Origin of the sequence: Pseudomonas sp. IT-93MI4, from assembly GCF_949767635.1 — a bacterium.
Taxonomy (GTDB): Bacteria; Pseudomonadota; Gammaproteobacteria; order Pseudomonadales; family Pseudomonadaceae; genus Aquipseudomonas; species Aquipseudomonas putida_A.
In genome coordinates this window covers 57,672-114,056 of the sequence record NZ_CATKPP010000007.1, presented here as the reverse complement: position 1 = coordinate 114,056, position 56,385 = coordinate 57,672, and the positions used below count along the sequence as shown (strand labels likewise).

The 56,385-nt window shown below is 60.9% G+C and carries 50 protein-coding genes (2 of these 50 running past the window's edge); 27 read left to right on the top strand and 23 right to left on the bottom strand.

The annotated features are described in order from the left end of the window. On the top strand, positions 1-380 hold the end of the coding sequence (locus tag ACM6I7_RS05735) for an HAAAP family serine/threonine permease (RefSeq protein WP_027613177.1). The gene continues 901 nt to the left of window position 1, outside the view; only the last 380 of its 1,281 coding nucleotides appear in the window; the start codon falls outside the window, past its left edge; it ends in the stop codon at positions 378-380. 80 nt (positions 381-460) lie between these two features. Then, positions 461-2,122, top strand: a complete 1,662-nt coding sequence (locus ACM6I7_RS05730; protein ID WP_414888126.1) for a SulP family inorganic anion transporter — start codon at positions 461-463, stop codon at positions 2,120-2,122. Between the two features lie 51 nt (positions 2,123-2,173). Here ACM6I7_RS05730 and acnB read toward each other — a convergent pair whose 3' ends face one another. Further along, a complete protein-coding gene (gene acnB, locus ACM6I7_RS05725) occupies positions 2,174-4,783 on the bottom strand; it encodes a bifunctional aconitate hydratase 2/2-methylisocitrate dehydratase (protein WP_027613175.1) in 2,610 nt (869 codons plus the stop codon). 467 nt (positions 4,784-5,250) lie between these two features. Here acnB and ACM6I7_RS05720 point away from each other — a divergent pair, with 467 nt between their 5' ends. Continuing rightward, on the top strand, positions 5,251-5,721 hold the full coding sequence (locus ACM6I7_RS05720) for a DUF1289 domain-containing protein (RefSeq protein WP_007965774.1): 471 nt from the start codon (positions 5,251-5,253) through the stop codon (positions 5,719-5,721). 101 nt (positions 5,722-5,822) lie between these two features. Here ACM6I7_RS05720 and ACM6I7_RS05715 read toward each other — a convergent pair whose 3' ends face one another. Next, on the bottom strand, positions 5,823-6,686 hold the full coding sequence (locus tag ACM6I7_RS05715; protein WP_027613174.1) for a universal stress protein: 864 nt from the start codon (positions 6,684-6,686) through the stop codon (positions 5,823-5,825). Between the two features lie 158 nt (positions 6,687-6,844). On the opposite strand from ACM6I7_RS05715, the gene ACM6I7_RS05710 reads away from it, so the two are divergent. The 3 genes from ACM6I7_RS05710 to ACM6I7_RS05700 all read left to right on the top strand — a co-directional run bounded on the left by ACM6I7_RS05710 (position 6,845) and on the right by ACM6I7_RS05700 (position 9,595). Further along, complete coding sequence (locus ACM6I7_RS05710; protein ID WP_007965776.1) at positions 6,845-7,453, top strand: tRNA-(ms[2]io[6]A)-hydroxylase; 609 nt, start codon at positions 6,845-6,847, stop codon at positions 7,451-7,453. Between the two features lie 147 nt (positions 7,454-7,600). Then, on the top strand, positions 7,601-8,308 hold the full coding sequence (locus ACM6I7_RS05705; protein ID WP_027613172.1) for a response regulator: 708 nt from the start codon (positions 7,601-7,603) through the stop codon (positions 8,306-8,308). Beyond that, positions 8,309-9,595 carry an ATP-binding protein gene (locus tag ACM6I7_RS05700; RefSeq protein WP_027613171.1) on the top strand — a complete coding sequence of 429 codons (1,287 nt, stop codon included), beginning with the start codon at positions 8,309-8,311 and terminating at the stop codon, positions 9,593-9,595. A gap of 118 nt (positions 9,596-9,713) precedes the next feature. Here ACM6I7_RS05700 and ACM6I7_RS05695 read toward each other — a convergent pair whose 3' ends face one another. Further along, on the bottom strand, positions 9,714-10,202 hold the full coding sequence (locus ACM6I7_RS05695; RefSeq protein WP_115990096.1) for a GFA family protein: 489 nt from the start codon (positions 10,200-10,202) through the stop codon (positions 9,714-9,716). A gap of 208 nt (positions 10,203-10,410) precedes the next feature. Here ACM6I7_RS05695 and ACM6I7_RS05690 point away from each other — a divergent pair, with 208 nt between their 5' ends. The 3 genes from ACM6I7_RS05690 (at position 10,411) to ACM6I7_RS05680 (ending at position 13,610) form a co-directional block, all read left to right on the top strand. Further along, entirely contained in the window at positions 10,411-11,295 is an 885-nt protein-coding gene (locus ACM6I7_RS05690) for a LysR substrate-binding domain-containing protein (protein ID WP_414888125.1), read from the top strand. Positions 11,296-11,394: 99 nt separating this feature from the next. Next, positions 11,395-12,510 carry an agmatine deiminase gene (gene aguA, locus ACM6I7_RS05685; protein ID WP_414888124.1) on the top strand — a complete coding sequence of 372 codons (1,116 nt, stop codon included), beginning with the start codon at positions 11,395-11,397 and terminating at the stop codon, positions 12,508-12,510. Positions 12,511-12,512: 2 nt separating this feature from the next. Next, positions 12,513-13,610 carry an extracellular solute-binding protein gene (locus ACM6I7_RS05680; RefSeq protein WP_096795939.1) on the top strand — a complete coding sequence of 366 codons (1,098 nt, stop codon included), beginning with the start codon at positions 12,513-12,515 and terminating at the stop codon, positions 13,608-13,610. A 105-nt stretch (positions 13,611-13,715) separates the two neighbouring features. On the opposite strand, the gene ACM6I7_RS05675 is transcribed toward ACM6I7_RS05680, so the two are convergent. The 3 genes from ACM6I7_RS05675 to ACM6I7_RS05665 are packed head-to-tail and all read right to left on the bottom strand — an operon-like array spanning position 13,716 to position 16,246. Beyond that, positions 13,716-14,333 carry a DNA-3-methyladenine glycosylase family protein gene (locus ACM6I7_RS05675; RefSeq protein WP_097087952.1) on the bottom strand — a complete coding sequence of 206 codons (618 nt, stop codon included), beginning with the start codon at positions 14,331-14,333 and terminating at the stop codon, positions 13,716-13,718. Between the two features lies 1 nt (position 14,334). Continuing rightward, the gene (locus ACM6I7_RS05670; protein ID WP_414888123.1) at positions 14,335-15,132 is read right to left on the bottom strand and encodes an isocitrate lyase/PEP mutase family protein; all 798 of its coding nucleotides are present in this window, start codon (positions 15,130-15,132) and stop codon (positions 14,335-14,337) included. 31 nt (positions 15,133-15,163) lie between these two features. Further along, positions 15,164-16,246 (bottom strand): bifunctional transcriptional activator/DNA repair enzyme AdaA, encoded by a 1,083-nt coding sequence (locus ACM6I7_RS05665; RefSeq protein WP_414888122.1) that lies wholly within the window; start codon positions 16,244-16,246, stop codon positions 15,164-15,166. Positions 16,247-16,353: 107 nt separating this feature from the next. Here ACM6I7_RS05665 and ACM6I7_RS05660 point away from each other — a divergent pair, with 107 nt between their 5' ends. Next, positions 16,354-16,767 (top strand): VOC family protein, encoded by a 414-nt coding sequence (locus ACM6I7_RS05660; protein ID WP_414888121.1) that lies wholly within the window; start codon positions 16,354-16,356, stop codon positions 16,765-16,767. A gap of 3 nt (positions 16,768-16,770) precedes the next feature. Here ACM6I7_RS05660 and ACM6I7_RS05655 read toward each other — a convergent pair whose 3' ends face one another. Then, positions 16,771-17,391 carry a LysE family translocator gene (locus ACM6I7_RS05655; RefSeq protein ID WP_414888120.1) on the bottom strand — a complete coding sequence of 207 codons (621 nt, stop codon included), beginning with the start codon at positions 17,389-17,391 and terminating at the stop codon, positions 16,771-16,773. Between the two features lie 273 nt (positions 17,392-17,664). Between ACM6I7_RS05655 and ACM6I7_RS05650 the strand changes: the two genes are divergently transcribed. Both ACM6I7_RS05650 and ACM6I7_RS05645 read left to right on the top strand, forming a co-directional pair. Then, complete coding sequence (locus ACM6I7_RS05650; protein WP_414888119.1) at positions 17,665-18,279, top strand: biliverdin-producing heme oxygenase; 615 nt, start codon at positions 17,665-17,667, stop codon at positions 18,277-18,279. Then, on the top strand, positions 18,276-20,522 hold the full coding sequence (locus ACM6I7_RS05645) for an ATP-binding protein (protein ID WP_414888118.1): 2,247 nt from the start codon (positions 18,276-18,278) through the stop codon (positions 20,520-20,522). Before ACM6I7_RS05650 ends, ACM6I7_RS05645 begins: the two co-directional genes overlap by 4 nt. A 42-nt stretch (positions 20,523-20,564) precedes the next feature. On the opposite strand, the gene ACM6I7_RS05640 is transcribed toward ACM6I7_RS05645, so the two are convergent. Beyond that, a complete protein-coding gene (locus tag ACM6I7_RS05640) occupies positions 20,565-24,248 on the bottom strand; it encodes a hypothetical protein (protein WP_414888116.1) in 3,684 nt (1,227 codons plus the stop codon). A 223-nt stretch (positions 24,249-24,471) separates the two neighbouring features. On the opposite strand from ACM6I7_RS05640, the gene ACM6I7_RS05635 reads away from it, so the two are divergent. Then, positions 24,472-25,059 (top strand): LysE family translocator, encoded by a 588-nt coding sequence (locus tag ACM6I7_RS05635; RefSeq protein WP_095139638.1) that lies wholly within the window; start codon positions 24,472-24,474, stop codon positions 25,057-25,059. 14 nt (positions 25,060-25,073) lie between these two features. On the opposite strand, the gene ACM6I7_RS05630 is transcribed toward ACM6I7_RS05635, so the two are convergent. The 3 genes from ACM6I7_RS05630 to ACM6I7_RS05620 all read right to left on the bottom strand — a co-directional run bounded on the left by ACM6I7_RS05630 (position 25,074) and on the right by ACM6I7_RS05620 (position 27,312). Then, on the bottom strand, positions 25,074-25,907 hold the full coding sequence (locus ACM6I7_RS05630) for a helix-turn-helix domain-containing protein (protein ID WP_414888115.1): 834 nt from the start codon (positions 25,905-25,907) through the stop codon (positions 25,074-25,076). Between the two features lie 35 nt (positions 25,908-25,942). After that, positions 25,943-26,446, bottom strand: a complete 504-nt coding sequence (locus ACM6I7_RS05625; protein ID WP_007965300.1) for a VOC family protein — start codon at positions 26,444-26,446, stop codon at positions 25,943-25,945. A 191-nt stretch (positions 26,447-26,637) separates the two neighbouring features. After that, entirely contained in the window at positions 26,638-27,312 is a 675-nt protein-coding gene (locus ACM6I7_RS05620; RefSeq protein WP_414888114.1) for a class I SAM-dependent methyltransferase, read from the bottom strand. Positions 27,313-27,403: 91 nt separating this feature from the next. On the opposite strand from ACM6I7_RS05620, the gene ACM6I7_RS05615 reads away from it, so the two are divergent. After that, a complete protein-coding gene (locus ACM6I7_RS05615) occupies positions 27,404-27,796 on the top strand; it encodes a GFA family protein (protein ID WP_115990084.1) in 393 nt (130 codons plus the stop codon). 265 nt (positions 27,797-28,061) lie between these two features. Here the strand turns inward: ACM6I7_RS05615 and ACM6I7_RS05610 are convergent, their stop codons facing one another. Further along, entirely contained in the window at positions 28,062-28,892 is an 831-nt protein-coding gene (locus ACM6I7_RS05610; protein WP_285374503.1) for an alpha/beta fold hydrolase, read from the bottom strand. 251 nt (positions 28,893-29,143) lie between these two features. On the opposite strand from ACM6I7_RS05610, the gene ACM6I7_RS05605 reads away from it, so the two are divergent. The 4 genes from ACM6I7_RS05605 (at position 29,144) to ACM6I7_RS05590 (ending at position 33,389) form a co-directional block, all read left to right on the top strand. Further along, entirely contained in the window at positions 29,144-29,599 is a 456-nt protein-coding gene (locus ACM6I7_RS05605) for a (2Fe-2S)-binding protein (protein WP_003224136.1), read from the top strand. Positions 29,600-29,619: 20 nt separating this feature from the next. Continuing rightward, the gene (locus tag ACM6I7_RS05600) at positions 29,620-31,782 is read left to right on the top strand and encodes a molybdopterin cofactor-binding domain-containing protein (protein WP_414888113.1); all 2,163 of its coding nucleotides are present in this window, start codon (positions 29,620-29,622) and stop codon (positions 31,780-31,782) included. 1 nt (position 31,783) lies between these two features. Beyond that, positions 31,784-32,362: a hypothetical protein gene (locus ACM6I7_RS05595; RefSeq protein ID WP_098968275.1), complete on the top strand. Its 579-nt coding sequence runs from the start codon at positions 31,784-31,786 to the stop codon at positions 32,360-32,362. A 61-nt stretch (positions 32,363-32,423) separates the two neighbouring features. Beyond that, complete coding sequence (locus ACM6I7_RS05590) at positions 32,424-33,389, top strand: sensor domain-containing diguanylate cyclase (protein ID WP_414888112.1); 966 nt, start codon at positions 32,424-32,426, stop codon at positions 33,387-33,389. A gap of 551 nt (positions 33,390-33,940) precedes the next feature. On the opposite strand, the gene fabI is transcribed toward ACM6I7_RS05590, so the two are convergent. From fabI to gloB, 8 genes are all read right to left on the bottom strand, one after another. Next, positions 33,941-34,735, bottom strand: coding sequence for an enoyl-ACP reductase FabI (fabI, locus tag ACM6I7_RS05585; protein WP_003202751.1), 795 nt, complete (start codon positions 34,733-34,735; stop codon positions 33,941-33,943). A 19-nt stretch (positions 34,736-34,754) separates the two neighbouring features. Continuing rightward, positions 34,755-36,365, bottom strand: coding sequence for a dipeptide ABC transporter ATP-binding protein (locus tag ACM6I7_RS05580; protein ID WP_115990076.1), 1,611 nt, complete (start codon positions 36,363-36,365; stop codon positions 34,755-34,757). Position 36,366: 1 nt separating this feature from the next. After that, positions 36,367-37,386, bottom strand: a complete 1,020-nt coding sequence (locus ACM6I7_RS05575; RefSeq protein ID WP_007965317.1) for an ABC transporter permease — start codon at positions 37,384-37,386, stop codon at positions 36,367-36,369. A gap of 1 nt (position 37,387) precedes the next feature. Next, positions 37,388-38,461, bottom strand: coding sequence for a microcin C ABC transporter permease YejB (locus ACM6I7_RS05570; RefSeq protein ID WP_003224148.1), 1,074 nt, complete (start codon positions 38,459-38,461; stop codon positions 37,388-37,390). Positions 38,462-38,465: 4 nt separating this feature from the next. Continuing rightward, positions 38,466-40,307, bottom strand: a complete 1,842-nt coding sequence (locus ACM6I7_RS05565; protein WP_414888111.1) for an extracellular solute-binding protein — start codon at positions 40,305-40,307, stop codon at positions 38,466-38,468. Then, positions 40,304-42,136: an extracellular solute-binding protein gene (locus tag ACM6I7_RS05560; protein WP_414888110.1), complete on the bottom strand. Its 1,833-nt coding sequence runs from the start codon at positions 42,134-42,136 to the stop codon at positions 40,304-40,306. The genes ACM6I7_RS05565 and ACM6I7_RS05560 overlap by 4 nt, the downstream gene beginning before the upstream one ends. A 289-nt stretch (positions 42,137-42,425) precedes the next feature. Then, positions 42,426-43,892 (bottom strand): LysM peptidoglycan-binding domain-containing protein, encoded by a 1,467-nt coding sequence (locus ACM6I7_RS05555; protein WP_247268505.1) that lies wholly within the window; start codon positions 43,890-43,892, stop codon positions 42,426-42,428. Positions 43,893-43,991: 99 nt separating this feature from the next. Next, positions 43,992-44,759 (bottom strand): hydroxyacylglutathione hydrolase, encoded by a 768-nt coding sequence (gloB, locus tag ACM6I7_RS05550; RefSeq protein ID WP_096795961.1) that lies wholly within the window; start codon positions 44,757-44,759, stop codon positions 43,992-43,994. Positions 44,760-44,825: 66 nt separating this feature from the next. On the opposite strand from gloB, the gene ACM6I7_RS05545 reads away from it, so the two are divergent. The 5 genes from ACM6I7_RS05545 (at position 44,826) to ACM6I7_RS05525 (ending at position 50,208) form a co-directional block, all read left to right on the top strand. After that, complete coding sequence (locus ACM6I7_RS05545) at positions 44,826-45,584, top strand: methyltransferase domain-containing protein (protein ID WP_003224159.1); 759 nt, start codon at positions 44,826-44,828, stop codon at positions 45,582-45,584. 91 nt (positions 45,585-45,675) lie between these two features. Beyond that, positions 45,676-46,137 (top strand): ribonuclease HI, encoded by a 462-nt coding sequence (gene rnhA / locus ACM6I7_RS05540; RefSeq protein ID WP_085608960.1) that lies wholly within the window; start codon positions 45,676-45,678, stop codon positions 46,135-46,137. Positions 46,138-46,320: 183 nt separating this feature from the next. Next, a complete protein-coding gene (gene dnaQ, locus ACM6I7_RS05535; protein ID WP_027613146.1) occupies positions 46,321-47,079 on the top strand; it encodes a DNA polymerase III subunit epsilon in 759 nt (252 codons plus the stop codon). 244 nt (positions 47,080-47,323) lie between these two features. After that, positions 47,324-49,579, top strand: a complete 2,256-nt coding sequence (locus ACM6I7_RS05530; protein ID WP_414888109.1) for an Orn/Lys/Arg decarboxylase N-terminal domain-containing protein — start codon at positions 47,324-47,326, stop codon at positions 49,577-49,579. A gap of 14 nt (positions 49,580-49,593) precedes the next feature. Next, a complete protein-coding gene (locus ACM6I7_RS05525) occupies positions 49,594-50,208 on the top strand; it encodes a GNAT family N-acetyltransferase (RefSeq protein ID WP_041067268.1) in 615 nt (204 codons plus the stop codon). Here the strand turns inward: ACM6I7_RS05525 and ACM6I7_RS05520 are convergent. Further along, positions 50,174-51,067: a LysR substrate-binding domain-containing protein gene (locus ACM6I7_RS05520; protein WP_134786113.1), complete on the bottom strand. Its 894-nt coding sequence runs from the start codon at positions 51,065-51,067 to the stop codon at positions 50,174-50,176. The two genes, ACM6I7_RS05525 and ACM6I7_RS05520, sit on opposite strands and share 35 nt — an antisense overlap. A gap of 85 nt (positions 51,068-51,152) precedes the next feature. Continuing rightward, complete coding sequence (locus tag ACM6I7_RS05515) at positions 51,153-51,383, bottom strand: hypothetical protein (RefSeq protein WP_007965845.1); 231 nt, start codon at positions 51,381-51,383, stop codon at positions 51,153-51,155. Between the two features lie 183 nt (positions 51,384-51,566). Between ACM6I7_RS05515 and ACM6I7_RS05510 the strand changes: the two genes are divergently transcribed. Then, complete coding sequence (locus tag ACM6I7_RS05510) at positions 51,567-52,124, top strand: NADPH-dependent FMN reductase (protein ID WP_414888107.1); 558 nt, start codon at positions 51,567-51,569, stop codon at positions 52,122-52,124. Positions 52,125-52,280: 156 nt separating this feature from the next. Next, positions 52,281-53,564 carry an arsenic transporter gene (locus ACM6I7_RS05505; RefSeq protein WP_115990072.1) on the top strand — a complete coding sequence of 428 codons (1,284 nt, stop codon included), beginning with the start codon at positions 52,281-52,283 and terminating at the stop codon, positions 53,562-53,564. A 129-nt stretch (positions 53,565-53,693) separates the two neighbouring features. On the opposite strand, the gene ACM6I7_RS05500 is transcribed toward ACM6I7_RS05505, so the two are convergent. Then, on the bottom strand, positions 53,694-54,644 hold the full coding sequence (locus ACM6I7_RS05500; RefSeq protein ID WP_414888106.1) for a DUF1853 family protein: 951 nt from the start codon (positions 54,642-54,644) through the stop codon (positions 53,694-53,696). Positions 54,645-54,759: 115 nt separating this feature from the next. Here ACM6I7_RS05500 and ACM6I7_RS05495 point away from each other — a divergent pair, with 115 nt between their 5' ends. Both ACM6I7_RS05495 and ACM6I7_RS05490 read left to right on the top strand, forming a co-directional pair. Further along, entirely contained in the window at positions 54,760-55,650 is an 891-nt protein-coding gene (locus ACM6I7_RS05495) for an NAD(+) kinase (RefSeq protein ID WP_003224174.1), read from the top strand. After that, positions 55,647-56,385 carry the 5' portion of a metallophosphoesterase gene (locus ACM6I7_RS05490; protein WP_372241222.1) on the top strand. It continues 236 nt past the right edge of the window, so 739 of the gene's 975 nt are visible here — the first part of the coding sequence; its start codon is at positions 55,647-55,649; the stop codon falls past the right edge of the window. The genes ACM6I7_RS05495 and ACM6I7_RS05490 overlap by 4 nt, the downstream gene beginning before the upstream one ends.

The following is a 56,385-nucleotide window of genomic DNA, read 5'->3' as shown; positions in this document are numbered from 1 at the left end:
CCATCGCTTTTGCGGCGCCGTTGATTGCCTTTGTGGCGATTTCCAAGTCGTTCCTCGGCCACTATATCGGTGCCAGCGAAGGCCTCAAGGGCCTGATCGTCAAGAGCGGCAAGCGTCCGGGCGCCAAAGCGCTGGATCGTATCGTGGCGGCGTTCATGCTGGTGGTGTGCTGGATCGTTGCAACCCTGAACCCGAGCATTCTCGGGATGATCGAGGCCGTCGGCGGTCCGGTGATTGCGGCGATCCTGTTCCTGATGCCGATGTACGCGATTCGTAAAGTACCGGCGATGGCGCGCTATCGCGGTCAGGCGTCGAACGTATTCGTTACCCTGGTCGGTCTGGTGGCCATTTCGGCGGTGATTTATTCGCTGACGGCGTAAGCCAAAGCGCCAGAGACTCAGCTACAGTGGCCGCTGTGCGTGATACGCACAGCGGCTTTTTTTCGTCTGGAGACAGTGGATTGTCGAGCGCGCCCCAATCAGTAGAGCCACCCAATCGCTGGCAGGACATCCTCGCCGGTCTATCGATTGCCGGCCTGCTATTACCCGAAGCGGTCGCCTATTCGACCATCGCCGCACTGGCGCCCCAGGCCGGGGTGATTGCGCTGTTTGCCGGGTTGCTGTGCTATGGGTTGTTTGGCACCAGCCGCTTTGCCATTGTCTCGGCCACGTCTTCGTCAGCAGCGGTGCTGGCGGCGGCCACCGCGACCATGGCCAATGGCGACCCGCAGTTACGCGCGACGCTGGCGGTCGGGTTGGTGCTGGTCACCGGTGGGCTGTTCTTGCTGGCGGGGATCTTTCGTTTCGGCAGCGTCACTGCGTTTATCGCCAAACCAGTACTGCGCGGCTTCGCTTTCGGCCTCGCGCTGACCATCATCCTCAAGCAGGTCGCCAGCGTGGTCGGCGTGCACCTGACCGATGCCAATCTGGTGCGCTTCGCCCCGCAACTGCTCGAACAACTGCCGCAGTGGAACTGGCCGGCGGCGGCCGTCGCAGCGGTGGCGCTGGTGCTGTTGGGACTGTTCTCGCGCTTTCCACGGGTACCTGGCGGTTTGCTGGTGGTGGTGATCGGCATCGTCGCCGGGCAATGGCTGAACCTGCCGGCTCATGGCGTGAGCATGATCGGTTTGATCGACCTGAGCCTGGAGGTGCCAAGCCTGCCGGTGCTGCCGTTTGCCGACTGGCTGCGGCTGGGGGAGGTGGGGTTTGCGCTGGTGATGATTCTGTACGCCGAGTCGTACGGCTCGATCAGTTCGTTCGCCCTCAAGCACGGTGATCGTGTGACCTCCAACCGCGATCTGCTGGCGCTCGGCGCAGCGAACTTGTTGTCCGGATTGTTCCATGGCATGCCGGCGGGGGCCGGGTATTCGGCAACGTCGGCGAACGAGGCCGCTGGCGCGACGTCTCGCTGGGCCGGTGGGGTGGCGGCGCTGGTGGTGCTGGTGATCGTGCTGACGGTGCTGCCGTGGATCGCCCTGACACCGGAGCCGATTCTGGCGGCCATCGTGGTTCATGCGCTGGCGCGGGGCTTGAGTCTGCAGCCGCTGGGGCGCTATTTCGTCTGGCGCCGGGATCGGTTGCTGGTGCTGTGCGCGGTGGGGGCGGTGTTGGTGCTGGGCATTCTCGACGGCTTGCTGGTGTCGGTGGCGATCAGCGTGTTGCTGATGCTCAAACAGATGTCGGCGGCGGACATTCAGGTGCTCGGTCGGATCGACGGCGGCCATGATTTTGTCGATCTGCAGCGTCACCCAACGGCGGTGACTGAGCCGGGAGTGCTGATTGTGCGGCCCAGTGAGGCGTTGTTCTTTGCTAACGTCGAGCGAGTTCTTGGTGCAGCTTTGCACTTGATTCGTCATTCGGACGTGGCGCTGCACACGGTGATTCTCAGTCTGGAGGAAACCCCGGATCTGGACGGCACCAGCATTGAGGCGATCCAGGAGTTCTTCCTGCGGGTGCATCAGGAGGGCAAGCGCCTGATTCTGGCGCGACTCAAGCATGAGGCGCTGGCCGTGTTGGAGGCGTTGCCGGAGGTAACGGCCAACGGGGTGATACTCAGCGGGCTGAGCGTCGATGGTGCGGTGCAGCAGGCCTTGAAGCCTGCTCCCACAGGTCCCCAGACATAAAAAAACGCCGCGCATCTCACGATGGGCGGCGTTTTCTATTGCTTTGTAACGTTAGGCTTGAACGACTGGAATCTTGGCGTTCGCAGCGGCTTCACGGAACTCGGCGATCTGGTCGAAGGACAGGTAGCGGTAGACATCGGCCGCCATGCTGTCGATCTTGCCAGCGTATTCCATGTACTCCTCGACGGTCGGCAGGCGACCCAGGATCGAAGCCACGGACGCCAGCTCGGCCGAAGCCAGGTAGACGTTCGCGCCGTCGCCCAGACGGTTCGGGAAGTTACGGGTCGACGTCGAGACCACGGTGCTGTTCGGCTCAACGCGTGCCTGGTTACCCATGCACAGCGAGCAGCCTGGCATTTCCATGCGTGCGCCGGCCTTGCCGTAGATGCCGTAGTAGCCTTCTTCGGTCAGTTGGTGAGCGTCCATCTTGGTCGGCGGCGACAGCCACAGACGGGTTGGCAGCTGACCCTTGACCTGATCCAGCAGTTTACCGGCAGCACGGAAGTGACCGATGTTGGTCATGCACGAACCGATGAACACTTCGTCGATCTTCTCGCCAGCCACGCTGGACAGCAGACGGGCGTCGTCCGGATCGTTCGGCGCGCACAGTACCGGCTCGTTGATGTCGGCCAGATCGATTTCGATGACTTCGGCGTATTCGGCGTCGGCATCGGCTTCCATCAGCTCAGGGTTGGCGATCCAGGCTTCCATCGCTTGCGCGCGACGTTCCAGGGTACGCGCATCGCCGTAGCCTTCGCCGATCATCCAGCGCAGCAGGGTGATGTTGGACTGCAGGTACTCGGTGATCGACTCTTTCGACAGCTTGATCGTGCAACCGGCAGCCGAACGTTCGGCCGAGGCGTCGGACAGTTCGAACGCCTGTTCCAGGGTCAGACCTTCCAGACCTTCGATCTCCAGGATGCGGCCGGAGAAGGCGTTTTTCTTGCCTTTCTTCTCGACGGTCAGCAGACCGTTCTGGATGGCGAAGTAAGGGATGGCATGAACCAGGTCACGCAGGGTGATGCCAGGTTTCATTTTGCCTTTGAAGCGCACCAGGATCGATTCCGGCATGTCCAGCGGCATGACGCCGGTGGCAGCGGCGAACGCGACCAGACCGGAACCGGCCGGGAACGAGATGCCCATCGGGAAGCGGGTGTGCGAGTCACCACCGGTACCTACGGTGTCCGGCAGCAGCATGCGGTTCAGCCACGAGTGGATGATGCCATCGCCCGGACGCAGGGAAACGCCGCCGCGGGTCATGATGAAGTCAGGCAGGGTGTGGTGGGTGGTCACGTCGATCGGCTTCGGATACGCCGCGGTGTGGCAGAAGGACTGCATCACCAGGTCAGCGGAGAAGCCCAGGCACGCCAGGTCTTTCAGTTCGTCACGGGTCATCGGACCGGTGGTGTCCTGAGAGCCGACGGTGGTCATTTTCGGTTCGCAGTAGGTGCCAGGACGAACGCCTTTGCCTTCTGCCAGACCGCACGCCTTGCCGACCATTTTCTGCGCCAGGGTGAAGCCCTTGGTGCTTTCAGCCGGTGCTTCCGGCTTCTTGAACAGATCGAATGCCGGCAGACCCAGTTCGGCACGAGCCTTCTCGGTCAGGCCACGGCCGATGATCAGCGGAATACGACCGCCGGCACGGACTTCGTCCAGCAGCACAGGGGTCTTCATTTCGAAGGTGGTGATGACTTCGTCGGTACCGTGCTTGCAGACTTTGCCAGCGTGCGGGTACAGGTCGATCACGTCGCCCATGTTCATGTTCGACACGTCGAACTCGATTGGCAGTGCGCCGGCATCTTCCATGGTGTTGTAGAAGATCGGAGCGATTTTGCTGCCGAAGCAGAAACCGCCAGCGCGCTTGTTCGGCACGTAAGGGATGTCGTCGCCGAAGAACCACAGCACCGAGTTGGTCGCCGATTTACGCGAGGAACCGGTACCGACCACGTCACCGACGTAGGCGATCGGGAAGCCTTGACCGCGCATTTCTTCGATCTGCTTCATCGGGCCGGTCTTGCCTTGCTCGTCCGGAACGATGCCGTCACGGGCCATTTTCAGCATGGCCAGGGCGTGCAGCGGGATGTCAGGACGCGACCAGGCGTCTGGTGCAGGCGACAGGTCGTCGGTGTTGGTTTCGCCGGTGACCTTGAATACGCGCAGGCTGATCTTGTCGGCCAGGACAGGACGCTTCTTGAACCACTCGCCGTCAGCCCAGGATTGCAGCACGGCCTTGGCGTGAACGTTGCCGTTCTTGGCTTTTTCAGCCACGTCGTGGAAGGCATCGAACATCAGCAGGGTGTGCTTGAGTTCTTCGGCAGCCACTGGCGCCAGCTCGGCGTTGTCCAGCAGTTCAACCAGAGTCACGATGTTGTAGCCGCCCTGCATGGTGCCGAGCAGTTCTACAGCGCGCTTCTTGTCCAGCAGAGGGGAGGTGACTTCGCCTTTGGCCAGGGCCGACAGGAAACCGGCTTTGACGTAAGCGGCTTCGTCCACTCCTGGTGGTACGCGATTGGTGATCAGGTCAACGAGGAAAGCTTCTTCGCCAGCCGGAGGATTCTTCAGCAGCTCGACCAGGCCTGCAGTTTGTTCGGCGTTAAGCGGCTGGGGAACGATACCCAGGGCTGCACGCTCTTCGATATGTTTGCGGTAGGCTTCAAGCACAGTTATTACCCTCATCAGTGGTCCCAAATGGGTGTCCGGGACGCTCATCCCGAAATTGCCGTACTCATGCACCGCACGACGTTGTGGGTCGTTTGGCCAGAATTACCGGCAATTCCTTACAGAAGCTGCTTTCAAAGTTTTACGCCTGCAGAACGGGGAGCTGATGAGGGTTGGCGTTGGGCTTTTCCCCGCTGGAAAAACCCTTCGCCAACACCGCTCTGAAGGAACGACTGTGCTCGTGACGCTTTGAAAACAGCTTCTAACGGACATTGGCGCCTTAAAAGGCTGGCTGATTCTACGGCAAAAAAAATTTAAAGGTAAGTCGCGCTCTATTGGACTTTGGTGGCGTTGTGCGCGGGCGAGGCAAACCGCGAGCCAGCGCTTGCCCCTGACGTTTGAGGGGTGATCAATGCCCGACAAAGGGCTAACATGCCGGCCTGTTCCGCGTTTCAGTGTTTTGCCAATTTATGCCCAATCAGACCATCAAGACCCCCTGCGTCGGCCTCTGCTCCACTGTTTACGGAGATCTGGTGTGCCGTGGCTGCAAGCGTTTCCACCACGAAGTGATCCACTGGAATGGTTACGGCGAGGAGGAAAAGCGTGCGGTGTGGTTGCGTCTGGAGCAATTGCTGTCACAAGTGATGGCGAGCAAGGTCGAGATCTTCGATCCGGCGCGCCTTCGCCAACAGCTGGAGCAGCGCAAGATCCGCTTCGTGCCGCATCAGTCGGAATATTGCTGGGCCTATCAGCTGATTGCGCGCGGGGCGCGGGTGATCATTAATCTGGAAGCCTACGGGATGGTGTTGCTGCCGGAGTTCCGCGACTGGAACCTGCCGGAGTTGCGCGATGCCATTGATCGGGAATTTTTCCTGCTGTCGGAAGCGCATTATCAGCGCTACATCGCCCCTGGCTTCCTGAAAGACGCCTTCGGCGCCTGAAGATCAAAAGCTTCGCGAGCAAGCCCGCTCCCACAGGAGATTGCATTCCAATTGTGGGAGCGAGCCTGCTCGCGAAGGCGCCGGTTCAGGCACCGTAATCCTCAGTGCTTCACCGCCAACTCCACCAGATGATCCTCAACCTCCTGCGGCTTGAGCACCAGCACGTCGCTTTCCAGTGCATCCAGCACCACTTCGGCGGTATTGCCGATCAGTGCGCCCGACAACCCGGTCCGCGCCACGGTGCCGATCACGGTCACTGCCGCTTGCAGTTTGTGCGCCATGAACGGAATCAGCACATCCGCCGGGCCTTCCTCGATGTGCAGGTGTTCGTCGTCCACATCGAACTCGGCCTGAAACGCCTTGCACTGTTCGCGGTATTTCGCCTCGATGGTTTCCTTGAGTTGAAAGGTCGGATCCGCTGCCGAGAGCATGGGTGACGGATGCGCCGTGATCACATGCAGATGCGCCTTGGCGAGGCTGGCAATGTCGTAGCCGTGATCAATGATCGTGGTGTGCAAATGCCGGTGTTCGCCATCGGCATTGCCCACGTCCACGGCCGCAAGAATCACCCGGTCTTTCCAGGAAGTGGATGTTTTTACCAATAGCACCGGGGTCGGGCAGTGGCGCAGCAGTTTCCAGTCCGCCGGCGTCAGCAGAGCCTTTTTCAGCGCACTGTCGGGATAGTGCTGCTTGATCACCAGCCCGCAGCCTTCGGCCTGCTGCACATCGATGATGGTTTCGTGCAGGCTCTCGTTCCATGCCTGTTCGGTGGTCGCGCTGTAGCCATCCGCCAGCAGCGCGGCTTTGAGCACGCCGAGCATGCCGGCGTGGTCGTGCTTGCGGTCGCACACCAGCAAGTGGAGATGGGCCTGGGTCACGCCGGCGATCAGCTTGGCGCGCTTGAGCGCCAGGCTTTCCGAATGTTCGGGTTCGATGACCACCAGAATGCTGCGAATGGCTTGCATGAGCGGAGTCTCCAGCAAAGAAAAGGCACGGCGTTGCACAACTATAGTTGCTGCTCATGCGCCTGCGACTTGATGCATATCAACGCCTGCGACTGGTGGTCTGCGGGCAGGCCGGTATAATCGGCGCCCTTCGCGCCAATACCTTTACCGTGAGCCCCATGATCCTTCCCGAAATCCACGAATTCCTTGGCTGCCGCACGCCCGACGCCTGGGTCCAGGCGGCACTGGCCGATCAAGAAACCCTGCTGATCGACCACAAGAACTGCGAGTTCAAGGCCGCCAGCACCGCGCTGAGCCTGATTGCCAAGTACCATTCCCACGTCGACCTGATCAATATGATGTCGCGTCTGGCCCGGGAAGAACTGGTGCACCACGAACAAGTCATGCGCATCATGAAACGCCGCAAGATCGAGCTGCGCCAGTTGCACGCCGGGCGTTACGCCTCGGGCCTGCGCAAAGTGGTGCGCAGCCATGAGCCGGTGAAACTGGTGGATACCCTGGTGGTCGGTGCATTTATCGAAGCGCGCAGTTGCGAGCGTTTCGAAGCGCTGGTGCCGCATCTGGACGAAGAACTCGGCAAGTTCTATTTCGGCCTGCTGAAAAGCGAGGCGCGGCACTTCCAGGGTTATCTGAAACTGGCTTACCAGTACGGCGACGCGAAGGACATCGCTCAGGTGATCGACAAGGTGCGTGCTGCCGAGCAGGAGCTGATCGAGTCGCCGGATGAAGAATTCCGCTTTCACAGTGGTGTGCCGGCCGCGGCCTGAAACACAAACTGTTAAAAACTCTTAAGAGTATGAAATATCACCGAGAACCGGCCCCTGCGGCCGGTTTTTGCTGCCCGAAACAACGCCTCTCCGACGAATCCCGCCATACTGTCGCCCACTTCACACATGGGTTGGCAGACGGTCGTTATGGATAACCTGGGTTTTGGCAAAGTCCTGCTGGTCGAAGACGATGAGCGTCTGGCCACGTTGATTGCGCACTTTCTCGAACAACATGGCTACGAGGTGCGCGCGGTGCATCGCGGTGATCTGGCAGTGGCCGCGTTTCTCGAGTTCCAGCCCAAAGTGGTGGTGCTCGACCTGATGCTGCCGGGGCAGAGCGGCCTGCACGTGTGCCGGGAAATCCGCAGCGTGTCGGACACGCCAATTGTCATCCTTACCGCCAAGGAAGACGACCTCGACCATATTCTCGGCCTGGAATCCGGCGCTGACGACTACGTGATCAAACCGATCAAACCGCCGGTACTGCTCGCTCGGCTGCGCGCCTTGCAGCGGCGGCAGATGCCGGAAGCTGGCGTGGTCAGTGCGCTGGAGTTCGGGCGCTTGAGCATCGATCGCAGCTGTCGCGAAGTGCGTCTGGCCGGCGAGATCATCGAAATGACCACCATGGAATTCGAGCTGCTGTGGTTGCTGGCCAGCGCCGCGGGCAAGACCTTGTCCCGCGATGACATTCTCAACCGCATGCGCGGTATCGCCTTCGACGGGCTCAATCGCAGCGTCGACGTGTACATCAGCAAGTTGCGCAACAAACTCAAGGACAATCCCCGCGAACCGGTGTGCATCAAGACCGTGTGGGGCAAGGGGTATCTGTTCAATCCGTTCGCGTGGGAGCTGTAGATGCTGCGGTTATTCCTCGGGCTGTTTCTGGTGATGACGGTGGGCCTGGTCCTGGCCCTGCAAACTGTCGAGCGTACGTTCGATGCCTTGCTCGACTATCAGATGCAGGACTACAACCGCGAGGCGGTGCGTGGTCAGGCCTGGACGCTGGGGGAGTTGCTGCGCAACCTCGACGGCCCGGCCCGTGAAAAACAATTGCAGGCCCTGCGCCCGCACTATGGCCTGGGGTTGACCTTGGTCGACGCCGATCAACTGGCGCTCAGCGACGAGGAAAAAGCCGAGCTTGCTCAAGGCTTGCTGGTGATCCGCGACAAATACACCCAATACATTTCAGCCATCGACGGCGGCTCGCAACTGCTCAGCATTCGCTTGCCCGCCGAACCCAGCCTGATGCCGTTCTACATTGCCGGTGCCTACTTGATGATCGCCGTGCTGATCGGCTGTGTGTTGTTTTTCTGGGTGCGTCCGCACTGGCGCGATCTGGAAAAACTGCGTCTGGCCGCCGAGCGCTTTGGCGACAACGACCTGTCGGTGCGCATTCAACTGTCCAAGCGCTCGAACATTCGCGATCTGGCTGAACACTTCAACCTGATGGCGGCGCGCATCGAGAGTTTGATCGCCAATCAGCGTGAGCTGACCAACGCGGTTTCCCACGAACTGCGCACGCCGATTGCGCGATTGTCGTTCGAACTCGACCAGCTCAAGCAGCAACCGGACGCCAGCCAGAACCGCGAACTGATCGCCGACATGTACGCCGACCTTGGCGAGCTGGAAGAAATGGTCTCCGAGCTGCTGACCTACGCCAGCCTCGAACGTGGCGCGACGGTGATCAAGTGCGAAAACATTCAAGCGGCCAACTGGCTCGACAGCGTGGTCGGCAGCGTGGCGCTGGAGGCGGAAGCGGCGGGGGTGCAGTTGCTGATTGGTGACTGCCTGCTCGACACCGTACGCATCGAGCCGCGCTTTATGGCGCGCGCAGTGATCAATCTGCTGCGCAACGCCATTCGTTATGCCGAGCGCCGTGTCGAAGTGACGCTGGTGCGCAGCGGCGATTACTACGAAGTGCGGGTCAACGACGACGGTCCGGGTGTGCCGGTGGAAGGTCGGGAGAAAATCTTCGAGCCGTTCTCGCGGCTGGATGCCAGTCGCGATCGGCGTACCGGCGGTTTCGGCCTGGGTCTGGCGCTGGTGCGGCGGGTGTCGCAGTCCCATGGCGGGCAGGTCGAGGTCGGGGAATCGGTGTGGGGTGGGGCGTCGTTCCGGATGACCTGGGCGCATCTGGACTGATTTGTGTAGACAGGTTGGGCCCTATCGCGAGCAGGCTCACTCCTACATTTGGAATGCATTCCCTTGTAGGAGTGAGCCTGCTCGCGATAGAGCCATCAATCACAACACAACCCCCTGCTCATTTGACCAACCCCAACCGCTCATGCCACTGCGCAATCGACTCCTCGGGATACACCGCAAACTGCTTGTCCTTGGGTTTCGCATCCACCTCGACCCAGGGCGCCTTCGACCCCAGCATCAAATGTGTGTGCTGCGGCGGCACCGGCAGTGGCGTATCGATGGCCGAGGCGAATGGATGAATCAACTCCGGCCATTCCGGGCTGAACAGCCACAAGCCGCTGCCGCACTGTGAGCAGAAATGCCGCTCGGCGGTGCTGCGATGGGCACGTTTTTCACCTGCTTCCTTCATCTTCGCGTGGTAGATGCTGATGTGCTTGCGCCCCTGAATCTTGAGGCTGGCCGCATCGCCACCGAGATTGATTGCATAGCCGCCACCGCCCTGAGTCTTGCGGCAGATCGAGCAGTAGCAGCGTTGATAGGGGTAGGGATGGGCGCTGGTCAGGCTGAAAGTGACGGCGCCGCAATGGCAGGAGCCTTCGAGGTGCATGAGGGGCCTCCGGTTGGCTGAAGGGGTGCGGTTGAGCCTAGAAGATTTGTGGCGATCATGCAGACGCTTTCGCGAGCAGGCTCGCTCCCACAGGGAAGCGCGTTCGAGAATGTGGGAGCGAGCCTGCTCGCGAAGAACGATAGCTCTGTCGCACTGGACGCCCACCGCCAGCCCGGTCAGCATGTCCCAAAAAAAGGCACCCCAACCCATGCGAAGACTCCCCTCACTGGCGGCCCTGCGAACCTTTGAATGCGCCGCCCGCCACGCGCATTTCGGCCGGGCTGCCGCCGAGTTGTGCGTCACCGACAGCGCGGTCAGCCACCAGATCCGGCAGCTCGAAGAGCAGCTCGGCGTCTCGCTGTTCATTCGCGAAGGCCGGCAGATCCGCCCGACCATCGCCGCCGGACGCCTGATGCAGAGCCTGCAGCAGGCCTTCGAACTGATCGGCGAGGCCTGTGATGAACTGCGCGATCCTTCCTCGCTGGCGGTGTTGCGCCTGGCGGTTACCGCCGAGCTGGCGCAAAAGTGGCTGATGAACCGCCTCACCGATTTCTACGCGCGCTATCCGCACATCACCCTGCATCTCTACGAACAGCCGATCGACGCCAGCGCGCCGGGCGAAGACATTGACCTGGCGATCACCTACGGCACCGGCCCGGTGGACAGCAGCGCCTACTTCGTACGGCCGTTGCCTGCGCTGCAATTCTTCCCGGTATGCAGCCCGGGGCTGTTCAATCAGGGCAGTCTGAAATCCCCGAAAGACCTGGCGCGCCACTGCCTGCTGCACGACGATCAGGACGGCAAGACCTGGACCGCCTGGCTCACCAGTCACGCCGGCGATCTGCGCCCGCAGCGCCAGTTGTATTTCGCCCATGCCGGTCTGGCGCTGGAAGCGGCGGCGCAGGGGCAGGGCGTGGCGATGGGCGACAACCTCACCGCGCAGGAGGACTTGCTGAGCGGGCGGCTGGTGCGGCCATTCACCTTGAGCATGACCGCGCTCGGCCAGTACGCGCTGGTCTGCGAACGGCTGCGCCTGGAGCGGCCGGCGGTGGCGCAGATGCTTGAATGGTTCAACGATCAACTGGCCGATTGATGAGTTGAATTCAACTGTTCCGCAATATTCATCGTTGGCGGGCCAGCCGTCCGTGACCGTAGCCTGTGGTCATTCCCAACCCCAAGACGAGGTTTGACCATGGCACGTTTGCTCGACTCCACCCCTAAACACGACGGCTTCCGTCTGCCCGGCGAATTCGAACGCAAGGCCGGTTGCTGGCTCGGTTGGCCGGAGCGTACTGACGTGTGGCGTAACGGTGCGAAACCGGCGCAGAAAGTCTGGGTGCAGATCGTCACCGCCATCGCGCAGAGCGAACCGGTCACCGTCTGCGCCTCCGCCGCGCAATTCGCCACCGCCCGCCGCCAGTTGCCGCCACAAGTGCGTGTGGTCGAGATGACCTGCAACGACACCTGGTTCCGCGACAGCGGTCCGTGCTTCGTGGTCAACGACCAGAGCGGCGAAGTGCGCGGCGTCGACTTCGAGTTCAACGCCTACGGCGGCCTCGACGGCGGGCTGTATTACCCGTGGGACAAGGACGACCAGATCGCCAGCAAGATCCTCGAAATCGAACGCTTCGACCGTTACCGCGCACCGCTGATTGCCGAACTCGGCGGCATCCAGAGCGATGGTCAGGGCAGCATCCTCACCACCGAACAGTGCCTGCTCAACCGCAATCGCAACCAGCATCTGGGCAAGGACGAAGTAACCCGGCGCCTGACCGATTACCTCGGCGCCGAACAAGTGATCTGGCTGCCACGCGGCTGCAAGTTCGACGAAACCGATGGCCATGTCGATGACCTCGCCTGCTTCGTCCGCCCCGGCGAAGTGGTGCTGCAATGGACCGACAACCGCGACGATCCGCAGTGGGAAATCTATCAAGAGGCCTACGACATCCTGCGCAGCACCCGCGACAGCCGTGGCCGCGAGTTGATCGTGCACAAGCTGCCGCAACCGGACGTGCTGGAGTGGACCGCCGAAGAAGCCGAAGGCCTCGATCAGCAGGACAGTACCCACACCCGTCAGGCCGGCACCCGAATCTGCGCGTCGTATATCAACTACTACGCCGGCAACAGCTCGATCGTGGTGCCGCTGTTCGGTGATCGCAACGATCAGGTGGCGCTGGCGACCCTCGCCGAACTGTTCCCGCAGCACAAGATTGTCGGCATCGAGAATTCCCGGGAAATCCTCCTCGGTGGCGGCAACGTCGCGTGCATCACCATGCCGCAATACGCCGGCCAGAAAAAAGGAGCCTGACCATGGGCCTGCACAAACTGAGTAAAGCGTTATTGCTGGTGCTTGCACCCCTGTGTGTGCAGGCCGCCGACACCGCCAGACCGGTGGTTAATCTGTATATCTGGGGCGAGTACCTGGCCCCGGATACGCTGAAGAACTTCGAGGCGCAGACCGGTATTCAGGTGGTCGCCGATCACTTCGATTCGCTGGAAACCGTGGAGACCAAACTGCTCACCGGACGCAGCGGGTATGACCTGGTACTGACCGCCGGCCAGCACCTGTCGCGGGCCATTGAAAGCGGTGCGATCCAGCCGCTGGACAAGGCCCGGGTGCCGCACTTTGCCGGGGTTGGCGAGGAGTTCCGCCAGCACATGGCGGTGTTCGATCCGGGTAACCGTTACGCCGGCATTTATGCCTGGGGCACCACCGGCGTCGGCTATCAGGAGCAAGCGATCAAGCAGCGTTTACCAGAAGCGCCGACCGACAGCTGGGCGATGCTGTTCGACCCGGCGGTGGTGGCGAAATTTGCCGATTGCGGGGTGAGTCTGCTCAACGATCCAAACGAAGTGTTCGCCGCAGTCATGAAGTACCTGGGCCTGGACATCAACCGGCAGAACCTTGATGACTTGAAACTCGCCGAGCAGCAACTGGCGAAGATCCGCCCGTACATTCGCTACTTCGACAACGATCTGAACATCAGCGACCTGGCCAACGGCAACACCTGCGTGGCGATGTCGTGGAATGGCAACGTGGCGATTGCGGCGGGGCAGGCGCAAGCGGCGAACAAGCCGTTCCAGCTCAGTTACCGTATCCCCAAAGAAGGCACGTTGATCTGGTTTGACGCCATGGTCATTCCCAAGGATGCGCCGCATCCACAGGCCGGGCTGGCGTTGATGGATTACCTGATGACGCCTGAGGTGATCGCGCCGATCACCGACACCATCCACTACGCCAATGCGATCACGGCGGCGGATGGTCTGGTGGATGCGTCGATCCGTAATGATCCGGGGACGTATCCGTCGGAGGCGGTGCGGGCTTCGCTGTATAGCAAGAATGACAATGGCAAGGCGTTCAATCGGGCTTTGATTCGGGCGTTCAGCAAGTTGAAGTCAGGTCTTTGATTTGAGGTTGAGTCGACGGGCGCCTTCGCGAGCAAGCCCGCTCCCACATTTTGAAATGCGTTCCTCTGTGGGAGCGGGCTTGCTCGCGAAGAACGATAACGCGGTCTAGACCTTGGCAACGCGCCACAAATACCAAGCTGCCACCGTCCGATACGGACTCCACGCCAAGCCGATCTCGATCATCTGCCTGCGCGTCGGCTGTACCTCCAGCGCCTTCAATCGGCGATAGCCCTCGCGCACGCCAAAATCATCCGCCGGCAGAATATCCATGCGCTCCAGGCTGTAAATCAGCAGCATCTCCACGGTCCAGCGGCCAACCCCGCGCAGGCTGACCAGGCGTTCGATCAGCGCTTCATCCTCCATTGCCAGCGCGGTGGGATAATCCGGCACTACACCGTCCAGCGTTGCCTGGGCGATGCCCTGAATGGTCGCAATCTTGCCCGCCGAAAAACCGCAGCCGCGCAGTTGATCGAAGTCGGTCGCGAGAATCTGTTCAGGCCGGGGAAACGTCTGCCCCGGAAACAGCGCCACCAGACGCCCGACAATTGCATCCCCAGCCTTGGCGTGCAGTTGCTGATAAGCAATTGCCCGCACCAGCGATTCGTAAGGGTCACGCGCCGGGTGCGGTTGATGCAGGCACTGGCCGACGGCTGCAACGTGGCGCTGCCAGTCCTCGTCGAGCGCGGCCAGAAATTCGCTGGCCGCCTGATAACGATCCGGCATGCTATTTCAGCAGTCCGTTGACTTCGCCGTAGGTCAGCGCCTTCAGATCATGGGTGTCGAGCTTGCCGCTGGCGAGGAAGCTTTTCACCAGCGAGCCCATTGCGCCGTAGAGGAACTCGGCGATCCCGGACCCGGCGCTCAAGCGCCGCACGCCCAGAGCTTGCAGCTCGGTCGGCGACGGCAGGCAGGCGAAGCCGAGCACGTTCACCGGCAGTGACGTGCCCTTGCAGATTGCCTCGATTTCATAAGCGGCGGTCACGCCAGCGGCAAACAAACCATCGGCTCCGGCCGCCTGATACAACCTCGAACGGCGCAGGGTTTCGGCGACGCGATCCTCGGCCGGGACCAGACCCTTGAGGTAGACGTCAGTGCGCGCGTTGATGAACAGCTTCACATCACGCTTCTGAGCAATCTGCCGTGCTACTTCGATCTTGCGCGCCAACAGCTCCGGGGCGCCGCTGCCGTCCTCGATATTGATCCCGACCGCACCGGCGGCAAGCACCGCGTCGATCACTTCGGCCACGCGCTTGAGGTCATCGGAATAACCCGCCTCGATGTCCACGCTCAGCGGCACCTGGATCACCCGCGCGATGGATTCCACGGTTGAAATCAGCAGTTCGAGGGGCAGGGTGTTGCCGTCTGGATAGCCATGCGCCCAAGCGACTGCCGCGCTGCTGGTGGCGACCGCTTTACCGCCTGCATGCTCGACCAGTCGCGCGCCAGTGGCGTCGGCGACGTTGGTCAGGATCAGCAGACCTTCCTGGTGTAACTGGTGGAACCGAGTGTCGAGCGCGTTCATCGAAATCCCTTCTTGTAAGTGGAGCGAAGTGTCAGAAAACCAGTGGTTGCGTGAGCTGCACCGCAGCGTTTTCCAGCCTCAGCAGAAACGCCTTGCGCGGCTGTCCACCACCATAGCCGGTCAGCGTACCGTCCGCACCGATCACCCGATGGCACGGAACCACGATCGACAGCCGATTGTGCCCATTGGCCAAACCTACCGCGCGACTGGCGCCGGGTTTGCCCAGGCGTGAGGCGATGGCGCCGTAGGTGCTGGTCTGGCCATAAGGAATTTGCAGCAGTTGCTCCCAGACTTGCCGGTCGAACGCGCTGCCGGGCAGGTGCAGCGGGACGCTGAACAGAGTGCGGGTCCCGGCAAAATATTCGTTGAGTTGCTCTTCGATCTGCCGCAAATGCGCGTTGTGTCCCGGTGCGACCACGTAGCCATGGCGGGCCTGCAGTTCCTCGACCTCGCGGGTCAGCGCCGGGCGATCGAGAAACTCCAGCAACACCAGTCCGCGACGTTCGGCCATCGCGATCATCGGCCCCAGCGGCGTGGTCAGGCGGGTGAACAGCAGCGGTTCACTGTTGGCCGCACGACCCGGGGTGATGTGGAACGACTTCTGGAACGCATCGCGAAAACCGCTGAGCGATTCGTAGCCGGAATCGAACGCCGCATGATCAATCGAGGTGCCTTGGCGAATGCCGCCCAGTGCCATGCCGAGCCGGCGCGTGCGCAGCCACGCATGAAAGGTCATGCCGAAATGCTGCTTGAACCAGCGCCGCAGCTTCAGCGGTTCGATGCCTTCGGCCAGCAGTTGCGCATCGCTCCAGCGCATTTCCGGGTCGGCATCGACGGCGGTGAGCAGGCGCTGCACCCAGTCGGGGGCGATGGCTGCGGCGTCCAGCGGCTTGCAGCGCAGGCAGGCGCGATAACCGGCGCTCAAGCACTCATCGGCATGGGCGAAGAATTCGACGTTCTCCGGTTTCGGCTTGCGCGCCGTGCAGCTGGGGCGGCAGAAGATCCCGGTGGTTTTCACGGCCGTGAAGAACACCCCTTCGTAGGCGGTGTCGCGTTCGAGCATGGCGCGAACCATCTCGGCGTGGGGCGGCAGGAGTGCGGTTTGTATGTTCATGGGCAGAGCTTAAATCCAGGATTTCGATGGCTCCACCGAAAAATCGACAGTGAATTTTTTCGATTCTGCACCACAATCAGCGGATCGCCGATTCGCTGGAGCCAACCATGCCACCGTTCATCATTCAACATATTGATCACATCGTCCTGCGTGTCGCCGATCTGCAACGCAGTATCGAGTTCTACCGCCAGGTCTTCGGCGCCGAGGTGGTCAGGCACAACGAACCATTGGGTCTGGTGCACCTGCGCGCCGGCACCTCGATGATCGACCTCGTCGACTTGCAAGGCGAACTGGGCAAAAAGGGTGGCGGGGCGGCCGGTACCGAGCGGCGCAACGTCGATCACTTCTGCCTGCGCATCGAGCCGTTCGATGAACTGGCGCTGACCGAGCACTTGCAGGCGCAAGGTCTGACTGTGGAAAAAGCCGCCCGACGCTTCGGCGCCGGGGGCTACGGCCTGTCGTTGTATTGCTTCGACCCGGACGGCAATCAGGTCGAACTCAAAGGGCCGTCCGAGGCCTAGGTATCACGCGCGTTTCGCCAGCAACAACACCGAAGCCGCCGCCGACAGCAGCCCCGCGCAGCAACGGTTGAAGATCCGTTTGCCGCGCGGCTCGGCGAACCAGCGGCGCATGTGCAGGCCCATCCACGCATAGGCGCCGATGGCAATCCATTCCAGCAGCAGAAACAGCGCGCCGAGCACCGCGAATTGCGCCGGCACCGGGCGGCTCGGATCAACGAATTGCGGCAGAAACGCGGTGAACAACAGGATCGCTTTCGGGTTGCCCGCCGCCACCAGAAACTCCTGACGCGCCAGCCGCCAGAACCCCACCGACGCTCCGGCGACCTGCTGCTCGGCCTCGGGGTTGGCGCGCCAGAGTTGCCAGGCCAGGTACAGCAGGTACGCCGCGCCAATGATCTTGATCGCATGGAACAGCCATTCCGAGGTCTGCAGCACCGCCGACAATCCAGCGCCGGCGAGGGCAATCATTGCGGCGAATGCAACGATTCGCCCGATACCGGCGGCGCAGGCCTGACGATAGCCGTAGCGGGTGGCATTGCTCACTGACAGCAGGTTGTTCGGGCCGGGGGCCATGTTCAGGGCGAAACAGGCCGGGAGAAACAGCGAAAGCGTGGCGAGATCCATGGGCTTGGGCTCCGGAAACGATGACGCTTTTTTATCACAGGCGGCGGGCGCGCTGACCCGTACAGTCACGCGGTGCTGTCGCGGTACAGCATCGGCAGCCCTTTAATCGAGTCGAACTTTTCTGATTCTTCAGAACTCTGAAAGGTCTGAAGGCGATGGTTTGGTCAGAAAAATCTGTGCGCCAAGTCAGAAAAAGGCGTTTGCCGTGTAATATCCGTCCAAAGCTGCAAACACCCTGCCGGCCCCGAAGCGGCCCCACCAAGAGCGATCTACATGCAAGCAAAGGCCCGTGAAGTTTATGTGCCACCGGTGCTGCAAGATCTGCGAGCCGGCACTGCCGAACTGCACATCGCACTGGAAAAACGTCTTCCTTTTTTCTCCGATACCCTCGATTCCAACGCTTTTTTACGGCTGATGCAGGCCTACTACGGTTTTTATCGACCGCTGGAAAGTGCACTGCTCGACAGTGGCGTGATCCCGGTCGATTTCGATCTTGCGCCACGTCTCAAGGCGCCGACCCTGTTCAATGATCTGCAGGCGCTGGGCCTGACGGCCGAGGCCATCGCTCGCTTGCCACTGTGTCAGTCGTTGCCGGTGATCGACTCCAGCGATGCCTGCCTGGGGGTGTTGTACGTGCTGGAAGGGGCAACCCTCGGCGGGCAGATCCTGCGCCGCGAAATCGCCTCGCGGTTGAGCCTGAACGCCGACAATGGCGCGGCATTCCTCGATATTTATGGCGCCGCCACCGGCCGCCGCTGGCGCGCTTTCATTGAATACCTGGGCAGTCGATCGCTGGATGCGAGCGAACGTGAAGCCGTGGTTGCGGCGGCCCGAACCACATTCAGTTGTTTCGAGCGCTGGCTCGAAAGCCGGGAGGTACTGGCATGAACCCGCAAGACCAAGAAGCCTTTGAAGAACTGCTGGCCAACTGTGCCGACGAACCGATCCGCTTTCCCGGGGCAATCCAGCCCCACGGCCTGTTGCTGACTCTGAGCGAGCCGGCGCTGGACATCATTCAGATCAGCGCCAACGTCGAGACCCTGCTGGCACGCCCGGCGCAAGAACTGATCGGCCAGCCACTGCACGAATTGCTGGGTGAGACGCACGCGGCGGCCGTGCGCGAGGCGTTGCAACAACCGGTATTTGCCGATGCCGGACCGCTGCACTTTCGCCTCAACGGCACCGCGTTCGAAGGTCTGCTGCACCGTCATCAAGGCGTGTTGATTCTGGAACTGGAAATCCACGTCGAGAACTTCCAGCCGCGCAACGTCGCCGGCAACCAGACCCATCTGGGGCGCATGCTCCAGCGACTGCAAGCGGCCACTTCGCTGCAGGCGCTGTACGACATCAGCGTCAAGGAAATCCAGGCAATGACCGGTTACGATCGGGTGCTGATCTACCGCTTCGAGGAGGAGGGCCACGGTCAGGTGATCGCCGAGGCGTCCGACCCGTCAATGGAAGTGTTTAACGGCCTGTTTTTCCCGGCCTCGGACATCCCCGAGCAGGCGCGCGAGCTGTACCGCACCAACTGGCTGCGGATCATCCCGAATGCCGATTACCAGCCGGTGCCGCTGGTGCCCAAGTTGCGCCCGGACACCCAGACCCCGCTGGACCTGAGTTTTGCCACTCTACGCAGCGTCTCGCCGATTCATTGCCAGTACATGAAGAACATGGGCGTGCTGTCGTCGATGAGCATCTCGCTGCTCAAGGGCGACAAACTCTGGGGCCTGATCAGCTGCGGCAACCGCCAGCCGCTGCACGTGCCGCATGAACTGCGCAGCGCGTGCCAGACCATCGGTCAGGTGCTGTCGCTGCAGATCAGCGCGATGGAAGCGCTGGAAATCAGCCGCCAGCGCGAGGAGAAAGTCGAGGCGTTGGCGCTGCTCAATCAGGTCATGATCGACTCGCCGGAAAACGTCTTCGACGGTCTGGCGCAACAACCCCAAGTGCTTATGGCGCTGGCCGGGGCCGGGGGCATTGCGATCATCGAAGACAAGCAATTGCACCGTTATGGCAACTGCCCGGAGCCGGAAGACATTCGCGCCCTGCACAAGTGGTTGCAGAACACCGGCGAGCCGGTATTCGCCAGCCATCATCTGGCGAGCGTTTATCCGCCAGCCGCGCAGTTTCAGCAAGTGGCCAGCGGCGTGCTTGCCATGAGCCTGCCCAAACCGGTGGACAACGGGGTGATGTGGTTCCGTCCCGAGGTCAAGGAAAACATCAACTGGAGCGGCGACCCGCGCAAACCGCTGGATCTGGAAAATTCCGACGCCGGCCTGCGTCTGCGTCCGCGTACTTCGTTCGAAATCTGGAAAGTCGAGATGGCCGGGATCTCCACCAAATGGAGTCATGGCGATCTGTTCGCGGCCAACGATTTGCGCCGTTCGGCACTGGAAAACGACCTGGCGCGACAGGTACGCCGCGAGCAGGAGGCGGTGCGCGCCCGTGATGAACTGGTGGCGGTGGTTTCCCATGACCTGCGCAACCCGATGACCGTGATTTCCATGCTCTGCGGCATGATGCAGAAGACCTTCAGTTCCGACGGCCCGCACACCTCGCGGCGCATCTCCACGGCTATCGACACCATGCAGCAGGCAGCTGGGCGGATGAACACGCTACTGGAAGATCTGCTCGACACCTCGAAGATCGACGCCGGGCGCTACACCATCGCCCCGCAGACCCTGGATGTCGGGCAGATGTTCGAGGAAACCCAGTCGCTGCTCGGGCCACTGGCGCTGGACAAGGACATCAATATCTCGTTCGAGGCCGATCCCGACCTGAAAATCCACGCCGACCCGGAGCGCCTGTTTCAGGTGCTGTCGAACCTGATCGGCAACGCGATCAAGTTCACCCCGCGCAAAGGTTCGGTGGGCGTGTTGGCCAAGTCTGACGGCAAAGAGATCGTGTTTACCGTGCGCGATACCGGCGAAGGCATTCCCAAGGAAAACCTGGCGCGGGTGTTTGACCGCTACTGGACGGTGAAGGAGGGTAACCCGACCGGAACCGGACTGGGCTTGTACATCACGCAGGGGATTGTTGAAGCCCACGGCGGGCGCATCGAGGCCAGCAGTGAGCCGGGTGAGGGCACGGAGTTTCGGTTTACCGTGCCGGCGATGCTCTCCGGGGAATGAAGAAATCCGTGCCACGTTAAACGGGGCACGGATTTTGGGTGGTTAGCCCAGATCGCTCAACGACATGAACACGTGTTTCGGCATCGGTACAAATCGATTGTTGCGCAGTTGGCTGATCGCATACACCGCGCTGGCGGTACGACCATTGCCGTCGCCGAAGCCTTGAAAGCCGGCGATGGCCGCCAGCAAGTGTTTGTCGAAGTGCTCATGGGTGGCATCGAGCGTCTTCAGATGTTGTTCCAGCGAAGCATAACCGCTGATGCTGCCACCATATTTTGTTGGCTGTCCTACCTCGCGCACAGACTCCGCCAGTTGAGGCACCAATCGAGCGTGGATCTCTTTGACCACGGTCGCATCGGTGAGCGATTTATTGTTGCTCGTATACTCGCGCAGGATCGCGACAATGTGCTCCAGTTCGTTGTCGGAGGACGAACCCTTGACCATCCAGGCTCCGGCTCTCTGCGCATTGTCGGTGAAACCCTGCGGGTTGAACGCCGTTTCGGGCATCACGTCGCTGTAGGGTGGCTTGCCCAGATCCGTCTTCAAGATGCTTTGCTGATGATTCTTCAGATAGATGACTTTCCTGGATTCAAGCTCGGCCATTGATCCAAGTATTTCCGAATAGTCACCAGCTTTTGTAGTGAACTTTGTGCCGTTGAACCGGGGGCCTCTGCTTTTGGTGAAGCTGATCAGTACGTCGTTCGCCGCGGCATGACCGATTAACGATTCCAGTTGCTGGAATCCCTTTGAGGACTGAGTCGCTTCCCTCGTTGCAGCGTTGAACAGATGCTGCAGTTCTGTCGCATTGCCGCCCTTGGGTATGGAAACAACGTCCTGGCTCAGGCGTGTGACGAGCTGTTCGACTGTTTCGAGTGCATCATCCTTGAACAATGCCCGTGCATGCGCCAGCGTCGGCAACGTCATGCGAATCTCCGCTGCAACCCCGGTCTTGCTCAGGGCCTTGACCAGGTCGTACGAGCCGCTGCTGGTACTGCTCAGCGCTCGGAGTTGTCCGGCTCCGGCCCGGATGACGGTATGGCCGAAATGGCTGAGTTTCATCACGCCTTTGCCGACCAGTCTGGCGCCACCGTAAACCAGCTTCGGAACGCCATCGAGCGGATTGAACACCGACAGCGCTACGCTTGCGCCGACCTTGCTCAGGCTTAACAGTCTTGTACTGCTGCCCAGCGCCTTGCTGAACGGCCCCAGCGCTCCGGCAAAGACGAAGAGGATCGCGGTCAGGTCCATCACACAGCTGAATATGGCGCCGCTGCGAAGATCCGGGTCACTGGAGGACAGGCCCCTGATGCACTGGCGGAACGGGATGACGATGTCGAGAATGGTTTCGGTGACGTTGTCCCAGTCATCATGTTTCTTCTCCAGGGCGGGTCTGTCGTAACTGATTGCATAAAACTGATCGTAATGGGTCGGGGGATTATGTTCGGCAATGATTTCGCCGATCTTGTCGAAACGTTCCGAGTTGAAACTGTGCATAGGGCTACGCGTAAGGGGTAGCGCGTCGTCAGGTTCATCGAATTCGGCAAAGCGTTCGAGAATGATGCCCGGCCTGTCTCGCAGCTCCTCGCTCAAGGGGGGCTGGCCTTCGAAGTAGGCGGTTTTCTCGATTCGCGCATGAAGATACGTCAGCGACTTGAAGTCTTTGTCGCCGTTCGGTCCCTCGGTAAACCATCCGATCTCATCGAGTGTCTGGCCGCGGATGTAGGCTCCAGCAAGAGCCGGATTATTGCGGCAAATGCCTTGCAGGGGGAATATTTCAAAACAGTAGAACTGCAATCCATACTTGCAAAACAGCATGTTGCCGAAGCGCGCTGTTTTACGTGGATCAAACGGCACAAAGCTGCTGTTTATCGGGGTTTGTATGGAGAAGTCGCGAACGCTGAATATGGCCACCTTGCCAAATTCAAGTGCCATCCGTTCTTCCAGTGACAATCGTGAAAGTGTCAGGCGCACAGTGGTATTGATGGCCGTTTTGTATTGCTTGAAGTGTTCTTTTACTTTTGCCTTGTAAATATCGTTGATTGGCTCGAGTGTCAGCAGATCCGGATACGCCTTGTAGATACTTGTGCCGGATTGCCTGTCATAGCCCTTTTTGAACAGCAAGTTGCGGGTCATATAAACATCAAGTACGGAATGATAATTGCGTTTGTATCCGTATTCGACCGGCAACGCTATTTGCATCATCGGGTCGCAACCAACGTCGTACAGCTCGGCCTTCGCCAGCTTGCGCCGGCTGACCGGTGGGGTGGCAATCGTTGTCAGTGCGGCGTTGATCGCCTCGATGTGGGCGTTGTATTGGGTGGCTGCCTGCTTGAACAGCTCCTGGGTTGGCAGGTCATTGGCATTCTCAGGTTCCAGGCCATTCAGCATCGACCAGTCCATGATGCCTTGCAGGTTCGCCCAGTCATGCAGGGTCTGCTGTTGTGTACTGGTGGGCAACATAGCGCCCAATTCAAGCAGCTTGTCATAGGACATCTGACTGGACAGGCCAGGCGCGATGCTCTCGGCCAGACTTACCGATTTGCGCAAAATTACCCAGCCTGGCGTGCCGATCTGTAGCGTCGTGGGTGTCCTGACCAGGAATTCGGGCGCAAGTCCGGCGAGGATCAGTTCCAGCGTCATGGGAACTGCATATTCCTTGATACGTCGGCGTCCGAGTGCCTGTTCCAGTGCCAGGTTGACCTCATGGGAGGTAGCCTGCACGTAACCTGGGTTATAGATATTTTGCTCGATGAAATTCTGGTTCTTGTCATCGCGACCCAACGACAAATCCAGCATGACCGCTGCGACCAGCAGGCGACTGCGCTGCGCTGTGCTCAGCACAGTCGCATTGGCCATGGACGGCTCGTTCAACGCTTCGAAGCAGGACTGGGCGAAAGCTTTGGCTTCTTCGGTCTCGATCAGCAGTGCCCAGGCGCGACGCGGGTATTCACGCAGGGCTGTCGGCGTCTCTTTCTTGAGCAGTGCGCCCGCCAGATAATTGATCAGCGGTTCCGCGCGCGGCTCGCCCTTGTCCATCAACTTATGGATGACCTGGTAGATAGCCGATTGCTGATCTTCGTCGATGCACAGCTCTGTTGCGCCGGTTTCGTTCGATATCCCCCAGTAGTTGCCATGTGTCGGTGGCAGCGGCAACGTCAGTTCGAGCCAGGCAATCAGGTTTTGAATCTGTTCCACGCTCTTGGGCAGGTTCAGTTGCTGGAACTGCAGCCAGTTGAGCAAGGGCAGACGGTCGCTTGAAGACACGATGCCACCTGTCATGACTGCACTGCTGGCCAGCAGTTGCAGGTCGGCTTTCAACGAATCAATCTCGTTGATCTGCTGGGTGATATCAATGCGCTCGATAAACGTCCCGACAGTTGTTTGGATTTCATGGACTTGAAAGATTTCGCCCTTTTTATTGACCAGTGTCCAGTTGTCATCATTGATTTCTAACGTATCGACGATTGCAACGAATTGTGGCTGACGTACCAGTTGGCGCAGGACGATGTGTGCCGAAAAATGCGCTTGATTGAATAGACTTCCCTCAAGAGTCGATATGCACAATTGTTTGTTATTAACACGGTTGGTGGGGTAGGCATAGTTGTCGCTGGCCTTGGCCTTTTCCCACTTTTCGAGCATGGCTCTCATTGCCTGCGCAATAGCACGTCGCTCAAGTTGCTCACTTGATAGAGGTGCTGGGGTAAAAAGATTGGTTAAAGTCGTCATTGGGTGTCAGTCCATCCATGGCTATATAGGTGGGTCAATAAACGGGTATAGCGAAGTTTTGTTTTCGCATGGCGACTATATCGGCGCAGTCAGGGTTTGTTCTGCAGTATTGGTTTCAATGTATGTTTCCTGTCGGTCGATACGAGGGCAATTTTGTTCAATACAGGAGGCTATGCCTTAGTTAGCCTGAGTCTCTTTCTCCCCAATCTGCGGCAGGTGCGTTATGAGTCTGATTGTGTCGATGGCGGCGTTCGCGCTGGTGGCGTCCATAACCCCGGGCCCGGTGAACATCGTCGCGCTGAGTTCCGGTGCGCAGTTCGGCTTTCGGGCCAGTCAGCGGCACGTGGCGGGAGCGACGCTGGGGTTTGTGTTGTTGCTGGTACTGATGGGCCTGGGCCTGCATGAAGTCCTGAAACTGTGGCCATTCCTGACCCGGGTGGTGCAATTGGCCGGGGTGGCGTTTCTGTTGTTCATGGCCTGGAAACTGGCTGCCGATGACGGCCAGTTGCATGCCGGCGAGGCGGGGCGGGCGCCGTCGATGTTGTACGGCGCGGTGATGCAATGGCTCAACCCGAAAGCCTGGCTGGCGTGTGTGGCAGGGATGGGCGCGTTTGTCGCCGATGGCGAGGCACGGCTGGTCTGGCAGTTCGCCGCGGTGTATCTGGTGATCTGTTATCTGTCGGTCGGTTGCTGGGTCTATGCCGGGACGTTTCTGCGTGGGTATCTGGGCAATCCGAAGGGGATGCGCCTGTTCAATCGGTTGATGGCCTTGTTGCTGGCGGCGAGCGCGGGTTATCTGCTGTTGCCGTGAGCCCGGCGCCAGGATCAGCCGCGATATTGGCCGGGGGTTGCCGCCAGATGCTGTTTGAACGCGCGCTGAAAATGCGCCTGATCGGCAAACCCCGCTTCCAGTGCGACATCGGCAATCAACTGGCCGCTGCGCAGGCGTTCGCGGGCGAACTGGATGCGCTGGTTGACCACAAAGGCATGCGGGGTCATGCCGTAATGCTGCTTGAACGCACGGATCAGATACGACGGTGACAACTGCGCCGCCGTGCAGATGTCCTCCAGGCTGAGCAGATCGGTGCAGTGTTCGCGAATGAAGTCGGCAGCGCGTTCGAGCTTGAAATTCGGTTCGCGCAACGGTGGTTCAGCCGGGTTCAGGCGTAGTTGCAGATCGCTGAAAAACTCCACCGCTGCGCTGTGTTTGCGCAGTACGTCCTGCTGCTCGTCGACAAGGGTGGCGTAAAGCCCTTGCAGGTCACGAAACAGTCGCGGGTCATCCAGATGAGTAGTGGAGAACCGCCGAAACTCCAGCTCCGCACTGAACCCCAGTTGATGCTGCAAATCCGTCAGCCACGGCGTCTCGACATACAACATCAAGTACGACCACGGCTGATCATCGATCGGATTGCAGGCATGCACGTCGCCCGGGTTCATTAGCACCACAGTGCCGGCGGCGACTTCGAACGTCGATTGCTCATGCACATAAATGCTCCGCCCGGCGGTGATCGCGCCAATTGAAAAATGCGCATGGGAATGGCGCGAGTAGCAGACCTCACGGCCATCGGCGATGGCCCGCGCTTCGATGAAGGGCAGGGCATCGTCGCGCCAGAAGCGAGGGGCTTTTTCAGGGTTTTTGGCGGCAGCGTGTTTCATCGTTATGGTTCCCGGCAGGCCAGAACCGGAGTGTATTAGCTCTGGCCGGCAAAGGCCCGCTCCAGTTCGGCGATGTCGAGTTTTTTCATCTTGAACATTGCCTGCATCGCCCGTTGCGACTTGCTGGTGTCGGGGTCCTGCATCATGTGCATGAACGCCACCGGCACGATCTGCCACGACACCCCGAACTGGTCCTTGAGCCAGCCGCATTGCTGGGCCTCGACCGGGCCACCGGCCGACAGGTTGCCCCAGAAGTGGTCGACTTCTTCCTGATTCTGGCAATTGACCTGAAACGAAATGGCTTCACTGAACTTGAACATCGGCCCGCCGTTGAGGCCGGTGAAGGTCTGGCCGTCGAGTTCGAAACTGACGGTCATTACCGCGCCTTCCGGCTTGCCGTGAAATTCCTGGCCGACTTTGCTGTAGTGGGTCAGGCCGGTGATTTTCGAATGGTCGAAGATCGAGCAATAGAACTTCGCGGCGGCTTCGGCCTGATCATCGAACCACAGGCACGGTGTGAGTTTTTGAAAGCGTTGCATGGCAGTCATCCTCGGCAGGTTAGACACGCAGGATTTACAGCGTAGTCAGTCCTTGGTCGAATGGCGGTGCCGTAGATCGACAAGTGCGTCGCTTGCCGCCAAACCCTGTAGGAGTGAGCCTGCTCGCGATGGCGTAGGGTCAGGCAACGCCTATGCAAGCTGCGACGACGCCATCGCGAGCAGGCTCACTCCTACAAGGAGCGCCGCTCGGCAATCATCAACAGCGACTGCGGCACCGGGCTTTGCGGATGCTGCGGCTCTTGCAGGCTGACCAGGTGAAACCCGGCCATGTCCAGCGCGTTGCACCAGCTCGACAGCGTGCGGAAATACCACGGCATCGGCTGCCACTGGCCTTTGAACCCGGCAAAGGATTCTTCTCGCCAGCCGTCCTGATAATCGCCGGCCGCCACGGCCCACGGATGCAGGGTCTGAATGATCATGGCGCCGCCGGGAACCAGCAACGCCTGCATCGCGGCGAGCAATGGAATGATGTCCTGATGCAGCAGCGAGAAGTTGGCGCAGATCAAATCGTAATCACGACCGATGTCGACTTCGTCCTCGACCAGCGTCTGGTAACTGGCGACGTGCACGCTGGTTGAACCGGCCGCGCGTGCAGCCTCGATCAACGTCGCATCGCCATCGACGCCCGCCGAATCGATACCGCGATCCGCCAGCGCCCGCAACAACCAGCCTTCGCCGCAACCCAGATCCAGCACGCGTCCCGGTTGGCGGCCCATGATCGCCAGCAGGATCGCCTGATCGGTGACCTGCTGACGGCTTTCGATGGCACCGCTGCGGATCGCGTCGATCCAGGCATCAGCGTTGGTGTGCCAGCTCTGTAACAAGATGGATTCAGGGGAGGGCATGGCGCTGTCTCCGGTATAAGCCGATTGTGGGCGTTCGCTTGTTGGCTGCTATGTTCAAAGGCTGAACAGAGTCTGGCAGAGGATAGACACCATGAACTCATTAACTGGCGGCTGCCTGTGCGGCGATGTGCGTTTCGAAGCATCGGGCCAACCTTACCGTGTCGGCATCTGCCACTGCCTCGATTGCCGCAAACACCACGGCACGTTGTTTCATGCCTCGGCGATATTTCCCGAGAATGCCGTGACCGTCAGTGGCAAGACCGGCGAATATCAAGGGCGGGTGTTCTGTCCGCGCTGTGGTTCGCCGGTACTGGCGCGTTCGGGGGATGAAATTGAAGTGAATGTCGGCTCGCTGGACGCGCCGAACCAGTTCAAGCCGACTTATGAACTGTGGACTGTACGGCGTGAGTCATGGTTGCCCGCGCTGCCATTGGCGCACCACTACGAACGTGATCGCGAAGGGACGGGGCGTACCGAGGAATAGTACGCAGGTCAAGCCAATCATCCAGCCCACTCTGTGGAAGCTAGCCTGCTCGCGAATGCGGTGGGTCAGCCAACCCCATCATTGATTGACCGATTGCCTTCGCCAGCAGGCTGGCTCCCACACGGTTCCTGGTGTGACCGAGTATTCAGCAACCACCTGAAAACCTGTGGGAGCTGGCTTGCCAGCGATGAGGCCGGCACATCCACAATTGAAGTTGCCTGATCCACCGCCATCGCTGGCAAGCCAGCTCCCACAATGATGTGTGTCAGCCGCGAATAAATGCCAGCAGATCGGCATTGATCGTCGCCGCCTCAGTCGTCGGCATCCCGTGCGGAAACCCCGGATATGACTTCAGCGTGCCATTTGGCAGCAGTTTCGCCGACAAAGGCCCCGAGTTCGCATACGGTACGATCTGATCGTCCTCGCCATGCATCACCAGCACCGGCACGGTGACTTTCTTCAGGTCTTCAGTGAAGTCGGTCTGCGAGAACGCAACGATCCCGTCGTAATGCGCCTTGGCGCCGCCGATCATGCCCTGACGCCACCAGTTGCCGATGATCCCCTCAGACGGCTTGGCGCCCGGACGGTTGTAGCCGTAGAACGGGCCGCTGGGAATGTCGCGATAGAACTGCGCGCGATTGGCCGCCAGTTGCGCCTGAAAATCGTCGAACACCGATTTCGGCAAACCACCCGGATTGCTTTCGGTCTTGACCATCAACGGTGGCACCGCGCTGATCAATACGCCTTTGGCGACGTTGTCCTGACCATGCCGGGCGATGTAGTGGATGACCTCGCCGCCGCCGGTGGAGTGGCCGACATGCACCACGTTCTTCACCCCCAGGTGCTGAACCACCGCCAGCGCATCGTCGGCGTAATGGTCCATGTCGTGGCCGTCCCAGACCTGGCTCGACCGTCCGTGGCCTCGACGGTCGTGAGCAATCACCCGAAAGCCCTGGGCCAGAAAGAACAGCATCTGCGCATCCCAGTCATCCGAGCTGAGCGGCCAGCCGTGGTGGAAGTGGATCACCGGGGCGTCCTTCGGGCCCCAGTCCTTGTAGAAAATATCGACGCCGTCTTTGGTGGTGACAAATCCCATGTTCGCGACTCCTGACCAAGGTGATGGGTTACCGCGCTCGTCGCAGACCGGTCGTGACGGTTCGGATAAGCGCCGTTATCAGCCAGAAGATTAAAGTCGACATTTTTGCGATAGGGCATGACCGGTGGTCGCCACGTCTGGCTTCACGCGCAAATTAGGCTTTGCTGAAAGGGATAAGCCGAGGCGCGCACAGGCTTCAATGGCCGTAGCGACGCCCCTTCAGAATACCGTGAGTCTGAGGAAATCCCCCGATGCTGACCTTGAATATCAATGGCAAGGATCAGGAGCTCGATGTGCCGGCCGACATGCCGTTGCTCTGGGTCCTGCGTGACGTTGCGCACCTGACCGGTACCAAATTCGGCTGTGGCATGGCCCAGTGCGGCGCCTGCACCGTACACGTCGATGGCGCGCCGTTGCGCGCCTGTATCACGCCCGCCACCGCCGTGGCCCACGGCCAGAAGATTCTCACGATCGAAGGCCTTTCGACCGATGGCTCGCACCCGGTGCAACAGGCCTGGGCCGAGCTCGATGTGGTGCAGTGTGGCTACTGCCAGTCGGGGCAGATCATGTCGGCCGCCGCGCTGCTGGCGAAGATCCCCAAACCCACCGACAGCGATATCGATCAGGCGCTCTCCGGCAATATTTGCCGTTGCGGCACCTATCCCCGGATCCGCGCGGCGGTCAAGCGCGCGTCCGAAATCGGCTGAGGCATGTTGGGAGAAGGCTGATGAACAGTCCTGTATCGCGTCGCGGATTTCTCAAGGGCAGTGCCGTGCTGGGTGGCGGTCTGGTGGTGGCGTTTGTCGTCCCCGGTGCCCATCGATTTGCCTTGGCGGCGGAGAATGAAGGCAAGGTCTTCGCGCCCAATGCGTTTTTGCGCATTGCCGCCGACAACAGCGTAACGGTGTTGCTCGGGCACTCGGAAATGGGTCAGGGCATCTGGACCGGCCTGACCATGCTGATCGCCGAAGAGTTGGACGCCGACTGGTCGACGATCCGCGTCGAGCACTCGCCGGCCTCGGCCGCCAATTACGGCATGCCGGCGTTTGGCGGGATGCAGATCACCGGCGGCTCGACCTCGACCTGGATGGAGTTCGATCGCTACCGGCTGGCCGGGGCCACGGCGCGGCAGATGCTGGTGGAAGCGGCGGCCAAGCGCTTCAACGTCGCTGCGTCGACGCTTCGCACCGAATCGGGCGTCGTGATTGCCGGCGATAAACGCGCGACTTACGGCGAACTGGCGGACGCCGCCGGGCAACTGCCGGTGCCGGATCCGAAGTCAATCACGTTCAAGGAGGCCAAGGACTGGAAGGTCATCGGCAAACCGACCAAGCGTCTCGACACCCCGGAGAAAATCACCGGGCGCGCCAGGTTCGGCATGGACGTGCAATTCGAAGGCCTGATGACCGCGATGGTCGCCCGTGCGCCGGTGTTCGGTGCCACGGTCAAATCCTTCGAGGGCGCCGAGGCACTGGCGGTGCCCGGTGTGCACAAAGTGGTACAGGTGCCGACCGGTGTGGCGGTGATTGCCGATCATTACTGGGCGGCGAAACTTGGTCGCGATGCGCTGAAGGTCGATTGGGATCTCGGGCCGCACGCTGACCTGAGCAGCCAGGGCCTGCTCGACAGTTTCCGCAAACTGGCAGCGACACCGGGCACTTCCGCCAGCCAGGCTGGGGATCCGAAAGGCAACTTCGACAAGGCGGCGAAGAAAATCGACGTCGAATACAGCGTGCCGTATCTGGCGCACGCACCGATGGAACCGCTGAACTGCACAGTGAAGATCAGCGCCGAAAAGTGCGAGATCTGGACCGGCACGCAATTCCAGACCCTAGACCAGATGGTCGCCGGCAAGATCACCGGACTCAAACCGGAACAGGTGGCAATTCACACCGAATTTCTTGGCGGCGGATTCGGGCGGCGGGCCAATCCGACCTCGGACTTCGTCGCCGAAGCGGTGCAAGTGGCGAAAGCCGCCGGGCTGCCGGTGAAAACCGTGTGGTCGCGCGAGGACGACATTCGCGGCGGGTATTACCGCTCGATGTTCCTGCATCAGGCACGCATAGGCCTGGACGGGCAGGGCATGCCGCTGAGCTGGCAGCATGTGCTGGTCGGCCAGTCGATCATGGCCGGCACCATGCTCGAACAGACCATGGTCAAGAACGGCATCGACGCGACTTCGGTCGAAGGTGTGGCCGACAGCCCGTATATCAAGGGTCTGGCCCATCAACAGGTCGAGCTGCATTCGCCGCAGACCGGAATCAATGTGCTGTGGCTGCGTTCGGTGGGGCACAGCCACACCGCGTTCGTCATGGAGTCGCTGATCGATGAGATGGCCACGGCGGCGGGCAAGGACCCGATCGAATATCGACGCACCTTGCTCAAGGACCATGCGCGGCATCTCGGGGTGCTGAATCTGGCGGTGGAGAAGGCCAACTGGACAGCGCCGTTGCCTGACGGGCATGCATTGGGCGTGGCGGTGCACGAGTCGTTCGGCAGTTATGTGGCGCAGGTGGCCGAGGTCTCGCAGGAAAATCTGGCGATCCGCGTGCACCGCGTGGTGTGTGCGGTGGATTGCGGGATAGCGGTCAACCCGCAGAGCATCGCGGCGCAGATGGAATCGTGCATCACCTTTGGCCTGGGCATGGCGCTGCACAGCAAACTGACGCTCAAGGATGGCGCGGTGGTGCAGTCCAATTATCACGATTACCAGGTGCTGCGGCTCAACGAGATGCCGCTGGTCGAGGTGCATATCGTGCCCAGCAGCGACAAGCCCGGCGGCATCGGCGAGGCCGGGGTTCCGCCCACCGCGCCGGCGGTAGCCAATGCCGTGTATGCGCTGACCGGGCAACGCCTGCGTGAACTGCCGCTGCAACTGTCGGGGGTGTGAGATGAAACGACATCTGCTGTTGGGCACGGTGATATTGCTGGGGCTGGGCGGCTACGCCTCGGACCTGTTCGCCGACGATCAGGAAGCGCTCAAGGCGTTCGGCACGGTGCAGAAGGTGTTCCAGAGCCCGCGCTGCCAGAACTGCCACATCCCCGGCGACTCGCCGCTGCAGTTCGATGCGGGCAAACCACACGCGATGAATGTGGTGCGCGGCATGGACGGCAAGGGCGCCGCCGGTTTGCCCTGCGCCACTTGCCACGGGGAGACCAATCCGCCGGCCAGTTATGGCCCGCATGCACCGCCGGGGGCGCCGCACTGGAGCCTGCCGCCGGCGGCGCACAAGATGGCCTGGATCGGCCTGCCGCCGGACAAGTTGTGCGCGATGATCAAAGATCGTTCGAGCAATGGTGACCGTGATTTCGCCGCGCTGATCAAACATGTCAGCGACGACAAACTGGTGTTGTGGGGCTGGAACCCCGGAGCAGGGCGCGCACCGGTGCCGGTGCCGCATGACATTTTTGTGGCCCAGTTCAAGCTTTGGGCCGATGCTGGCGGGCCATGTCCGGTGGCGGGCGGTTGAGTCTGTGAGTCGCTGGCGAATCAAGCTACTCTAACGGTCATTGACCCTGATGGAGTGCGTGATGCTGGCCCCGATCAAACCCGCCAATGAAGCCACCCGAATTCAAGCGCTGCACGGCTTGAAGGTTCTTGATTCGGCGCCGGAGGAGCGTTTTGACCGGCTCACGCGGCTGGCCAAACGCCTGTTCAACGTGCCGATTGCGCTGGTGACGCTGGTGGATAAGGATCGGCAATGGTTCAAGTCGTGCGTCGGCCTCGACGTCAACGAAACCCCGCGTGATGTATCGTTCTGTGGGCACGCGATTCTTCAGGACGAATTGCTGCTGGTGCCTGATGCCAAGCAGGACAAGCGCTTTCATGACAATCCGCTGGTCACCGGCGAGCCGAAGATTCGTTTCTACGCGGGCTACCCGCTGACCGTGCCCAACGGCAACAAAATGGGCACGTTGTGCCTGATCGACACCCAGCCGCGCGAACTCGACGACGAGGAGCGTGCCCTGTTGCGCGATCTCGCTGGCATGGCCGAGCAGGAGTTGATGGCGGTGCAGATGGCGAGCATGGACGAGCTGACGCTGCTGTCCAACCGCCGCGGCTTCAAGACCCTGGCCCAGCATGCGCTGGACGCCTGCAAACACCGGGACAAACCGGCGACGCTGCTGTTTTTCGATCTCAATGACTTCAAGCAGATCAACGATCGTTACGGCCATGCCGAGGGCGACAGTGCGCTGAAGGCCTTTGCCGATGTGCTGCGCATCGCTTTTCGCGAGAGCGACGTGGTCGGGCGCTTGGGCGGTGACGAGTTCGTGGCGCTGCTGACCGGCTCCAGTCACGTTGAAACCACAGCGATCATGGCGCGGCTCAAGGAAATCCTCGACGAGCGCAATGCGATGTTGCAGCGCGGCTACGAGATTCGCTTCAGCGTCGGCCAGATCGAATACGATCCGCAACGCCATGAAACGGTGGATCGACTGCTGGCCGATGCCGACGAGGCGATGTATGCGCACAAGCAGGCGTTGAAACGGCGTTGATTCAGGCCTCATCGCTGGCAAGCCAGCTCCCACAGGTTTAGCGGCTGCCCACAAAATCCAGGTACACCGCAGAACCCTGTGGGAGCGGGCTTGCTCGCGAAAGCGTCCGGTCAGGCGATATCCATGTCGAATGTGCCGGCCTCATCGCTGGCAGGCCAGCTCCCACAGTTTTATCAGGTGCTCACGAAATCCCGGCACACTGCAGAACCTTGTGGGAGCTGGCTTGCCAGCGATGGCGTCCGGTCAGGCGATAGCGATGTTGAATGTGCCGGCCTCATCGCTGGCAAGCCAGCTCCCACAGTTTTATCGGGTGCTCACGAAATCCCGGCACACTGCAGAACCTTGTGGGAGCTGGCTTGCCAGCGATGGCGACCGGTCAGGCAGTAGCGATGTTGAATGTGCCGGCCTCTTCGTGAGCAAGCCCACTCCCACAGGTTTATCCGCTGTTCACGAAATTCAGGCTCACTCCTACAGGGGATTTGGGTTGTTGAAGACATTGCAGGCACAAAAAAACCCGCCGATTGGCGGGTTTTTTATCGGCAGACCGAAGATTACTCTTCGATGTTGCCCATGGCGGTGGTGTTGAAGCCGCCGTCCACGTACATGATTTCACCGCTGATGCCCGACGCCAGATCGGAGCACAGGAAGGCGCCGGCGTTGCCGACTTCTTCGATGGTGACGTTGCGGCGCAGTGGGGTTTGCGCTTCGTTGGCGGCCAGCATCTTGCGGAAGTTCTTGATGCCCGAGGCTGCCAGGGTACGGATCGGGCCAGCCGATACGCAGTTGACGCGGGTGCCGTCCGGGCCCAGGGAACCAGCCAGGTAACGTACGCCAGCTTCCAGCGAAGCCTTGGCCATGCCCATCACGTTGTAGTTCGGCATGGTGCGCTCGGCGCCCAGGTACGACAGGGTCAACAGGCTGCCGTTGCGGCCTTTCATCATTTCGCGACCAGCCTTGGCCAGGGCCACGAAGCTGTAGGCGCTGATGTCGTGAGCGATGCGGAAACCTTCACGGGTGGTGGCTTCGGTGAAGTCGCCGTCCAGTTGGTCGCCCGGGGCGAAGCCGACGGAGTGCACGATGCAGTCCAGGCCGTCCCACTTCTTGCTCAGTTCTTCGAAGACCTTGGCGATTTCTTCATCGCTGGCCACGTCGCACGGGAAGCACAGCTCAGGGCTCGAACCCCAGCCTTGAGCGAATTCCTCAACACGACCTTTCAGTTTGTCGTTCTGATAAGTGAAGGCAAGCTCAGCGCCCTCGCGATGCATGGCGGCAGCGATGCCGGATGCGATGGACAGCTTGCTGGCGACACCGACGATCAGTACGCGCTTACCGGCGAGAAAACCCATGTGTTGCTCCTCTTTCAGGTTATTGCGCAGTGGCTGGTGCCAAAAAAGCGGCTTCCAGCAACTGCTGTGTATACGGATGTTTGGGGGCGGCAAAAATATCTTGCGCAGCTCCCTGTTCGACCACTTGGCCATGCTTGACCACCATCAACTGGTGGCTCAGCGCTTTGACGACAGCCAGGTCATGGCTGATGAACAAATACGTCAGGTTGTACTTGGCTTGCAGTGAACGCAACAGCTCCACCACTTGCCGCTGCACCGTGCGGTCGAGCGCAGAAGTTGGCTCGTCCAGCAGGATCAGCGCCGGTTTCAGCACCAAAGCCCGGGCAATGGCGATACGTTGCCGTTGCCCACCGGAAAATTCGTGAGGGTAGCGGTGCCGGGTTTCCGGATCCAGACCTACCTCCTTTAATGCCGCAATAATCGCCGCTTCCTGCTCGGCGGCGGTGCCCATCTTGTGAATCCGCAGGCCTTCGCCAACGATGTCGCTGACGCACATCCGCGGACTCAGGCTACCGAACGGATCCTGAAACACCACCTGCATCTCCCGACGCAACGGGCGAACCTCGTTCTGCGTCAGGCAGTCTAGCTGTTTGCCCTCAAAGCGAATGGCGCCTTTGCTGCCGATCAGCCGCAAAATCGCCAGACCCAGCGTAGATTTGCCGGAACCGCTTTCCCCCACGATCCCCAGGGTCTGACCCTGAGGCAGGCTGAAATTGATGCCGTCCACTGCCTTGACGTAATCCACCGTGCGCTTGAGCAGGCCTTTCTTGATCGGGAACCAGACTTTGAGGTTCTCGACTTCGAGCAGCGGCGCCCCGATTTTATTGCTCGCCGGGCCTCCGCTGGGCTCCGCGCCGAGCAATTCCCGAGTGTACGGATGCTGCGGAGAACGGAACAGCTCTGCGCACGATGCCTGTTCGACGATGCAACCGCGCTGCATGACACATACGCGATGCGCAATTCTTCGCACCAGGTTCAAATCGTGACTGATCAGTAGCAGCGACATGCCCAATCGAGCCTGAAGTTCCTTGAGCAAATCGAGGATTTTCAGCTGAACGGTCACGTCCAGTGCGGTGGTCGGCTCGTCGGCGATCAGCAGTTCCGGCTCGTTGGCCAGCGCCATGGCGATCATCACCCGCTGGCGCTGGCCGCCGGACAATTCGTGGGGCAGGGCCTTGAGCCGCTTGTGCGGCTCGGGGATGCCGACCATCTCCAGCAGCTCCAGGGTGCGCTTGGTCGCGACTTTGCCGCTCAGGCCCTTGTGGATGCCCAACACCTCGTTGATCTGCTTCTCGATCGAGTGCAGCGGGTTGAGCGAGGTCATCGGCTCCTGAAAGATCATCGCGATGCGGTTACCGCGGATGTGGCGGATGGTTTTTTCGCTCAGGCCGAGCAGATTCTGCCCGGCATAGTTGATGCTGCCGGCCGGATGGCGGGCCAGCGGGTAGGGCAGCAGGCGCAGGATCGAGTGCGCCGTCACCGATTTGCCCGAGCCGGACTCGCCGACCAGGGCCAGGGTTTCGCCGCGTTTGATGTCGAAGCTCACGCCCTCGACCACCCGGTGCAGGCGCTCGTTGAAGCCGAACTCGACGGCGAGGTCGCGCACTTCGATCAGATTGTCCTGATTCATTTCACTTCCTCGGGTCGAAGGCATCGCGAGCGGACTCGCCGATAAACACCAGCAAACTCAACATCAGCGCCAGCACCGCGAACGCGCTCATGCCCAGCCATGGTGCCTGCAAGTTGGATTTGCCCTGGGCCACCAGTTCACCCAGCGACGGGCTGCCGGCCGGCAAACCGAAGCCGAGGAAGTCCAGCGCGGTCAGGGTGCCGATGGCACCGGTGAGGATGAACGGCATGAAGGTCATGGTCGAGACCATCGCGTTGGGCAGAATGTGGCGGAACATGATCGCGCCGTTCTGCATGCCCAGCGCCCGTGCCGCACGCACGTATTCGAGGTTGCGGCCACGCAGGAACTCGGCGCGCACCACGTCGACCAGGCTCATCCACGAGAACAACAGCATGATCCCCAGCAGCCACCAGAAATTCGGCTGGACGAAACTGGCAAGGATGATCAGCAGGTACAGCACCGGCAATCCCGACCAGATCTCCAGAAAGCGTTGCCCGGCCAGATCGACCCAGCCGCCATAGAAACCCTGCAGCGCGCCGGCGATCACGCCGATGATCGAGCTGAGCACAGTCAGGGTCAGGGCAAACAGCACCGAGATGCGGAAGCCGTAGATCACCCGCGCGAGCACATCGCGGCCCTGATCGTCGGTACCCAGCAGGTTGTCCGCCGAGGGCGGGGCCGGGGCCGGGACTTTCAGGTCGTAGTTGATGCTCTGGTAGCTGTAGGGGATCGGCGCCCACAACACCCACGCATCCTTGGCCTTGAGCAGTTCGCGGATGTACGGGCTCTTGTAGTTGGCTTCCAGCGGGAATTCGCCGCCGAAGGTGGTTTCCGGGTAGCGCTTGATCGCCGGGAAGTACCAGTGGTTGTCGTAATGCACCACCAGCGGCTTGTCGTTGGCGATCAGCTCGGCACCGAGGCTCAGGCCGAACAGGATCAGAAACAGCCACAGCGACCACCAGCCACGCTTGTTGGCCTTGAACAGTTCGAACCGGCGGCGGTTGAGAGGGGACAGATTCATCTCAATGCTCCCGGCTGGCGAAGTCGATGCGCGGATCGACCAGGGTGTAAGTGAGGTCGCCGATCAGTTTCACCACCAGACCGAGCAGGGTGAAGATGAACAGAGTGCCGAACACCACCGGGTAATCGCGATTGATCGCCGCTTCGAAACTCATCAGACCCAGACCGTCGAGGGAGAAAATCACTTCCACCAGCAACGAGCCGGTGAAGAAGATGCCGATGAACGCTGACGGGAACCCGGCAATCACCAGCAGCATGGCGTTGCGGAACACATGGCCGTAGAGCACGCGATTGCGCGTCAGGCCCTTGGCCTTGGCGGTGACCACGTACTGCTTGTTGATCTCGTCGAGGAAGCTGTTTTTGGTCAGCAGGGTCATGGTCGCGAAGTTGCCGATTACCAGCGCGGTCACCGGCAGCGCCAGGTGCCAGAAATAGTCGAGGATCTTGCCGCCCAGGCTCAGTTCATCGAAGTTGTTCGAGGTCAGCCCGCGTAGCGGGAACCAGTCCAGATAACTGCCGCCGGCAAACACCACGATCAGCAGAATCGCAAAGAGGAACGCCGGAATTGCATAGCCGATGATGATCGCCGAACTGGTCCACACGTCGAAGTGGCTGCCGTGCCGTGTGGCCTTGGCGATCCCCAGCGGGATCGACACCAGGTACATGATCAGCGTGCTCCACAGCCCGAGCGAGATCGACACCGGCATCTTTTCCTTGATCAGGTCGATGACCTTGGCGTCACGGAAAAAACTGTCGCCGAAATCCAGCTTCGCGTAGTTCTTGACCATGATCCACAGGCGTTCCGGGGCCGACTTGTCGAACCCGTACATGTGCTCGATTTCCTTGATCAGCGCCGGGTCCAGACCTTGCGCGCCGCGATAGGCGGAGCCGGCCACCGATACTTCGGCACCGCCACCGGCGATGCGGCTGGTGGCGCCTTCGAAGCCTTCGAGCTTGGCGATCATCTGCTCCACCGGGCCGCCGGGCGCGGCCTGGATGATCACGAAGTTGATCAGCAGAATCCCGAACAGGGTCGGGATGATCAGCAGCAGTCGCCGAAAAATATACGCCAGCATCTGATTACTCCGTGCCCACAGGGTCGGCTTGCAGTTTGGTTTCGACTTCTATGGCGGGCTTCGCGTCAGGCTTGACCCACCAGGTGTTAATCCCGATGTCGTATTTGGGCGAGACTTTCGGGTGACCGATGTGGTTCCAGTACGCCACGCGCCAGGTCTTGATGTGCCAGTTGGGGACCACGTAGTAACCCCATTGCAGCACCCGATCCAGCGCCCGGGCGTGCGCCACCAGGCTGCTGCGCGAGTCGGCGTTGATCAGGTTCTCCACCAGTTGATCGACGATCGGATCCTTCAGGCCCATGGTGTTGCGGCTGCTCGGTTTGTCGGCGGCGGCGCTCATCCAGAATTCGCGCTGCTCGTTGCCCGGCGAATTGGATTGCGGAAAGCTGCCGACCATCATGTCGAAGTCCCGCGAGCGCACGCGGTTGATGTATTGCGAAACGTCGACACGGCGGATCACCAGATCGATGCCGAGGTCGGCCAGATTGCGTTTGAACGGCAGCAGCACGCGTTCGAATTCGGTCTGCGCCAGAAGAAACTCGATGACCACCGGTTTGCCGCTGGCGTCGACCATTTTGTCGTCGACGATCTTCCAGCCAGTCTCCTGCAGCAATTGATAGGCCTCGCGCTGCTGGGTGCGGATCATGCCGCTGGCGTCGGTCTTCGGGTTCTCGAAGGCTTCGCTGAACACCTGCGCCGGCAGCTTGCTGCGAAACGGTTCGAGGATCGCCCGTTGTTCGACGTCGGGCAGGCCGGTGGCGGCCATTTCCGAGTTCTCGAAATAGCTGCGGGTGCGGAAGTAGGCACCGTTGAACAGCTGCTTGTTGGTCCACTCGAAATCGAACAGCAGGCCGAGCGCCTGACGCACCCGCACATCCTGAAACACCGGACGGCGCAAGTTGAAAACGAAGCCCTGCATGCCGGTCGGGTTGCTGTTGGCGATCTGTTCCTTGATCAAGCGGCCTTCGGTGACCGCCGGGATGTTGTAGGCGTTGGCCCAGTTCTTCGCGGTCATTTCCAGCCAGTAATCGAACTGGCCGGCCTTCAGCGCTTCGACGGCGACGGTGTTGTCGCGGTAGTAATCGGTGGTCATTACGTCGAAGTTGTAGAACCCGCGATTGACCGGCAGATCCTTGCCCCAGTAGTCCTTGACCCGTTCATAGCGCACCGAGCGCCCGGCTTTCACTTCGGCGACCTTGTACGGGCCGCTGCCCAGCGGGATCTCCAGATTGCCCTTGGAAAAATCACGATTGGCCCACCAGTGTTTCGGCAGCACCGGGAGCTGACCGAGGATCAGCGGTAACTCGCGATTGTTGGTGTGCTTGAACTTGAACAGCACCTTGAGCGGGTCTTCGGCGATGGCCTCTTCGACATCGCTGTAGTAGCCGCGAAACAGCGGCGAGCCGTCCTTGGTCAGGGTCTGGAAGCTGAACACCACGTCTTCGGCGCGCACCGGATGGCCATCGTGAAAACGCGCTTCCGGGCGCAGGTAGAAACGCACCCAGCTGTTGTCCGGGGCTTTCTCGATCTTCGCGGCGATCAGGCCGTATTCGGTGAACGGCTCGTCGAGGCTGTGCTTGGTCAGGGTGTCGTAGATCTGCCCGACGTCATCGGCCGGTACGCCTTTGCTGATGAATGGGTTGAGGCTGTCGAAGCCGCCGAACCCGGCCTGGCGGAAGATCCCGCCCTTGGGCGCGTCGGGGTTCACGTAATCGAACTGTTTGAAGTCCGCCGGGTATTTCGGCGGCTCGTTGTACAGGGTCACAGCGTGTTGCGGGGCGGCAATCGCCAGCCCGGCGAACAGCAGACCGCTGGCCTGCACGAGCAGGGCGCGGATGGGCGTCATTTATTGTTCTCCGAAGATTTCAGCCACCACGCGCTCAGGCCCAGGGTGTAGGGCGGCGTGGTGACGAAGGCCAACCGGTTGCGGTAGGCCAGTCGGTGATAATTGAGGTACCAGTTGGGAATGCTGTAGTGCTGCCAGAGCAGCACGCGGTCCAGCGCCTTGCCGGCGGCGACCTGTTCGTCGCGGGTTTGCGCGGCGAGCAATTGTTCGAGCAGGTGATCGACCACCGGGTTGGCAATACCGGCGTAATTCTTGCTGCCCTTGACCCCGACCTGACTGGAGTGGAAGTACTGCCATTGCTCCAGACCCGGGCTGAGGGTCTGGTTGAGGGTCATCAGGATCATGTCGAAATCGAACTGGTCCAGGCGCTGTTTGTATTGAGCGCGATCCACCGTGCGCAGGCGCGCGTCGATGCCGATGCTGTTGAGGTTCTCGATATAGGGCTGGAGGATCCGCTCAAGGTTCGGATTGACCAGCAACAGTTCGAAGCTCAGCGGCTGCCCTGCGGTGTTTTGCAGGCGCTGGCCGTTGAGTTTCCAGCCGGCCTCGGCGAGCAGGGCCAGGGCCTTGCGCATGGTCTCTCGCGGGATGCCACGGCCATCGGTTTGCGGCAGGGTGAACGGCTCGGTGAATAGCTTCGCGGGTAACTGATCTTTATACGGCTTGAGCATCAGCCATTCATGCCCGACCGGCAGGCCCGTCGCGGAAAACTCGCTGTTGGGGTAGTAGCTGGTGGTGCGCTGGTAGGCGTCGCTGAACAGCGCACGGTTGGTCCATTCGAAGTCGAACATCAGGCCCAGCGCTTCGCGCACCTTGACGTCGCTGAAGGTTACGCGCCGGGTGTTCATGAACAGGCCTTGGCTCTGCGTCGGGATCTGGTGCGGAATCTGCGCCTTGATCACTTCGCCACGGCGTACCGCCGGGAAGTTGTAGCCGTTGGCCCAGTTCTTCGCCTGATGCTCGATGTAGATGTCGAATTCGCCGGCCTTGAACGCTTCGAAGGCCACGTCGCTGTCGCGGTAGAACTCGACTTCCATGCGATCGAAGTTGTACTTGCCGCGATTGACCGGCAGGTCCTTGCCCCAGTAATCCTTGACCCGCTCGAAAATCAGCTGCCGCCCCGGCGTCACTGAGGTGATGCGGTACGGGCCGCTGCCCAGCGGTGGTTCGAAGGTGGTGGCCTTGAAGTCGCGATCCTTCCAGTAATGCTGTGGCAGCACCGGCAACTCGCCGAGGCGCAGGATCAGTAACGGATTGCCCGAGCGTTTCATCACGAAACGAATGCGCTGCGGGTTGAGGATGTCGACCCGCGACACTTCCTGCAGGGCGGTGCGGTACAGCGGGTGGCCGTCCTTGAGCAGTGTTCGGTAGGAGAACGCCACGTCGTAAGCGGTGATCTGGGTGCCGTCGTGAAAGCGTGCTTCCGGGCGCAGATTGAACACCACCCAGCTGCGATCTTCGCTGTACTCCACCGATTGCGCGATCAGGCCATAGCTCGATGCCGGCTCGTCACCGGACGGCGAATACTGGCCGGTGCCGACCATCAGCGGCTCGTTCAGCTCATTGATGCCGTACTGCAGGAAATTCGGTGTGGTGACCGGGCTGGTGCCCTTGAACGTGTATGGGTTGACCGTATCGAAGGTGCCGAACGCCATCACCCGCAACGTACCGCCCTTGGGCGCTTGCGGGTTGACCCAGTCGAAGTGGGTAAATCTGGCCGGGTACTTGAGCGTGCCGAACTGCGCATAACCGTGACTTTCGGTAATCGTCGCGCTTGCGGGTGAGCTCAAGGCCAGGCTGATCAGGAGCAGGAGGAGGGGACGCTTCAAGTCAGATCCGATCCAGGCGGCTTGGGCTTTGTGGGCCGTACAGTAACAGCTTGTCTGGACAGGAAAAAGATAGCGGGTTAATGCGCTGTTAATCGGCGTGCAATGCTTGCCCGGTTTGCATTGTAGCGAGGGGATTTATCCCCGATGGACTGCGCAGCAGTCCCCGTGGTTTTTGGAAGGCAGGGGGTCGCTTCGCGCCCCATCGGGGATAAATCCCCTCACCACAAGGAATCCGTCAGGGACAATATTCTGGTAATAAAAAAGCCCCTGAATTTCAGGGGCTCTTCTGTCAGTGCGGCTGGTAGACCGTGAGCATCTGCCCGGGCTTGAGGGCCTTGCCGGCACCCGGGTTCCAGCGCTTGAGATGCTGCATCTCGACGTTGAAACGCTTGGCCACCACATACAATGTGTCGCCACGCTTGACCTTGTACTGGGTCTGCTGCTGGCTGTCGGCCTTGCCTTTGGTCTTGCTGTTGGCAGCGATCACCGTGTTGACCCGGCCACCGCTGCGCGCCGGGGTGCGCTTGGTGTTGTCCTGCATCACCAGGGTCTGGCCGACCTTGAGGTTTTTGCCGGTCAGCTTGTTCCAGCGCTGCAGGTCCTTGACTTCGACCTTGTTGGCCTTGGCAATGGAACCGAGATTGTCGCCGCGTTTGACCCGGTAAGCGCGCTTGAGCTTCGCCACTTCAGTCGGGTCGGCACCGTCGAACACCGGCTTCAGCGAACGCGGGCTGATCAGCTCTTCAGGCCGCATGGTCTGCAGGCTGGCGGTCAGCAATTGCGCCTTGGACGTCGGCACCAGCAGATGCTGAGGGCCGTCGATGGTGGTGCGCTGCTTGAAGGCCGGGTTGAGCTGGAACAGCTCGTCTTCGTCGATGTTGGCCACCGCCGCAACCTTGGACAGGTCCATGCGCTGGTTGATTTCGACGACCTGGAAATAGGGTTCGTTGGCGATCGGGTTGAGGTTCACCCCGTAGGCTTCCGGGGCCAGCACCACTTGCGACAGGGCCAGCAGCTTCGGCACGTAGGCCTGGGTTTCCGCCGGCAACGACGACAGGTTCCAATAATCGGTCGGCAGGCCGAGCTTCTCGTTACGCTCGATGGCGCGGCTCACCGTGCCTTCACCGGCGTTATACGCCGCCAGGGCCAGCAGCCAGTCACCGTTGAACATGTCGTGCAGGCGAGTCAGGTAGTCCATCGCGGCGGTGGTCGAGGCGGTGATATCGCGACGGCCATCATAGAAGCGGGTCTGGCGCAGGTTGTAGTAACGACCGGTGGACGGAATGAATTGCCACAGGCCCGAAGCGTCGGCCCGGGAATAGGCCATCGGGTTGTAGGCGCTCTCGATCACTGGCAGCAGGGCCAGCTCCAGCGGCATGTTGCGCTCTTCGAGACGCTCGACGATGTAATGAATGTAGAGACTGCCGCGTTCGCCGGCGTTCTCCAGAAAGGACGGGTTGCTGGCAAACCACAGCCGCTGCTGCTCGATGCGCGGGTTGACGCCCAGGCCGTCCTGCAGCTGGAAACCACCGCGCATGCGCTCCCAGATGTCCTGAGGCACCTGCGGGCTAGGCTTTTCGCTGAGCCAGATCGGTTTCTGCTTGGCTCGCGCAGCAATGTTCGGCGTATGGCTCGCTTCAGGCTGCGGAGCATGGCTGGAACAGCCCGCCAACGTGGCGGACACAGCCACCGCGATGGCTTGCGCCAGGCGGGTCAGCGTGTCTGAATTGACGGACTTACGTATGGATGACGACATTGGCTGGAAGTAAGTTCCGGGCAAAAATGTCGGGCGATTCTAGAAAGCGCACCCCCTGCGGTCAACCATTCAGAATTTTTGTACCAGCTGGTGAGTCACTTAGAACTTATCTTTCCATGCCCGCAGAGCCGCAAAAACCTCACTCGGCGCCCGGTTTTGAGCGCCTGCCCGTTCGTCCACTTTTTGTGTAACTAATGTTTCAGCGGTACGCAAAAACGGATTTGTGAGCTTTTCCAGGGCCAGGGTAGAGGGCAGGGTCATCACGCCTTTTTCCCGTTGCCGGGTGACTTTTTCCAGACGGGCGGCAATGTCCGGGTTGCTCGGTTCGACTGCCGCAGCAAACTTCAGATTGCTCAGGGTGTATTCATGGGTGCAATACACCAGCGTATCCTCGGGCAAAGCGGCGAGACGGCCGAGCGAGTGGTGCATCTGCTCCGGCGTGCCTTCGAACAGGCGTCCGCAACCGGCGGCGAACAGGGTGTCGCCGCAAAACAGCAGGCCGTGGTGGTAATAGGCAATGTGGCCGAGGGTGTGACCGGGCACCGCATAGACATCGAAATCCCAGCCGAGGACGCTGACCGTGTCGTTGTCCTTGAGCGCCACGTCGCGCCCCGGGATGTTTTCGCTGGCCGGGCCGTAGACTTTGGCGCCACTCGCCGCTTTCAGGCGTTCGACGCCGCCGACGTGATCGTGATGGTGATGGGTGATCAGAATGTCGCTCAACACCCAGCCCGGGTGCGCGGCCAGCCAGGCCTGCACCGGCGCGGCATCGCCCGGGTCGACCACGGCGCAGCGCTGGCTGCGGTGATCCTGTAACAACCAGATGTAGTTGTCGGTGAACGCGGGCAGGGCACTGATCTGTATCATCGTCGGAATTCGCCAAGCGGAAAACATTGGCGCATCTTAGAGCTTCTAGCGGCGTTGGAGAATGACATGACCGATAAAGCGTTCGCTCAGGCCGATCCCGACTGGCTGGCGTTGATCGGCGCGGCCCGAGAATGGCTGGCCGGCCCGCTCGGGCAATTTCTGCTGGATGAAGAACGGCGCATGCTCGAAGACGAGTTGGGGCGGTTCTTCGGCGGCTATCTGGTGCATTACGGGCCGTCGGCCCAGACTCCGCCGTCGGCGCCGCAGGTACAGCGCAACGTGCGGCTCGGCGCGCCGTTGCCGGGTGTCGAGATCGTCTGCGAGGAACAGGCCTGGCCGTTGAGCGAGCACGCCGCCGACGTGGTGGTGTTGCAGCACGGTCTGGATTTCTGTCTGTCGCCCCACGGTTTGCTGCGCGAAGCGGCAAGCAGTGTACGCCCCGGCGGGCATCTGCTGATCATCGGCATCAACCCCTGGAGCACCTGGGGTTTGCGCCACGTATTTGCCCACGACGCCTTGCGCCAGGCACGCTGCATCTCGCCATCGCGGGTCGCCGACTGGCTCAATCTGCTGGGCTTTGCGCTGGAGAAACGCCGCTTCGGGTGCTATCGTCCGCCGCTCGCGTCGCCCAAGTGGCAGGCCCGACTGGCCGGCTGGGAACGCAAGGCCGGCGACTGGCAACTGTCGGGCGGTGGCTTCTATTTATTGGTCGCGCGCAAGATCGTGGTCGGCCTGCGCCCGGTGCGTCAGGAGCGTCGCGAGCCGATGGGCAAGCTGATTCCGCTGCCGATGGCCAAGGTCAACCGCCGTCGTATCGAACCGTAAACCTTCTTTTTATAGTGGCCGGACTTGTTCCGGCCGCGGCCATCGTCGATCCGCGATTGACGGGGCCAGGCATTTTTCTGGATAGAGTGGCATGAGCGAAAGCGTCGATAGCGTAGAACTGTTCACCGACGGTGCCTGCAAGGGCAATCCCGGCCCAGGCGGCTGGGGCGCCTTGCTGGTGTGCAAGGGCGTCGAAAAGGAACTGTGGGGCGGCGAAGCCAACACCACCAACAACCGCATGGAACTGCTCGGCGCCATCCGTGGCCTCGAAGCCTTGAAGCGGCCGTGCGAAGTGCTGCTGGTGACCGACTCGCAATACGTGATGAAAGGCATCAACGAGTGGATGGCCAACTGGAAAAAACGCGGCTGGAAGACAGCGGCGAAAGAGCCGGTGAAAAACGCTGATCTGTGGAAAGAGCTGGATGAGCAGGTCAGTCGCCACAAGGTCACCTGGAAGTGGGTGCGCGGGCACATTGGTCATCACGGTAACGAACGGGCTGACCAGTTGGCCAACCGTGGGGTGGATGAAGTTCGCGGGTACAAGCAGAGCTGATTAACGGCGCTGCACTGTGGTACGGCCCATTCGCGAGCAGGCTCGCTCCCACATTGGAATGCGCTTCCCTGTGGGAGCGAGCCTGCTCGCGAATGGGGCGACACGGTCTGACTGAAACACCCCCACCGAGCGTGTTAACATCGCCGCTTTTGCACGATTGACCCCGTTGAGAATTGAACACTGATGGCCACCAGATCCGTTGTACTCGATACCGAAACCACCGGCATGCCGGTGACCGATGGTCACCGGATCATTGAAATCGGCTGTGTCGAACTGATCGGTCGGCGCCTGACGGGCCGGCATTTTCACGTCTACCTGCAACCGGATCGCGAGAGTGACGAAGGCGCGATCGGCGTTCACGGCATCACCAACGAATTCCTCGTCGGCAAACCGCGCTTCGCCGAAGTGGCCGACGAGTTCTTCGAGTTCATCAACGGCGCGCAACTGATCATCCATAACGCGGCGTTCGACGTTGGCTTCATCAACAACGAATTTGCCTTGATGGGTCAGCACGATCGCGCTGACATCACCCAGCATTGCACCATCCTCGACACCCTGATGATGGCCCGGGAACGTCACCCGGGGCAGCGCAACAGCCTTGACGCCTTGTGCAAACGTTATGGCGTCGACAACTCCGGCCGTGAACTGCACGGCGCCTTGCTCGACTCGGAGATTCTCGCCGACGTCTACCTGACCATGACCGGTGGCCAGACCAGCCTGTCGCTGGCCGGCAACGCCTCCGACGGCAATGGCACGGGTGAGGGCGCAGACAACTCCGCCACCGAAATCCGTCGTCTGCCGGCGAGTCGTCAGCCTGCGCGGATCATTCGGGCGACGGAAGAGGAACTGGCGGCGCATATGGCGCGGCTGGAAATCATCGCCAAGTCGGCGGGCGGTCCGGCGTTGTGGACGCAGATCGCCGAGGCTGATGCTCAAGCTTGACCCCCTCTGTGGCGAGGGAGCTTGCTCCCGCTTGGCTGCGAAGCAGTCATAAAACCTGAATGCACTATTGATGCTGAACGAATACTGGGGGCCGCTTCGCGCCCCAGCGGGAGCAAGCTCCCTCGCCACAAAAGCCGAGTCAGGCTGAGTGAAGCCAACTGGCCACCCTCGCCACTTTCGCTGCAACCCTCTACCCTGAGTGCATTGGCAGACTTTGATCCGCCGCCTCGGGACACTGAGCCTCATGTACAAAGATTTGAAGTTTCCGGTGTTGATCGTCCACCGCGACATCAAGGCCGACACGGTCGCCGGTGACCGTATCCGTGGCATCGCCCGGGAGTTGGAGCAGGAAGGTTTCAATATCGTTTCGGCCATCGACTACACCGAAGGGCGGTTGGTGGCCTCCACCCATCATGGTCTGGCGTGCATGCTGATCGCTGCCGAAGACGCCAGCACCCACTCGCATCTGCTGCAGAACATGGCCGAACTGATCGGTCTGGCCCGGGTGCGCGCGCCGGATCTGCCGATCTTTGCCCTCGGCGAACAGGTCACTCTGGAAAACGCCCCCGCCGATGCCATGGCCGAGCTCAATCAACTGCGCGGCATTCTCTATCTGTTCGAAGACACTGTGCCGTTTCTGGCGCGGCAAGTGGCGCGGGCGGCGCGCAAGTATCTGGACGGTCTGCTGCCGCCGTTTTTCAAGGCGCTGGTGCAGCACACCGCCGACTCCAACTATTCCTGGCACACCCCCGGGCATGGCGGTGGCGTGGCCTATCACAAGAGTCCGGTGGGGCAGGCGTTTCATCAGTTCTTTGGTGAAAACACCCTGCGTTCGGACTTGTCGGTATCGGTGCCGGAACTCGGTTCACTGCTCGATCACACTGGGCCGCTGGCCGAAGCCGAAGAGCGCGCCGCGCGCAACTTCGGCGCCGATCACACGTTTTTCGTGATCAATGGCACCTCGACCGCCAACAAGATCGTCTGGCACTCGATGGTCGGTCGGGATGATCTGGTGCTGGTCGATCGCAACTGCCACAAATCGGTGCTGCACGCGATCATCATGACCGGCGCGATCCCGCTGTACCTGTGTCCGGAGCGCAATGAGCTGGGGATCATCGGCCCGATTCCGCTGAGCGAATTCAGTCGCGAATCGATTCAGGCGAAGATCGATGCCAGCCCGCTGACCAAGGGCCGGGCGCCGAAAGTCAAACTGGCGGTGGTGACCAATTCGACCTACGACGGCCTGTGCTACAACGCCGAGCTGATCAAACAGAGCCTGAGCAATAGCGTGGAAGTGCTGCATTTCGATGAGGCGTGGTACGCCTACGCGGCGTTTCACGAGTTCTTCGCCGGGCGTTATGGCATGGCCACCTCGCGCACCGAGGACAGCCCGCTGGTGTTCACCACTCACTCCACGCACAAGCTGCTCGCCGCGTTCAGCCAGGCCTCGATGATTCATGTGCAGGACGGCGGAGCGCGGCAACTGGACCGTGACCGTTTCAACGAAGCGTTCATGATGCACATCTCGACTTCGCCACAGTACAGCATCATCGCTTCGCTGGATGTGGCCTCGGCCATGATGGAAGGCCCGGCCGGGCGTTCGCTGTTGCAGGAAACCTTCGATGAAGCGCTGAGTTTTCGCCGGGCGCTGGCCAATCTGCGCCAGCACATTGCGGCGGACGACTGGTGGTTCTCGATCTGGCAGCCGCCCGGCGTCGAAGGCATCGACCGGGTGCAGACTGAAGACTGGCTGCTGCAGCCGGACGCCGACTGGCACGGCTTCGGCGAAGTCAGTGACGACTATGTGCTGCTCGACCCGATCAAAGTGACCCTGGTCATGCCCGGGTTGAATGCCGGTGGCGCGCTGAGCGAGAAGGGCATCCCGGCAGCGGTGGTCAGCAAGTTTCTCTGGGAGCGCGGGCTGGTGGTGGAGAAGACCGGGCTGTATTCGTTCCTGGTGCTGTTCTCGATGGGCATCACCAAAGGCAAGTGGAGCACGCTGCTCACCGAGTTGCTGGAGTTCAAGCGCAGTTACGACGCCAACATCAGTCTCGCGACCTGCCTGCCGTGCGTGGCGCAGCAAGACACCGCGCGCTATCGCGGCATGGGCCTGCGTGACCTGTGCGATCAACTGCACGCCTGTTACCGCAGCAACGCCACCGCCAAACATCTGAAACGCATGTACACCGTGCTGCCGGAAATCGCAATGAAGCCGGCCCATGCCTATGATCATCTGGTGCGCGGCGAAGTCGAGGCGGTGCCGATCGATGAGCTGGAAGGACGGATCGCGGCGGTGATGCTGGTGCCGTATCCACCGGGAATTCCGTTGATCATGCCGGGGGAGCGCTTTACCGAGGCAACCCGCTCGATCATCGACTACCTGAAGTTTGCCCGCACGTTCGACAGCAGCTTCCCCGGTTTTGTCGCTGATGTGCATGGACTGCAACATGAAGACGAGGGCAATGGACGGCAGTACACCGTCGATTGCGTCAAGGAATGAGGACTTTTCCGAGTATGCAACCGGTCATGAATCCGAAATACCCAGGGCTGTCGGTGCGCGTCGCCGACGATGGTTTCGCGGCGTACATCTGGGGCAGCGACTTCAGTTTCGAGGTCGCCGCGTACGGTGCCGCCGTCATTGGCCAACCGGTCGAGCGCTGGGCGGTGACGCCGATCGTGCCGTATCGCAAGTGCTACGGCATTGATCCTGAAGAGTTCAGCAGCTATCGCGATGCCGCCGACAGCGCGATCTTCATGGCGTACCTGGACGACGAGCCGGTCGGTCATCTGGTGATCAGCACCAACTGGAATGGCTTCGCCCATATCGATGAGCTGGCGGTACACGCACCGGCGCGCCGGCATGGTGTGGCCAAGGCGCTGCTGGATGTCGCGCAGTTCTGGAGTCGCAAGAAAAAACTGCCGGGGATCATGCTCGAGACGCAGAACAACAACCTCGGCGCCTGTCGTTTGTATGAGCGTTGTGGCTACGAGATTGGTGGTATCGACCATCTACGTTATCGCGGGATTGATCCGAACACCGCGGAAATTGCGTTGTTCTGGTATCGACTGTTCGATAACCCGCTGGAAAACCCGCTCAGCTCGCCAGCATCGCCTCGGCTTGTTCCGTGACAATCGTCAGCAGCGTCTGAATCGCTGTGGGCGTGGCGCTGTGTCGGTAGGTCAGGGCATACAGGCTGATCGGCACCGCCGGTGACAATGGGCAGACATCCAGTCCGCTCGTCCGCGCGCCGAGGGCGGTGAACGGGTCGACGATGGCCAGGCCTTCGCCGGCCTCGACCATGCTGCGCATCATCTGATGGGTTTGTACTCGGGTCTGGATGCTCGGCGCCGGGCGCAGGGCCTGGAGTTTGTTCTCCAGCGCCGGGCTCAACGGGTCGTGGCCTTCGAGGCCAACCATTGCCTGGCCAGCCAGATCCTGCAGGGAAATGTATTTCTGCTTCGGTTGCAGCCAGCCGTGGGGCGCGAGCAGTTGCAGCTTGCCGTGGGCCAATGGCTGGCAGTGGATGTCGGGGTGTTCCGGATCGTGCAGGCTCAGGCCCAGATCGCTTTCGCGCAGCAGCAGGCTGCGGACGATGTCGCAGGTCGGAGAGCTGAGCAAGCGGCAAGGAGCGTCGGGCAACCGTCGGCGCAGCAGCGCGATACTTTGCGGCAACAGCTGTTGCGCCAGCGGCGGGGTGCCGATGATGCGCAGGGGCGGGGCGAGGTATTGCTTGAGGCTGCTGGCCAGACGCTGCACCGGCTCCAGCGCCTGATAGACATGAGCGATTTCCACCTGCAACGCCCGCGCTTCAGGCGTCGATTGCAGCCGGCCGCGTACGCTGGCGAACAGCATGAACCCCAGCTCGCTCTCGGCTTCGCGCAAACGCTCTTCGACCTCGGTCACCGGGAGCTGCAGCCATTCGGCGGCGGTGCCCAGATGACCGGTCTGCAAGAGCGCCTGAATCACTTCGATATGACGTAAACGCATGCGTGAAGTCCATGTTCAGCAGGTGGGGTCAGTGGCTGAATCCTACCCCAAGTCTGCGCATATGACTTCTGCTCATAACGGCCAGTTATGACGCGACGGTTGTCTCAGGCTCACGGGTCAGGGTAATACCTGACTGAACCAGGAGAAACTCGGTGTCACTGACTTTGTTGACGCGATCGCCAATGGCCAGTTTGTAAATAGGCTCCGAGCCAGTGGAACCGTCTGCCGACGGAGTGGATTCCTGGAACTCATGCACGGAATAAACGCGGCCTTCCGCATCTCTTGCATGGAACTGACCGACGAGTACTGCTGCCATCTGCTTAGAACCTCTGGAGATAAAACGCTTGATTTGCGGCTTGGTAGACCGTCATCAAGCCCTGTAAGTTTTCCTACAGGAAAAAAATAATCAGCGCGCAGGAATTTCCCTTGCTCGCTGGTGAAACTGTCATCGAATCATCTATAACTACTGGCTCTTCCCACCGACAGTCGAGAGTCTTCCATGAGCAATGTCTACAACGTCGCTGTAGTCGTCGGCAGCCTGCGCAAAGCATCGATCAACCGCAAAGTCGCGCTGGCGCTGGCCGAGCTGGCACCGGCGAACCTCAAACTGAAGATTGTCGAGATTGGCGACCTGCCACTCTATAACGAAGACATCGACGGCGATTCACCGCCGGCAGCCTACAGCACTTTCCGCCAGGAAGTCGGTTCTTCCGACGCGGTGCTGTTCGTCACCCCGGAATATAACCGCTCGGTGCCGGCGCCTTTGAAGAATGCGATTGACGTGGGTTCACGGCCGTATGGCAAAGCCGTCTGGAGCGGCAAACCGGGTGCGGTGATCAGCGTGTCGCCGGGGGCGATTGGCGGTTTTGGTGCCAACCAGCATTTGCGCCAGTCCTTCGTGTTTCTCGATGTGCCGTGCATGCAGCAGCCGGAAGCGTATCTGGGTGGCGCGGGTACGGCGTTTGACGAGGCGGGTAAATTGAGCGAGTCGGTGAAACCTTTTCTGCAGAATTTCATCAATGCCTACGGACAATTCGTAGAGCAACACAAAAAATAAGCCATACCCGGAACACTATGTAGGAGTGAGCCTGCTCGCGATAGCGGTGTGTCAGTCGATTGATTGGTAACTGACAGTCCGCTATCGCGAGCAGGCTCACTCCTACAGTTTTTGGTGTTGGCTTCACTTCTCCATCTCAATCCAAGGCTGTCGCGAATGCTCGCTGCGTCACTGATCTTCCTGCTGACCATCACCCTTGTCATCTGGCAACCCAAAGGCCTCGGGGTCGGCTGGAGCGCGACGCTCGGCGCCGTGCTGGCACTGATCTTCGGCGTCGTGCACTTGAGCGACATCCCGCTGGTGTGGCAGATCATCTGGAACGCCACCGGCACCTTCGTCGCGCTGATCATCATCAGCCTGCTGCTCGACGAAGCCGGGTTCTTCGCCTGGGCCGCACTGCACGTGGCGCGCTGGGGGCGGGGCAGTGGGCGCAAGCTGTTTGCCTTCATGGTGCTGCTCGGCGCGCTGGTATCGGCGTTGTTCGCCAATGACGGCGCGGCGCTGATCCTCACGCCGATCGTGATTTCGATGCTGCTGGCGCTGCGCTTTTCCCCGGCGGCGACCTTGGCGTTCGTCATGGGCGCCGGCTTCATCGCCGACACCGCGAGCCTGCCGCTGGTGGTGTCGAACCTGGTCAACATCGTTTCGGCGGACTTCTTTCACATCGGCTTCAACCGCTATGCGGCGGTGATGGTGCCGGTCAACTTCGTCAGTGTGGCCGCGACGCTGGGCGTGCTGATGTGGTTTTTCCGTCGCGACATTCCCAAGGCTTACGATCCCGAACAGCTCGAACAGCCGCACACGGCGATCCACGACAAGGCCACGTTCTATGCCGGTTGGGTAGTGCTGGTGATTCTGTTGATCGGCTGCTTCTTCCTCGAACAACTGGGCATCCCGATCAGCGCGATTTCGGCGGTCTGTGCGGCCCTGCTGCTGGGGATCGCCGCCCGAGGCCACAAGATTTCCACGCGCAAGGTGCTGAAAGAAGCGCCGTGGCAGATCGTGATTTTCTCCCTCGGCATGTATCTGGTGGTGTATGGCCTGCGCAATGCCGGGCTGACCGGGTATCTGGCCGGCTGGCTGGATGTGTTTGCCGGGTACGGTGTGTGGGGCGCGGCGCTGGGCACAGGGGTGCTGACCGCGCTGTTGTCGTCGATCATGAACAACTTGCCGACAGTGCTGATCGGCTTGTTGTCGATCGATGCCAGTCAGGCCAGCGGTGTGATCAAGGAAGCGATGATCTACGCCAACGTGATCGGCAGCGACTTGGGGCCGAAAATCACCCCGATCGGCAGTCTGGCGACCTTGCTCTGGCTGCATGTGCTGGCGCGCAAGGATATCCGGATTGGTTGGGGGTATTACTTCAAGGTCGGGATTGTCCTGACGGTGCCGGTGTTGTTGATTACCTTGGCGGCTTTGGCGCTGCGGTTATCCCTTTAGACCGAGTCGGCCCATTCGCGAGCAGGCTCGCTCCCACAGGGAGTGTGGCGCCTCTCCCTACATTTGAAATGCAGTCCAAATGTGGGAGCGAGCCTGCTCGCGAAGAGGCCGGGTCAGGCATTGAAATTTTCAGGCCTGGCCCGGCACATTCGGCCAAAGATCCGCCACCAGAAACAACCGCTCCGCCTCTTCCCATTCGCCCCGCGCATTCTCGGTCAGGCGCACCATCAGTTGCGCCGGGGCCATCGGTTCCAGAGCGTCCAGCCACATCTGCAGGTGTTCAGCGCTCCAGGTCTGATCCGCGGGGTAGTGCGCCGGCGCCAGCCACGCATGGCGGGGCAGGGGTTGCCAGCGCCCGGCCGGACGTTGAACGACGAACGCCGGCCAATCCTTCTGATGCAGCCAACTGCCACGCAGGTGCTGCGGATGCGCGCCGCTCGGTGAGGCAGACGTGCCGGGCCACGGGTACAACAGGTATCCGCCCAGCCACAGCTGCGCACTGAACACCTCGATATCCAGCTTCGCCAGCACCTCACGGCTTTCCGGGCGCGCCGAGATCGGCAGTTGATGTTCGGCCAGATGCGCCAGTTTGCGGTCCAGTCGATCATGACAACCCGGCCCCAGCCATTGCGCCGGGTCGTGGCCGTCGCCCTCCTGCGGGCCGAGATAGAGCTTGATCGCCAGTTCCAGGTGATGCACGCCGTCGCGGTCGCGCAGCAGCATGTCGAGTTCACCGAGGGTGTGGCCTTCGCGGCGGATCGGCAGGTTGGCGGCAATCAGTTCGATGCCCGGCGCATGCTGCACGGCAAACTGCCACAACCGTTCGTAATACAGGCCCAGCCGCCGCGTGCGCGCCTGCGACAGCCAATGCAACAAGCCATAACTGTCGCGATCGAGTTGCCGCAGCCAGTGCTCCAGGCGCTGCGGATCACTGACCCAGTCGCTGCCGGCCAGCGGATGGCGCTGCGGCCACGGCGTTGCGGCCAGCATCGGAGGGGCGAGAATCACCCACGCCAGGTCACGCACTTCCGGATGGCGTAATTGGTGTGGTAACTGGAGCAGGTCGGGAAACAGGATCATCTTGCGAGCATAGCCTGAAACACGCGCGCCCCCTTGAGGCTGAAAGGATTTTGTCTATGGCGGGCTTTCGCCCATAATCGTGTTTTTCGCGTTTTCGATTGTCCGCAGAGGTCCCATGGAGCAATTTCGTAATATCGGCATCATCGGTCGCCTGGGCAGTTCCCAGGTGCTGGATACCGTCCGCCGACTGAAACGCTTTCTGCTCGATCGTCACCTGCACGTGATTCTCGAAGACACCATCGCCGAAGTCCTGCCGGGCCATGGCCTGCAAACCTCGTCACGCAAGATGCTCGGCGAAGTCTGCGACATGGTCATCGTCGTCGGCGGTGACGGCAGCCTGCTCGGCGCCGCGCGGGCGCTGGCCAAGCACAATATTCCGGTACTCGGGATCAACCGGGGCAGCCTCGGTTTCCTCACCGACATTCGTCCCGATGAGCTGGAAGTCGAAGTGGCCAAGGTGCTCGACGGCCACTATCTGGTGGAAAATCGCTTCCTGCTGCAAGCCGAAGTTCGCCGCCATGCCGAGGCCATCGGCCAGGGCGATGCGTTGAACGACGTGGTGCTGCACCCGGGCAAATCGACGCGGATGATCGAGTTCGAGCTATACATCGACGGTCAGTTTGTCTGCAGCCAGAAGGCCGACGGCCTGATCGTCGCCACGCCGACCGGTTCCACCGCGTACGCGCTGTCCGCTGGTGGCCCGATCATGCATCCCAAGCTCGACGCCATTGTGATCGTGCCGATGTACCCCCATATGTTGTCGAGCCGGCCAATTGTGGTCGATGGCAACAGTGAGCTGAAAATCGTCGTGTCGAAAAACATGCAGATCTACCCGCAGGTCTCCTGCGACGGGCAGAACCACTTCACCTGCGCGCCGGGCGACACCATCACCGTCAGCAAAAAAGCCCAGAAGCTGCGGCTGATTCACCCGCTCGACCACAACTACTACGAAGTCTGCCGGACCAAGCTCGGCTGGGGCAGCAAGTTGGGTGGTGGAGGCGACTGATGCTCGATCCCGCGCGCAGTTATGACTTGATTGGTGACGTGCACGGATGCGCCCTGACCCTCGAACACTTGCTTGATCGTCTCGGTTATCACAAGCAGGGCGGGGTCTGGCGGCATCCATCGCGCATGGCCGTGTTCGTCGGCGACATCATCGACCGTGGCCCGCGAATCCGCGAGGCACTGCACATCGTCCACGACATGGTCGAGGCCGGGCAGGCGCTGTGCATCATGGGCAACCACGAATTCAACGCACTGGGCTGGAGCACGCCGGCGCTGCCGGGCAGCGGCAAGCAGTTCGTCCGTGAGCACACGCCGCGGCACGCGCGCCTGCTGCATGAAACCCTGACCCAGTTCGAAGACCATCCGGGCGACTGGCATGACTTTCTCAACTGGTTCTACGAACTGCCGCTGGTGGTTGATGCCGGACGCTTCCGTGTGGTGCACGCCTGTTGGGATGCCAGCCTGATCGAACCATTGCGCGGGCTGTTTCCCGATGCGCGCATCGACGAGCACTTTCTCCAGGCGTCGGCCGTGCCCGGCAGTTTCGCCTGCACCGTGTTCGACCGCTTGCTGCGCGGCACCGACATGCGCCTGCCGGATGGCTTGACCATGACCAGCGGCGACGGTCTGGTGCGCTCGTTCTTCCGCACCAAATTCTGGGAAGACGACCCGAAAACCTACGGCGACATCGTCTTCCAGCCAGATGCATTGCCGGAGCCGGTGGCGCAGAAACCGC

What these genes read in the sequence shown, in the direction of transcription:
- ACM6I7_RS05615 (WP_115990084.1), top strand. Translation starts at nt 27,404, where the DNA reads ATGAACTCATTAACTGGCGGCTGCCTGTGCGGCGATGTGCGTTTCGAA.
- ACM6I7_RS05570 (WP_003224148.1), bottom strand. Translation starts at nt 38,461, where the DNA reads ATGCTGGCGTATATTTTTCGGCGACTGCTGCTGATCATCCCGACCCTG.
- ACM6I7_RS05700 (WP_027613171.1), top strand. Translation starts at nt 8,309, where the DNA reads ATGCTGCGGTTATTCCTCGGGCTGTTTCTGGTGATGACGGTGGGCCTG.
- ACM6I7_RS05660 (WP_414888121.1), top strand. Translation starts at nt 16,354, where the DNA reads ATGCCACCGTTCATCATTCAACATATTGATCACATCGTCCTGCGTGTC.
- ACM6I7_RS05680 (WP_096795939.1), top strand. Translation starts at nt 12,513, where the DNA reads ATGGGCCTGCACAAACTGAGTAAAGCGTTATTGCTGGTGCTTGCACCC.
- ACM6I7_RS05495 (WP_003224174.1), top strand. Translation starts at nt 54,760, where the DNA reads ATGGAGCAATTTCGTAATATCGGCATCATCGGTCGCCTGGGCAGTTCC.
- ACM6I7_RS05670 (WP_414888123.1), bottom strand. Translation starts at nt 15,132, where the DNA reads ATGAACGCGCTCGACACTCGGTTCCACCAGTTACACCAGGAAGGTCTG.
- ACM6I7_RS05610 (WP_285374503.1), bottom strand. Translation starts at nt 28,892, where the DNA reads ATGGGATTTGTCACCACCAAAGACGGCGTCGATATTTTCTACAAGGAC.
- ACM6I7_RS05530 (WP_414888109.1), top strand. Translation starts at nt 47,324, where the DNA reads ATGTACAAAGATTTGAAGTTTCCGGTGTTGATCGTCCACCGCGACATC.
- ACM6I7_RS05695 (WP_115990096.1), bottom strand. Translation starts at nt 10,202, where the DNA reads ATGCACCTCGAAGGCTCCTGCCATTGCGGCGCCGTCACTTTCAGCCTG.
- ACM6I7_RS05640 (WP_414888116.1), bottom strand. Translation starts at nt 24,248, where the DNA reads ATGACGACTTTAACCAATCTTTTTACCCCAGCACCTCTATCAAGTGAG.
- ACM6I7_RS05590 (WP_414888112.1), top strand. Translation starts at nt 32,424, where the DNA reads ATGCTGGCCCCGATCAAACCCGCCAATGAAGCCACCCGAATTCAAGCG.
- gloB (WP_096795961.1), bottom strand. Translation starts at nt 44,759, where the DNA reads ATGATACAGATCAGTGCCCTGCCCGCGTTCACCGACAACTACATCTGG.
- ACM6I7_RS05575 (WP_007965317.1), bottom strand. Translation starts at nt 37,386, where the DNA reads ATGAATCTGTCCCCTCTCAACCGCCGCCGGTTCGAACTGTTCAAGGCC.
- ACM6I7_RS05710 (WP_007965776.1), top strand. Translation starts at nt 6,845, where the DNA reads ATGATCCTTCCCGAAATCCACGAATTCCTTGGCTGCCGCACGCCCGAC.
- ACM6I7_RS05510 (WP_414888107.1), top strand. Translation starts at nt 51,567, where the DNA reads ATGAGCAATGTCTACAACGTCGCTGTAGTCGTCGGCAGCCTGCGCAAA.
- aguA (WP_414888124.1), top strand. Translation starts at nt 11,395, where the DNA reads ATGGCACGTTTGCTCGACTCCACCCCTAAACACGACGGCTTCCGTCTG.
- ACM6I7_RS05580 (WP_115990076.1), bottom strand. Translation starts at nt 36,365, where the DNA reads ATGAATCAGGACAATCTGATCGAAGTGCGCGACCTCGCCGTCGAGTTC.
- ACM6I7_RS05500 (WP_414888106.1), bottom strand. Translation starts at nt 54,644, where the DNA reads ATGATCCTGTTTCCCGACCTGCTCCAGTTACCACACCAATTACGCCAT.
- ACM6I7_RS05595 (WP_098968275.1), top strand. Translation starts at nt 31,784, where the DNA reads ATGAAACGACATCTGCTGTTGGGCACGGTGATATTGCTGGGGCTGGGC.
- ACM6I7_RS05605 (WP_003224136.1), top strand. Translation starts at nt 29,144, where the DNA reads ATGCTGACCTTGAATATCAATGGCAAGGATCAGGAGCTCGATGTGCCG.
- ACM6I7_RS05650 (WP_414888119.1), top strand. Translation starts at nt 17,665, where the DNA reads ATGCAAGCAAAGGCCCGTGAAGTTTATGTGCCACCGGTGCTGCAAGAT.
- ACM6I7_RS05600 (WP_414888113.1), top strand. Translation starts at nt 29,620, where the DNA reads ATGAACAGTCCTGTATCGCGTCGCGGATTTCTCAAGGGCAGTGCCGTG.
- ACM6I7_RS05525 (WP_041067268.1), top strand. Translation starts at nt 49,594, where the DNA reads ATGCAACCGGTCATGAATCCGAAATACCCAGGGCTGTCGGTGCGCGTC.
- ACM6I7_RS05720 (WP_007965774.1), top strand. Translation starts at nt 5,251, where the DNA reads ATGCCCAATCAGACCATCAAGACCCCCTGCGTCGGCCTCTGCTCCACT.
- rnhA (WP_085608960.1), top strand. Translation starts at nt 45,676, where the DNA reads ATGAGCGAAAGCGTCGATAGCGTAGAACTGTTCACCGACGGTGCCTGC.
- ACM6I7_RS05520 (WP_134786113.1), bottom strand. Translation starts at nt 51,067, where the DNA reads ATGCGTTTACGTCATATCGAAGTGATTCAGGCGCTCTTGCAGACCGGT.
- ACM6I7_RS05620 (WP_414888114.1), bottom strand. Translation starts at nt 27,312, where the DNA reads ATGCCCTCCCCTGAATCCATCTTGTTACAGAGCTGGCACACCAACGCT.
- ACM6I7_RS05625 (WP_007965300.1), bottom strand. Translation starts at nt 26,446, where the DNA reads ATGCAACGCTTTCAAAAACTCACACCGTGCCTGTGGTTCGATGATCAG.
- dnaQ (WP_027613146.1), top strand. Translation starts at nt 46,321, where the DNA reads ATGGCCACCAGATCCGTTGTACTCGATACCGAAACCACCGGCATGCCG.
- ACM6I7_RS05630 (WP_414888115.1), bottom strand. Translation starts at nt 25,907, where the DNA reads ATGAAACACGCTGCCGCCAAAAACCCTGAAAAAGCCCCTCGCTTCTGG.
- ACM6I7_RS05715 (WP_027613174.1), bottom strand. Translation starts at nt 6,686, where the DNA reads ATGCAAGCCATTCGCAGCATTCTGGTGGTCATCGAACCCGAACATTCG.
- ACM6I7_RS05565 (WP_414888111.1), bottom strand. Translation starts at nt 40,307, where the DNA reads ATGACGCCCATCCGCGCCCTGCTCGTGCAGGCCAGCGGTCTGCTGTTC.
- ACM6I7_RS05505 (WP_115990072.1), top strand. Translation starts at nt 52,281, where the DNA reads ATGCTCGCTGCGTCACTGATCTTCCTGCTGACCATCACCCTTGTCATC.
- fabI (WP_003202751.1), bottom strand. Translation starts at nt 34,735, where the DNA reads ATGGGTTTTCTCGCCGGTAAGCGCGTACTGATCGTCGGTGTCGCCAGC.
- ACM6I7_RS05555 (WP_247268505.1), bottom strand. Translation starts at nt 43,892, where the DNA reads ATGTCGTCATCCATACGTAAGTCCGTCAATTCAGACACGCTGACCCGC.
- ACM6I7_RS05645 (WP_414888118.1), top strand. Translation starts at nt 18,276, where the DNA reads ATGAACCCGCAAGACCAAGAAGCCTTTGAAGAACTGCTGGCCAACTGT.
- ACM6I7_RS05675 (WP_097087952.1), bottom strand. Translation starts at nt 14,333, where the DNA reads ATGCCGGATCGTTATCAGGCGGCCAGCGAATTTCTGGCCGCGCTCGAC.
- ACM6I7_RS05545 (WP_003224159.1), top strand. Translation starts at nt 44,826, where the DNA reads ATGACCGATAAAGCGTTCGCTCAGGCCGATCCCGACTGGCTGGCGTTG.
- ACM6I7_RS05515 (WP_007965845.1), bottom strand. Translation starts at nt 51,383, where the DNA reads ATGGCAGCAGTACTCGTCGGTCAGTTCCATGCAAGAGATGCGGAAGGC.
- ACM6I7_RS05690 (WP_414888125.1), top strand. Translation starts at nt 10,411, where the DNA reads ATGCGAAGACTCCCCTCACTGGCGGCCCTGCGAACCTTTGAATGCGCC.
- ACM6I7_RS05635 (WP_095139638.1), top strand. Translation starts at nt 24,472, where the DNA reads ATGAGTCTGATTGTGTCGATGGCGGCGTTCGCGCTGGTGGCGTCCATA.
- ACM6I7_RS05655 (WP_414888120.1), bottom strand. Translation starts at nt 17,391, where the DNA reads ATGGATCTCGCCACGCTTTCGCTGTTTCTCCCGGCCTGTTTCGCCCTG.
- ACM6I7_RS05705 (WP_027613172.1), top strand. Translation starts at nt 7,601, where the DNA reads ATGGATAACCTGGGTTTTGGCAAAGTCCTGCTGGTCGAAGACGATGAG.
- ACM6I7_RS05665 (WP_414888122.1), bottom strand. Translation starts at nt 16,246, where the DNA reads ATGAACATACAAACCGCACTCCTGCCGCCCCACGCCGAGATGGTTCGC.